The 56933-nt window shown below is 72.9% G+C and carries 49 protein-coding genes and 1 pseudogene (1 of these 50 running past the window's edge); 29 read left to right on the top strand and 21 right to left on the bottom strand.

The features are described 5' to 3' along the window. Both ACH34R_RS00250 and ACH34R_RS00245 read left to right on the top strand, forming a co-directional pair. Positions 1 to 382 carry the end of a (2,3-dihydroxybenzoyl)adenylate synthase gene (locus ACH34R_RS00250; RefSeq protein WP_397559243.1) on the top strand. The gene continues 1190 nt to the left of window position 1, outside the view, so only the last 382 of its 1572 coding nucleotides appear in the window; the start codon falls outside the window, past its left edge; the stop codon is at positions 380 to 382. 5 nt (positions 383 to 387) lie between these two features. Further along, positions 388 to 1035 carry an isochorismatase family protein gene (locus ACH34R_RS00245; protein WP_397559781.1) on the top strand — a complete coding sequence of 216 codons (648 nt, stop codon included), beginning with the start codon at positions 388 to 390 and terminating at the stop codon, positions 1033 to 1035. A gap of 15 nt (positions 1036 to 1050) precedes the next feature. Here the strand turns inward: ACH34R_RS00245 and ACH34R_RS00240 are convergent, their stop codons facing one another. From ACH34R_RS00240 to ACH34R_RS00220, 5 genes are all read right to left on the bottom strand, one after another. Then, entirely contained in the window at positions 1051 to 3276 is a 2226-nt protein-coding gene (locus tag ACH34R_RS00240) for a hypothetical protein (RefSeq protein ID WP_397559242.1), read from the bottom strand. Further along, a complete protein-coding gene (locus tag ACH34R_RS00235) occupies positions 3273 to 4271 on the bottom strand; it encodes a hypothetical protein (protein WP_397559241.1) in 999 nt (332 codons plus the stop codon). Before ACH34R_RS00235 ends, ACH34R_RS00240 begins: the two co-directional genes overlap by 4 nt. Continuing rightward, positions 4268 to 5083, bottom strand: coding sequence for a hypothetical protein (locus ACH34R_RS00230; RefSeq protein WP_397559240.1), 816 nt, complete (start codon positions 5081 to 5083; stop codon positions 4268 to 4270). The genes ACH34R_RS00235 and ACH34R_RS00230 overlap by 4 nt, the downstream gene beginning before the upstream one ends. 270 nt (positions 5084 to 5353) lie before the next feature. After that, positions 5354 to 6448 carry a hypothetical protein gene (locus ACH34R_RS00225; RefSeq protein WP_397559239.1) on the bottom strand — a complete coding sequence of 365 codons (1095 nt, stop codon included), beginning with the start codon at positions 6446 to 6448 and terminating at the stop codon, positions 5354 to 5356. 132 nt (positions 6449 to 6580) lie between these two features. Then, the gene (locus ACH34R_RS00220; protein ID WP_397559238.1) at positions 6581 to 7375 is read right to left on the bottom strand and encodes an acyl-CoA thioesterase domain-containing protein; all 795 of its coding nucleotides are present in this window, start codon (positions 7373 to 7375) and stop codon (positions 6581 to 6583) included. Between the two features lie 118 nt (positions 7376 to 7493). Between ACH34R_RS00220 and ACH34R_RS00215 the strand changes: the two genes are divergently transcribed. Further along, on the top strand, positions 7494 to 8114 hold the full coding sequence (locus ACH34R_RS00215; protein ID WP_397559237.1) for a DUF1707 domain-containing protein: 621 nt from the start codon (positions 7494 to 7496) through the stop codon (positions 8112 to 8114). Here the strand turns inward: ACH34R_RS00215 and ACH34R_RS00210 are convergent. Then, complete coding sequence (locus ACH34R_RS00210) at positions 8111 to 8326, bottom strand: hypothetical protein (RefSeq protein WP_397559236.1); 216 nt, start codon at positions 8324 to 8326, stop codon at positions 8111 to 8113. The genes ACH34R_RS00215 and ACH34R_RS00210 overlap by 4 nt on opposite strands. Before the next feature lie 147 nt (positions 8327 to 8473). Here ACH34R_RS00210 and ACH34R_RS00205 point away from each other — a divergent pair, with 147 nt between their 5' ends. Together ACH34R_RS00205 and ACH34R_RS00200 are read left to right on the top strand one after the other, a co-directional pair. Continuing rightward, positions 8474 to 9325, top strand: a complete 852-nt coding sequence (locus ACH34R_RS00205) for a universal stress protein (protein ID WP_397559235.1) — start codon at positions 8474 to 8476, stop codon at positions 9323 to 9325. 39 nt (positions 9326 to 9364) lie between these two features. After that, on the top strand, positions 9365 to 10159 hold the full coding sequence (locus ACH34R_RS00200; protein ID WP_397559234.1) for a GNAT family N-acetyltransferase: 795 nt from the start codon (positions 9365 to 9367) through the stop codon (positions 10157 to 10159). Positions 10160 to 10316: 157 nt separating this feature from the next. On the opposite strand, the gene ACH34R_RS00195 is transcribed toward ACH34R_RS00200, so the two are convergent. Further along, entirely contained in the window at positions 10317 to 10796 is a 480-nt protein-coding gene (locus ACH34R_RS00195; protein ID WP_397559233.1) for an adenylyltransferase/cytidyltransferase family protein, read from the bottom strand. Positions 10797 to 11042: 246 nt separating this feature from the next. Between ACH34R_RS00195 and ACH34R_RS00190 the strand changes: the two genes are divergently transcribed. Next, positions 11043 to 11534 carry an ATP-binding protein gene (locus ACH34R_RS00190; RefSeq protein WP_397559232.1) on the top strand — a complete coding sequence of 164 codons (492 nt, stop codon included), beginning with the start codon at positions 11043 to 11045 and terminating at the stop codon, positions 11532 to 11534. On the opposite strand, the gene ACH34R_RS00185 is transcribed toward ACH34R_RS00190, so the two are convergent. Then, entirely contained in the window at positions 11531 to 12523 is a 993-nt protein-coding gene (locus ACH34R_RS00185; protein ID WP_397559231.1) for a LuxR C-terminal-related transcriptional regulator, read from the bottom strand. The two genes, ACH34R_RS00190 and ACH34R_RS00185, sit on opposite strands and share 4 nt — an antisense overlap. A gap of 160 nt (positions 12524 to 12683) precedes the next feature. Here ACH34R_RS00185 and ACH34R_RS00180 point away from each other — a divergent pair, with 160 nt between their 5' ends. Genes ACH34R_RS00180 through ACH34R_RS00165 form a run of 4 tightly spaced genes read left to right on the top strand, consistent with a single transcriptional unit; the run spans position 12684 to position 16705 of the window. Beyond that, on the top strand, positions 12684 to 14291 hold the full coding sequence (locus ACH34R_RS00180; RefSeq protein WP_397559230.1) for an ABC transporter substrate-binding protein: 1608 nt from the start codon (positions 12684 to 12686) through the stop codon (positions 14289 to 14291). Between the two features lie 41 nt (positions 14292 to 14332). Next, entirely contained in the window at positions 14333 to 15256 is a 924-nt protein-coding gene (locus ACH34R_RS00175) for an ABC transporter permease (RefSeq protein ID WP_397559229.1), read from the top strand. Continuing rightward, positions 15249 to 16142, top strand: a complete 894-nt coding sequence (locus ACH34R_RS00170; RefSeq protein WP_397559228.1) for an ABC transporter permease — start codon at positions 15249 to 15251, stop codon at positions 16140 to 16142. Before ACH34R_RS00175 ends, ACH34R_RS00170 begins: the two co-directional genes overlap by 8 nt. Positions 16143 to 16165: 23 nt before the next feature. Then, positions 16166 to 16705 carry a hypothetical protein gene (locus ACH34R_RS00165; protein ID WP_397559227.1) on the top strand — a complete coding sequence of 180 codons (540 nt, stop codon included), beginning with the start codon at positions 16166 to 16168 and terminating at the stop codon, positions 16703 to 16705. A gap of 31 nt (positions 16706 to 16736) precedes the next feature. On the opposite strand, the pseudogene ACH34R_RS00160 reads toward ACH34R_RS00165, so the two are convergent. From ACH34R_RS00160 to ACH34R_RS00145, 4 genes and pseudogenes are all read right to left on the bottom strand, one after another. Then, positions 16737 to 18017 (bottom strand): annotated as a pseudogene (locus ACH34R_RS00160) (M20/M25/M40 family metallo-hydrolase); the annotation flags it as partial. A 77-nt stretch (positions 18018 to 18094) separates the two neighbouring features. Next, positions 18095 to 19999 (bottom strand): prolyl oligopeptidase family serine peptidase, encoded by a 1905-nt coding sequence (locus ACH34R_RS00155; protein WP_397559226.1) that lies wholly within the window; start codon positions 19997 to 19999, stop codon positions 18095 to 18097. A 2-nt stretch (positions 20000 to 20001) separates the two neighbouring features. Continuing rightward, complete coding sequence (locus ACH34R_RS00150; protein WP_397559225.1) at positions 20002 to 21123, bottom strand: C39 family peptidase; 1122 nt, start codon at positions 21121 to 21123, stop codon at positions 20002 to 20004. Positions 21124 to 21196: 73 nt separating this feature from the next. Next, positions 21197 to 22639, bottom strand: a complete 1443-nt coding sequence (locus ACH34R_RS00145) for a protein kinase (protein ID WP_397559224.1) — start codon at positions 22637 to 22639, stop codon at positions 21197 to 21199. A 261-nt stretch (positions 22640 to 22900) separates the two neighbouring features. On the opposite strand from ACH34R_RS00145, the gene ACH34R_RS00140 reads away from it, so the two are divergent. From ACH34R_RS00140 to ACH34R_RS00110, 7 genes are all read left to right on the top strand, one after another. After that, entirely contained in the window at positions 22901 to 23677 is a 777-nt protein-coding gene (locus tag ACH34R_RS00140) for an N-acetylmuramoyl-L-alanine amidase (protein WP_397559223.1), read from the top strand. Positions 23678 to 23789: 112 nt separating this feature from the next. Then, positions 23790 to 25607, top strand: coding sequence for a methylmalonyl-CoA mutase family protein (locus ACH34R_RS00135; RefSeq protein ID WP_397559222.1), 1818 nt, complete (start codon positions 23790 to 23792; stop codon positions 25605 to 25607). Further along, positions 25604 to 27775, top strand: coding sequence for a methylmalonyl-CoA mutase (gene scpA / locus ACH34R_RS00130; RefSeq protein WP_397559221.1), 2172 nt, complete (start codon positions 25604 to 25606; stop codon positions 27773 to 27775). Before ACH34R_RS00135 ends, scpA begins: the two co-directional genes overlap by 4 nt. Continuing rightward, on the top strand, positions 27765 to 28718 hold the full coding sequence (gene meaB / locus ACH34R_RS00125; protein WP_111168745.1) for a methylmalonyl Co-A mutase-associated GTPase MeaB: 954 nt from the start codon (positions 27765 to 27767) through the stop codon (positions 28716 to 28718). Before scpA ends, meaB begins: the two co-directional genes overlap by 11 nt. Before the next feature lie 136 nt (positions 28719 to 28854). Further along, positions 28855 to 30882, top strand: coding sequence for a CehA/McbA family metallohydrolase (locus tag ACH34R_RS00120; protein ID WP_397559220.1), 2028 nt, complete (start codon positions 28855 to 28857; stop codon positions 30880 to 30882). Positions 30883 to 30917: 35 nt separating this feature from the next. Then, on the top strand, positions 30918 to 32447 hold the full coding sequence (locus ACH34R_RS00115; protein WP_397559219.1) for a bifunctional phosphatase PAP2/diacylglycerol kinase family protein: 1530 nt from the start codon (positions 30918 to 30920) through the stop codon (positions 32445 to 32447). Between the two features lie 209 nt (positions 32448 to 32656). Then, positions 32657 to 34273, top strand: a complete 1617-nt coding sequence (locus ACH34R_RS00110; protein ID WP_397559218.1) for an ABC-F family ATP-binding cassette domain-containing protein — start codon at positions 32657 to 32659, stop codon at positions 34271 to 34273. Positions 34274 to 34376: 103 nt separating this feature from the next. Here the strand turns inward: ACH34R_RS00110 and ACH34R_RS00105 are convergent, their stop codons facing one another. Together ACH34R_RS00105 and ACH34R_RS00100 are read right to left on the bottom strand one after the other, a co-directional pair. After that, on the bottom strand, positions 34377 to 34640 hold the full coding sequence (locus ACH34R_RS00105) for a zf-TFIIB domain-containing protein (RefSeq protein ID WP_111168749.1): 264 nt from the start codon (positions 34638 to 34640) through the stop codon (positions 34377 to 34379). A 43-nt stretch (positions 34641 to 34683) separates the two neighbouring features. Beyond that, positions 34684 to 35592 carry a phosphotransferase family protein gene (locus ACH34R_RS00100; RefSeq protein ID WP_397559217.1) on the bottom strand — a complete coding sequence of 303 codons (909 nt, stop codon included), beginning with the start codon at positions 35590 to 35592 and terminating at the stop codon, positions 34684 to 34686. A 23-nt stretch (positions 35593 to 35615) separates the two neighbouring features. On the opposite strand from ACH34R_RS00100, the gene ACH34R_RS00095 reads away from it, so the two are divergent. Further along, complete coding sequence (locus ACH34R_RS00095; RefSeq protein WP_397559216.1) at positions 35616 to 36518, top strand: TIGR03619 family F420-dependent LLM class oxidoreductase; 903 nt, start codon at positions 35616 to 35618, stop codon at positions 36516 to 36518. A gap of 5 nt (positions 36519 to 36523) precedes the next feature. Here the strand turns inward: ACH34R_RS00095 and ACH34R_RS00090 are convergent, their stop codons facing one another. Together ACH34R_RS00090 and ACH34R_RS00085 are read right to left on the bottom strand one after the other, a co-directional pair. After that, positions 36524 to 37537, bottom strand: coding sequence for a zinc-binding alcohol dehydrogenase family protein (locus ACH34R_RS00090; protein WP_397559215.1), 1014 nt, complete (start codon positions 37535 to 37537; stop codon positions 36524 to 36526). A 12-nt stretch (positions 37538 to 37549) separates the two neighbouring features. Beyond that, the gene (locus tag ACH34R_RS00085) at positions 37550 to 38746 is read right to left on the bottom strand and encodes a M20 family metallopeptidase (RefSeq protein WP_397559214.1); all 1197 of its coding nucleotides are present in this window, start codon (positions 38744 to 38746) and stop codon (positions 37550 to 37552) included. 111 nt (positions 38747 to 38857) lie between these two features. On the opposite strand from ACH34R_RS00085, the gene ACH34R_RS00080 reads away from it, so the two are divergent. The 4 genes from ACH34R_RS00080 (at position 38858) to ACH34R_RS00065 (ending at position 42090) form a co-directional block, all read left to right on the top strand. Next, positions 38858 to 39640, top strand: a complete 783-nt coding sequence (locus ACH34R_RS00080) for an HAD-IIA family hydrolase (protein WP_397559213.1) — start codon at positions 38858 to 38860, stop codon at positions 39638 to 39640. 138 nt (positions 39641 to 39778) lie between these two features. Further along, complete coding sequence (locus ACH34R_RS00075) at positions 39779 to 40519, top strand: SDR family NAD(P)-dependent oxidoreductase (RefSeq protein WP_397559212.1); 741 nt, start codon at positions 39779 to 39781, stop codon at positions 40517 to 40519. Positions 40520 to 40559: 40 nt separating this feature from the next. Further along, positions 40560 to 41066 (top strand): 2,4'-dihydroxyacetophenone dioxygenase family protein, encoded by a 507-nt coding sequence (locus ACH34R_RS00070; protein WP_397559211.1) that lies wholly within the window; start codon positions 40560 to 40562, stop codon positions 41064 to 41066. 76 nt (positions 41067 to 41142) lie between these two features. Next, positions 41143 to 42090 (top strand): LysR family transcriptional regulator, encoded by a 948-nt coding sequence (locus ACH34R_RS00065; RefSeq protein ID WP_397559210.1) that lies wholly within the window; start codon positions 41143 to 41145, stop codon positions 42088 to 42090. Between the two features lie 8 nt (positions 42091 to 42098). Here the strand turns inward: ACH34R_RS00065 and ACH34R_RS00060 are convergent, their stop codons facing one another. From ACH34R_RS00060 to ACH34R_RS00050, 3 genes are all read right to left on the bottom strand, one after another. Then, positions 42099 to 42686: a hypothetical protein gene (locus ACH34R_RS00060; RefSeq protein WP_397559209.1), complete on the bottom strand. Its 588-nt coding sequence runs from the start codon at positions 42684 to 42686 to the stop codon at positions 42099 to 42101. A 249-nt stretch (positions 42687 to 42935) separates the two neighbouring features. Further along, a complete protein-coding gene (locus tag ACH34R_RS00055; protein WP_397559208.1) occupies positions 42936 to 44627 on the bottom strand; it encodes a sulfatase-like hydrolase/transferase in 1692 nt (563 codons plus the stop codon). 317 nt (positions 44628 to 44944) lie between these two features. Next, positions 44945 to 45772 carry an alpha/beta fold hydrolase gene (locus ACH34R_RS00050; RefSeq protein ID WP_397559207.1) on the bottom strand — a complete coding sequence of 276 codons (828 nt, stop codon included), beginning with the start codon at positions 45770 to 45772 and terminating at the stop codon, positions 44945 to 44947. Positions 45773 to 45843: 71 nt separating this feature from the next. Between ACH34R_RS00050 and ACH34R_RS00045 the strand changes: the two genes are divergently transcribed. The 6 genes from ACH34R_RS00045 (at position 45844) to ACH34R_RS00020 (ending at position 53743) form a co-directional block, all read left to right on the top strand. Further along, positions 45844 to 47184, top strand: coding sequence for a PLP-dependent aminotransferase family protein (locus ACH34R_RS00045; RefSeq protein ID WP_397559206.1), 1341 nt, complete (start codon positions 45844 to 45846; stop codon positions 47182 to 47184). Between the two features lie 23 nt (positions 47185 to 47207). Further along, positions 47208 to 48173 (top strand): transglycosylase SLT domain-containing protein, encoded by a 966-nt coding sequence (locus tag ACH34R_RS00040; protein ID WP_397559204.1) that lies wholly within the window; start codon positions 47208 to 47210, stop codon positions 48171 to 48173. Between the two features lie 141 nt (positions 48174 to 48314). Then, a complete protein-coding gene (locus tag ACH34R_RS00035; RefSeq protein WP_397559203.1) occupies positions 48315 to 51176 on the top strand; it encodes a LamG-like jellyroll fold domain-containing protein in 2862 nt (953 codons plus the stop codon). Between the two features lie 58 nt (positions 51177 to 51234). Continuing rightward, positions 51235 to 51999, top strand: a complete 765-nt coding sequence (locus ACH34R_RS00030; RefSeq protein ID WP_397559202.1) for a thioesterase II family protein — start codon at positions 51235 to 51237, stop codon at positions 51997 to 51999. Positions 52000 to 52078: 79 nt separating this feature from the next. Continuing rightward, complete coding sequence (locus tag ACH34R_RS00025) at positions 52079 to 53365, top strand: lysine N(6)-hydroxylase/L-ornithine N(5)-oxygenase family protein (RefSeq protein ID WP_397559201.1); 1287 nt, start codon at positions 52079 to 52081, stop codon at positions 53363 to 53365. Between the two features lie 126 nt (positions 53366 to 53491). Then, positions 53492 to 53743 (top strand): hypothetical protein, encoded by a 252-nt coding sequence (locus tag ACH34R_RS00020; RefSeq protein ID WP_111168163.1) that lies wholly within the window; start codon positions 53492 to 53494, stop codon positions 53741 to 53743. Positions 53744 to 53767: 24 nt separating this feature from the next. Here ACH34R_RS00020 and ACH34R_RS00015 read toward each other — a convergent pair whose 3' ends face one another. Then, positions 53768 to 54787, bottom strand: a complete 1020-nt coding sequence (locus ACH34R_RS00015; RefSeq protein ID WP_397559200.1) for a DUF418 domain-containing protein — start codon at positions 54785 to 54787, stop codon at positions 53768 to 53770. 109 nt (positions 54788 to 54896) lie between these two features. Then, positions 54897 to 56309, bottom strand: a complete 1413-nt coding sequence (locus ACH34R_RS00010; protein WP_397559199.1) for a sulfatase — start codon at positions 56307 to 56309, stop codon at positions 54897 to 54899. 260 nt (positions 56310 to 56569) lie between these two features. Between ACH34R_RS00010 and ACH34R_RS00005 the strand changes: the two genes are divergently transcribed. Beyond that, positions 56570 to 56933, top strand: a 364-nt coding sequence (locus tag ACH34R_RS00005; protein WP_397559198.1) for a hypothetical protein, incomplete at its 3' end; no start/stop codon positions are given.

Here is a 56933-nt window from a genome sequence, read left to right as displayed (position 1 = left end):
CTTCACCTCCGACGGCTTCTACCGGACCGGTGACATCGTCCGGGTCACCCCCGGCGGGTACCTGGTCGTGGAGGGACGCGCCAAGGACCAGATCAACCGGGGCGGGGAGAAGATCGCCGCCGCGGAGGTCGAGAACCACCTGCTCGCCCACCCCGCCGTCCACGACGCCTCCGTCGTGGCCGTCCCCGACGCCTACCTGGGCGAACGCACCCGCGCCCACATCGTGGCCCGCGCCGCGGTCACCGACGCCGAACTCCGCGCGTTCCTGCGTGAGCGCGGCCTGGCCGGCTACAAGATCCCCGACCAGTTCGCGTTCGCCGAGACCCTGCCCGCCACCGCCGTCGGCAAGGTCAGCAAGCGCCACCTCCGCGAAAGGACATGACGACCATGGCAATTCCGGCCATCGCCCCGTACCCGATGCCGGCCGAGACCCCCGCCAACCGCGTGGCCTGGGAACCCGACGCCGGTCGCGCCGTCCTGCTGGTCCACGACATGCAGAACTACTTCCTGCGCGCCTTCACGCCCGGCGCTTCGCCGCTGGTGGAGCTGATGGCCAACGTGCTCGCGCTGCGCGAGCTGTGCGGGGGCCTCGGCGTGCCCGTGGTGTACTCCGCGCAGCCCGGCGGGCAGAGCTCCGAGGAGCGCGGCCTGCTGCTGGACTTCTGGGGGGACGGCATCGGCCCCGACCCCGAGGAGGCCGCGATCGTCGCCGAACTGGCCCCGCGCCCCGGCGACGTACTGCTCACCAAGTGGCGCTACAGCGCCTACCAGCGCACCGGCCTGGCCGAGTTGATGACCGAACTGGGCCGCGACCAGCTCATCGTGTGCGGCGTCTACGCCCACATCGGCGTGCTGATGACGGCGTGCGAGGCGTTCATGCGGGACGTGCGGCCCTTCGTGGTGGCCGACGCGGTGGCCGACTTCTCCCTGGAGCATCACGAGATGGCGATCCGGTACGCCGCGCAGCGCTGCGCGGTCACCACCACCACGGCCCGCATCGGCCGCGCCCTGGCCGGGGCGGTGGCCGGGGTCTGAGTCTTTCGCGGCGGGCTAGCCGCGCAGCGCGGCGGTGACGGTGTCGAAGACCCGCTGGCTCAGCCCGCTGAGCGCGCCGACCGCCTCGCTGCGCCGGCGCGAGCGGGTGGCCAGCTCGACCGGGCCGGACTGGCCCGCGGTGGGGGCGGTCAGGGCGAGGCTTTCCAGGCGGAGCAGCGGCAGCGCCTCCGCGGTGGCCTCGTAGGTGCGGCAGATCAGCCGCAGCTCCTCCTCCTGGGTGCGGGAGACCACCGGCCGGTGGCCGCTGGCGAGCTGCACGTTCTGGATGTAGTCGGCGACCCGGGAGCGGAAGGTCTCGACCAGCTTGCGCAGGAGTACGGCCACGCCGACCGCCTCGAACAGCTCGCGGGAGGCCAGCCGCCTGCGCAGCCGGGTGCCCGCGGTGCCGGGGTCGGCGAAGGCCGCGCGCAGCTCGGCGTCGATGCCGCCGAGCGTGCTCACCGCGACCAGCGCCCGCTCGAAGTGCTCGGCCACCCGGGGCGGCAGCAGGCGTTCGGCGGCCGTGTCCTCGTCGTGCCCGGCCTGCGGCGCGGCGATCGAGGAGTGCAGGCTGCCCACGCTGCCGCTGAGCGCCTCCAGCATGCTCTGCGTGGCCGACTGTTGCAGGCTGAGGCGTTCGAGATTGCGGCTCAGGCTCTCCAGGGTGTACCCGCGCTCGCTGCGGTCGAGCCGGCGGACCGCGTTGTGCATCACCGCGCGGAAGTCGCCGCCGAACCGGCTCTCGTCGAAGACCAGCGGCTGCCGCCCGATCAGGTGCGAGACCTCGCCCTGGAGGGTCGCCGACACATATCCGTTGACCACCACGATGACCTCGGCGGACGGCGTCGCCACCCGCACCGCCTCGATCTGCCCGCGCAGCGTGTCCACGTCCTCGGCGCGCAGCAGCGAGCGGGTGATCAGCACGGCCACGCCCGCGCCGCCCTCGCCGCGGGTGATCCAGAAGTCGACGGTGGTGTTCTCGCCCAGCATCACATCGGCGTGGAAGTCCCAGCCGCCGGCCTCGATCAGCCGGCGGATCGTCCCGCCGACGTAGTCGAGCCCGGCGCGCTCGTAGTGCCGGCGTACGGCGGAGCGCACGATCGCCGGCGTGATCGCGCCCGACCGCTCCTCCTCGGCGAGGTCGGCCGCGCGCCGGTAGAGGGTGAGGCTCATCCGGGGCAGGCCGCCGCTGAGCGACCGGATGTAGCCGGCGATCTCCAGCGAGATGTCCGGCTGGCCGGGGCGGCGCCGCCTGCGCAGCAGGTCAAGGGTCTCCTCGGGGGTGAACGGATCCAGCCGGGCGACGCCGATCCGCTGGTGGACGCTCTGCGGCAGCTTGGACAGGCTCTCCGGCATGCCGCAGAACACCAGCAGCCCGCCGACGCTGATGAAGACCTTGATGAGCTGCTCGAAGGCGTTGACCGCGCTGATGTTCCATTCGCCGGGATGGCCGAGCAGCTTCTCGTACTCGTCGATGATGAGCACGACCCGGCGGTTCTTCCTGCTGTAGAGGAAGGTCAGCACGCTGAGCGCGTCGTAGGCGTCGAGATCGCTGGAGATCCGGTCGTGCACGCCGAGGGCGCGCAGCTCCTCTCCGGGCGGCTCGCCGCTCAGCCACTCCCACACCGCGTCGGCGTACTCGTCGGTGGCCAGCAGCGCGAGCGCCCGCCCGAACTTCGCGTACTCCACCTCGGTGCGCAACCGGCGTTTCAGGTCGGCCTGCAAGGCGGGCCCGGACAGGTGGAGGCTCGCGACGACCTTCTCCGGGTCGATGGCGCGCTCCCGCAGCCCGGCGGCGACCTCGCGGAAGATCTGTATCTCGTCCAGCGAACTGGCCACGACCTCGGAGAAGTAGTCGGTCACCAGGTCGCGGACGTCGGCCTTGCCGAGCATGTCCAAGATCGTGTTGCGGTACAGGTAGCTGAAGCGCCGCTGGGAGGCGTCGATGGCGAGGATCTTGGACTCCGCCCCCGGCACCTCCGCCGCCGTCTCCTTGATCCGGATCGCCAGGTGGGTCTTGCCACTGCCGTAGCCGCCCACGATGGCCATGGCCCGGCCCGCCTCGGCGGGGGAGGTGGGCGGCGGGCCGCCCAGATAGGCCGCGACGTACTGGAGAGCGCTTCGGACCGCCGGGGTCGCCACGGTGAGGTCGTGCAGGCTCTCCTGGTCGGCGAGGCGGGTGGTGAAGGTGACCGGCAGGAGCATGTGCCCACCCTCGCCTTCGCCTGCGGACATGCTCATGCCTCGTCCTTCCGTGGTGTCCGCACCAGATGGTTCCAGGACATTATCCTCTTGTATAACACCCGGTGGAAAAAGTTCTCGTCTACCTTCTCGACATTCTCTTCTATCGCGGCGTCGATGAGGATCTTGAAGAGGTTGTCGAAAACCCTGATGACCGGCTCGGGCATATAGCTCATGTTCTGGATGATGTAGTTGAGGGTGGGCGCCGGGATCTCGGGAAATCGATGCGGCAGGTCGGTGCGTTCCCGGCGGGAGCGCACGAACTTCGCGACGTCGCCGTCCTGGAGCAGGCCGACCCTGGCGAAGAAGGTCGTGCGGTTCTGCGCCGTGCCGACGACCGAGTCGAACGCGGGCTTGGTGATGTCGCCGCCCTCGATCAGGAAGGTCACCCGAGGCCAGGCCACCGCCACGAAGTCCTTGACCCAGGCGAGCGGCACCTGCGGCGGCAGGATGATCACCACCACCGCGGCCCGCTTCTGCAGGGTCGATCGCAGCTTGAAGAAGCCGTTCTTGAAGGTGAGGCCCTCCAGCTCGGCCCATTCATCGTCGCTCAGCCACAGGCCGTTATCGTCTCCCGCCACCTGTTCCAGGGTGTCGTTGTAAACATGCTGGCAGAAGGCGGCGCGGGCGGCGTCGGAATGATCGGAAGGGGCCGGGGAACCGGCGAGATCGACGATTCTTACCGTGGAATCGGTTAATTCACCCCGGTCGTCGGACTCCTGCGGGGGATTGCGGAGAATGTGATAGACGCAATGTTCGATAAAACTGGTCTTCCCGGCGCCGGCCCGGCCGGCGACGTACACCACGTGGCCGCGCAGCGGCCGGCGGTCCCGCTCCTTGAGCATCTCGGTGAACTGGACGTACTGCCGGTGGGTGTCGTCCAGGAAGACGAACAGGTCCTTGCGCCGCTGCATCTGCCAGATCCGCAGCGGCGCGTCCCACGCGCTGCCCGCCTCGCCCGTGGGGTGGAACGGGTTGCACCACTCGCGGGTCATGACGCGGCACCCGGGGTGGCGGGCCGCCGCATCGCCGAGTGCCGCAGCCAGGGTCTTCTGAGCCGGACCGCCATCGCCGCCGTCCGTGCGGTGAAGGTGGCCGCGCTCTCGGCCTCCCGCCTGGCGATCTGCGCCCGGCGTTCCATCGGCACCTTCCTCCAGTCGTTCGCGGAGCGGGCGGTCAGCCCGCCGAGCATGGCGAGCAGCCGCGCCGGTTCGGTCCAGGCGGGGCGGGCGAGCGCGGCGTTGCCGATCTTGGCGGCCAGCGTCTCGCGGGCCGCCTCCAGCGCGGCGACCTCCGCGTCGCCGCGCCGCCAGCCGGCCAGGAAGGCCGCGTGCGCGGCGGCGAACGCGGTGGACGCCGCGAACAGCTCGTTCCCGGTCTGGGCGCCCGCGCCGGCGGCGGCCCGCCACTCGGTGGTGGCCAGCGTCAGCAGCGCGCCCGCGACGACGGGGATGAGCACCGAGAGCATCGCGGTCAGCGGACCCGGGCTCTCCGGGCCGCGCATGTCCGGCTCGGCCGTGGCCAGCGCCCGGCACGCCCGGTCGAAGTCGTCGGGGCGCACCATCCGCCACCGCTCCAGGGTGAGCGGCCGCCCGGCCAGCCGTACCTCGTCAGGCGCGGACCCGGGGGACACCAGCCCGAGGGTGGTCGCGGCGGCGGCGAGGTCGGCCCGCTGGCGCGCGCCGAGGCAGTAGACGAGCAGCCGGTCGGCCTCGTCGGGATCGGTGGAGTCCGCCCGCGCGGGCGCGCCGAGGGCCAGGATGAGGAACATGAGCACCATCGGCCCCGATGTGCCCAGCCGTCGCATGCCACCGCCTTCTGAACCGCCGTTCAGCCGCCGCCTTCAGAAGAAAAGATATCCCCCCGGCCGACATTTGTGGTGGAATCTTGAGCCGTGCTATAAGGTTGTGATCCGCGGCGAATTGTGAATCTTTTTCAGGTGATCTGCCGCCCGCTCGCGGTGGCCCGCGCCGCGCCCCGGAAACAACCCGCGCGCAGGTGGGAGCCTCCGGGAAAGCGTGGCGCAGGCCGCGCCGCTAATGGTGGACAACGCTATTCATGTGGCGGCAAGTCGCTTTTATTGCTCCTGGTGGCCGGACACGATCCGCTTCGCCGGGCCCCACACCGATTCGTCGTCGAACGCCTTCTCGAACACGGCGTGATAGGTGCTCACCGCCTCCACCACCGGTTCGATCCAGCGCGGTTCCATACCCGTGCGGGTGAGCGCGAAGCGCACCCAGTGCCGCAGCGCCTCGGGCAGCCGCTCGCGCTGCGCGGCGTCGAGCATCACCTTGCGCGGCAGGAAGTCGGCCAGGAACAGCGCCACCCTGCCGGGGCTCCACGCGAGCGGGCCGGGGCGGATGTAGCCGTCGCCGTAGTCGAGGAACAGCCCGGCCAGGGAATGCGTCACGTCGTCGTCGGGCAGGCCGCTGTGCCGTACGAACTCCGCGGTCAGGTCCTCCCGCTCGGCGGCGGGGGTGGGCGCCCAGTCGGGCCAGGCGGGCAGGTGAGCGCGGCCTCGGGTCCAGGCCAGCGCGCGCAGCTCGGCGTAGCCGCCCTCCTCCTGGTGCGGCCACGCCATGTCGGTCTCCCGCATCGCCAGCGCCAGCTCCGCCAGCACGGCGGCCGGCTCCGCCGGGCGGACCGGCATCGGCGGATCGTCCGGCCCGCGCAGCCGCTCCCACTCCTCGTGCGCTCCCGGCTCCACCAGCCGCAGCGCGGCGATCACCGGCTCGGCCTCGTCCACGATGACGGCCATCAGCGTGTGCGGGCGCGGCCCCGCGTCGTAGTCGACGAACAGCACGCGCTCGCGCCGCCAGACGTCGGTGCCACGGAACGCGCCGGTCGGCTCCCAGGCGGGCGTGTCCGCCCATTCCGGTCGCGGCTGGGACGCCGACAGGATGTCGGTCGCCTGGGTCAGCATCTCCCGCTCGCTCGCGGGCGCGACGCGCGCCAGCGCGGCCACGGCCGCCATCGCCGGAACCGAGGGCCGGGCCGTCGCCCGCCCCGCGACCTCGGTGCAGATCAGGTGCTCCGGCTCGGTCTCGCCGGGCGGCGCGGCCAGCCACACCTCGCCGAGCCGGCGGCTCGCCCAGACCTCCGCGGCCAGCGCGTCGGCGTCGTCCCCGGCCAGGCCGCGAGCGTCGAGCACGATCTGTTCCGACAGGCGCAACCGGGCCACGGTGCGCTGTGGTCGTCTCTGTCTGCCTCGCCCCTCCGGGCGTCCGCGGCTTTTGGGACTCATACCTCCGAGTCCATCACATCGCGGGCCCCGTCCGGGGAAGGCCCGCGCAGACCGGCGGGCTCAGTCGCCCATCCGAGGATTGGCCAGCGCGGTGACCACGCAGTGGCCGATCGGCCCGGACTCGTCGTGGACCACACAGACCCCGGTCGAGACGCCCTCCTCGCTCAGCCGGCCGGTGACCTCCAGGCCGACCAGCTCGCCGAGCGGCGGCCTGGAGAGGGTGAGGGTGTAGTCGGCGTTGATGTAGTAGAGCCCTTCGGGGCCGAAGTTGCTGAGCGGGCTGGCGAAGTCGGCGGCCAGCGCGGCGCGGACCAGCGGCGAGACCGGCTCGCCCGCCACCAGCGGGTGGATCTCGCGGGTCCAGGCCACCCGGCGGGCGTCGCCGTCACCGTTGTCGGCGAGCCGCCAGTGCAGGTCGAACGGCGGAGTCCAGCCGGTCACCGGCCCCGCCCCCGCGATCAGGTCCCCCGGCGGCGGCATCTCGCGGGGCGGTACGACGGCGACCTCGCCGGGCATCGTCCCGCCACCGCGCAGCAGCACCACCGAGGCCCGCCCGATCGCGCCCCGCGCCGAGGAGATCTCCACGTCCACGACGCGTATCCGGCGGCCGTCGCGCACCGTGCGCGACTCCACCCGCAACGGGACCAGCGGCGAGCCGCGGAACAGATCGACCGTCACACGCGCCGCCCGCAGGCCGTCCGTGAGATGGCCGCGCTCCACGGCGCGGGCCGCGAGCCCGCCGATCAGCCTCCCGTGCAGCAAGTCGGCCGACCACGGGCTCTGCGCGGCCGGGGAGGGGATCAACTCCCCGTCGCGCTCGGTGAAGAACGCCGGGGGCTGCTCGGTCTGCGTCACGCGCCTCATCTTCTCCGCTGGGTTCCGGGCTACCCGGAATCCTAGAACAACGCTCTGTGCGCCTCCCTCCGGCCTGGCTCGGTGCAATAGCGGGCGGACACGTACTATCGTGACCAGCATGCAGAATCTCCCCGAGCGCGGCGACGGGTCGTCGCAGGTGCGCGCCTCTGACAGCAACAGGGAGCAGGTGGCCGCGATGCTCGGCGAGGCCATGGCCACCGGGCAGTTGAGCCACGACGAATACTCCGAACGCCTGGACGACCTCTACACCGCCAAGACACTCGGCGAGTTGGAAGTCCTCACCCGCGACCTGCAACTCGGCCCGGAGCGCGGCCCGGCCCCCGCCCCGGGCGGCGCCCCCTTCTCCTACGCCCCGGCGAGCGGCACCGAACAGGACAACGTGGTCGCCGTCTTCGGCGGTGCCCACCGCAAGGGCAACTGGCGAGTACGCCGCCGCCTGTTCGGAACGGCCGTCTTCGGCGGCATCGAACTCGACCTCAGCGAGGCGGTCTTCGAGTCACGCGAGGTCGAGATCCGCATCTTCGCCGTGTTCGGCGGCGTGGAGCTCCGCGTCCCCGAGGGCGTCGAGGTCCGCTCGGAGGGCAGCGGCATCTTCGGCGGCTTCGACGTCCGCGGCTCCTCCCACCCCGATCCCGCCGCCCCCGTCATCACCGTCAAGGGCCTCGCCCTCTTCGGCGGCGTCGGTGGCCGCCCCCGCAAACGCAAGAACCGCGACTAGGGGGACTCGCCGGAGGGGGGTTCTTCTGGCTCGGGGATGAGTTCGACGATCTCGATGAGGCCGGAGGGTGGGACGATGGCGGCGACGTCGTCCATCGTGGCGCAGTAGGCGACGAAGTAGCCGTCCTTGCTCAGCCGGTACACCTCGCGGCCGTTCAAGATCGTTGTCTCGACCTCGACGCCGTTCTCGCCTGCCCAGCGTCTCGCAGTCACGCGCGTTCCCTCGTCCCGCCGCTCATATGGGTTCGCGGATAAAGAATCCTATTTGTGGCGACAATTAACTTTATATCGCATATTTCGCAATAGCCAGGACCGCAGGGTGCCGGTGTCAAGTGCCAGGCCCAGGGCAGGGGCCAGATCATGAGCGAATGGATCCTGGTGGCGACCGACGGTTCGGAGCCGGCCTCGGCGGCGGTGCGGTGGGCGGCGGACGAGGCGGCGCTCTGGGGACGTGACCTGCGGGTGTTGCACGTGGTCGGCCCGCAGGGTCTCGCCGCGCCGTACGCCGAGGTCGCCGGGCTCGCGGACGCGCTGTCGGAGGAGGCGGCGAACGTCCTGCGCGACGCCGAGCGGGCCGTGCGGGACCGCGCCCCCGGCGTGCAGGTCACGAGCCAGGCCCTGGCCGGCCCGGCGGCGCCGATCCTGCTGGATGAGGCCGCCGGGGCGAGCGAGATCGTGATCGGCAGCCGCGGCCGGGGCGGCCTGACCGGGCTGCTGCTCGGCTCGGTCAGCCTCAGCGTGACGGCCAACGCCGAGATCCCGGTCGTCGTGGTACGCGAGCCCCCCGGCCCACCCACCGGCGAGATCGTGGTCGGCTTCGATCTGTCCCCGCACTCGGAGGTGTCCTTCGCCTACGCCGCGGCGCAGGCCCGGAAGCGAGGGGCCCGGCTGCGCGTGGTACACGCCTGGCAGCCGCCCGTCTCACCGGGCCTGATGACCTACTACCCGGACATCGGCGAATCGGCGCTGGAGGCCGAGACCGCGGTGGTGGAGAAGGCCGTCGCCGGCTGGCGGGCGCGCCACCCCGACCTGGAGATCCTGGACACGGTGACCGGCGGCCACCCGGTGACCGCCATCTCAGCGGCGGGGGAGTCGGCGGACCTGGTCGTGGTCGGCGCCCGCAGGCGAGGCGAGGTGGCACGGGCCGTGCTCGGCTCCGTCGGCCACGGCGTCCTCCACAACATCTCCCGCCCCGTGGCCGTGGTCCGCTGAGCGGAAAAGTGGTTGTCATGCCTCGTACTGTCATGTGCCGTGACAGACATCGACAATCGGCTCGCGGCCTATGACCGGCAGATGCGGGGGGCGCCTCCGCACCTGCCCAAGGGGGTCACCTGCGAGCAGGACGGCCCGTTGGTGCGGATCGTCGGTCAGTACCGAGGCTTCGTCAGCGCGCCACGCGACGTCGGCGTACGCGGCACCGAACTCGACCGGCTGATCGCGCGACAGCGTGACCGCTTCGCGGCACGCGGTGAGGCGGTCGAATGGAAGGTCCACGGGCACGATCGGCCGGGCGACCTCACCGAGCGGCTGCGCGCCGCGGGCTTCGTCCCGGAAGAGGAGGAGACCGTCCTCATCGGCCTCGCGGGGGACATGACCGCGGCGCCGGCGCCGCCGGACGGCGTCACGCTGCGGCGGGTCACCGCCGACGCCGACATGCACCGCGTCGCCGCCATGGAATCGACCGTCTGGGGGCAGGACTGGAGTCGGCTCGGCCATGACCTGATCGCGCGTGTGGCGGCGGCTCCGGACCAGATCGTCGTGATGGTCGCCGAAGCCGGTGGTGAGGTGGTCTGCGCGGCCTGGCTGGATTTCCGTGAGGGCACCGAGTTCGCCGGCCTGTGGGGCGGTTCCACCTTGCCCGCATGGCGCGGCCGGGGCATCTACCGCGCGCTGGTCGCCGCCCGCGCCGAACTCGCCGTGGCCCGTGGCGTCACATTCCTGCACGTGGACGCCTCCAGCGACAGCGCCCCGATCCTGCGGCGACTGGGCTTTCACCGCGCGACCACCACCACGCCCTACGTATGGTCACCGGCACGGCAGGGCTGACGCGAGCAGGTGATCGTTTCCGGCGGGGCGGCACGGATGCGGGCGGTGCCGAAGGCGGGTCGGCGGTAACGTCCGTCGGTGCGGTAGGGGTGGGGACCTCGGGCGAGGGCCTGCACGTTGGGGCGTGTCGGCCGGGCTTCCGAGGGTGGGGGTGGGGTCAGGGGGTGGGTGGGGGAGTGGTGACGGCGTTGAGGATGCGGGTGGTGGAGCGGCCGGGGATGGCGGTCAGTTCCCAGCATTCGGCGGCGAGTACGTCGGCCGCCGCGCAGCGGCCTTCGGCGTGGGGGTCGCCGGCCGTGTGCGCGAGCGCGCCCGGGTGCATCGGGGCGAACAGCTTGATGTACTCGGCGGGCTTGTTCAGCTCCGGCGGCCCGGTGACGATGAACACCCCGTCCACGAAGCGCAGCGCGGCCAGCACCTCGGCGCGCTCGGCGGCGGTGTGCAGCGGCCGGTCAGGGCCCTTCCAGTAGGACACCCTGGCGTCGTCCTCCACGCCGACCAGCAGCGGCAGCCCGCGGTCGCGCACCGCGCGCAGGAACCGGACATGACCAACGTGCAGGATGTCGAAGGCACCCGTGACCACGGCCGCCCCCGGCCGGTCATACGGCATCACCCAGACCGCTTCCAGCCTGCTCACGACGCGTATCCCCTTCTCGCCGCGGCCCGCGCACGGCGCGGGCCGCGCCACTTCGCGGACACTCGCAGACTAGCGTTCGCCGGAGGGGGGTCCGTCCGCCGGTACCCACGAATCGCGCGGCCCGTCGCGCGCCCGGCTAACCTCCCGGTGATCGTATTCCTACTTTCCGGTGACATCGAGGCCGCCCGGCCCGGCGTCCTTAGGAGGACGGCTCCTCGTACGACGGGGGCGATCGGGAGGGTCACGATGGACGGCGGACGCGAATCGAGCAAGGACACAGGCGCCGACGACGAGGCGGGGACGGACGCCGACAAGGACAGGGTGTTCCGCCTGGCCGGGACGGCCGACCAGATCGCCAGGGCGCGCCGCCTGGTGTCCCGCGCGCTGGGCGTGGACCATCCGCTGCACGACGACTGCGTCCTGCTCACCAGCGAGGTCGCCACCAACGCGGTCGTCCACTCCGACTCCGGCCGGGGCGGGACGTTCACCCTCAGGGTCAGCTACTCCGCCGGCACGGTGCGGGTCTGCGTCCAGGACGACGGCTCCCTCGCCCCGCCGTGCACGTGCGGGGCCGCCGCCCACGCCACCGGAGGCCGCGGGCTGCCGCTGCTGGACGCGCTGGCCCGCAGGTGGGGCGTGATCCGCGAGGCCGGCGCGAACCGGGTGTGGTTCGAGCTCGCCCTCGACCTCGCCGGCGTCTCCGCCGCGCCGCCGAACGGCAGGCGGTACCTCGGCTAGCCCGCCGGGACGTCGAGCCGGCACAGCCCTTCGGCCAGGACCTTGGTGGTCAGCCTGGTACGGCTGTCGCAGCCGAGCTTGGCGAAGATGTGCTCCAGGTGCGTGGTGACGGTCCGCACGCTGAGGACCAGGAAGGCGGCGATCTGCGGGTTGGAGTCGCCGCCGGCGACCCGGGTGAGCACGTCCACCTCCCGCCCGGTCAGGTCATAGGGCAGGGCGCACGGCCGTTCGGCGATCAGGGCCCCCTGGATCGCGCCCTGGAAGCCCACTCCCGCCCGCATCAGCCGCACCTCCCGCCAGCGCCCCTCGGCGTCCGGCCAGAGGCCGCGCCGGCTCAGCTCCCGCGAGTCGATGAACTCCCTGGCCAGCGCGGCCATCCCGGGAGCCGCCGCGATCGCCTCGGACGGCGGCAGCCCGGCCACCTCGCGGCGCGTGCCGGTCCGGTCGAAGGACATCGCGTGAAAGCCCGGCGGCAGCCCGCCCGTCTCGATCAGGCACCGCCGCAGGTCGGTCACGTGCGCGAGGGTGGGCGAGACCGCGTTGACCAGCGCGGCGGCCCGCGCGCAGAACGCGCCGGGATCGCGGGCGCTGAGGTGCAGCAGGCCGGTGTAGCGGCCCTCGTCCAGGAACAGCGGCGTGGTCAGGCCGGCCCGCCAGCCGTACGGCTCCAGGTGGCGCCGGTAGTAGCGCTCGGTGCCGGGGGCGCCCATCAGCAGCGGCTCGCGGTTGGCCATGGCCGTGCGGTAGGGGTCGAGCCGGGCGTACTCCTCGGCGGCGTCGGAGTCGACCCGGGCGTAGCCGTCGGCGATCAGGCTCTGGTGGCGGCCGGTGGCCGGGTCGAAGGCGACGAACTCGTAGGCGTCCATCGGGATGACCCGCCGCAGGGCGGCCATCGCGCCCTGCGCGCCGCGGCGTCCGGCGACCTGGAATCCCACCTCGGCGAAGGCGTGGAGATGACGCGGGCTCAGCGTGATCTGCTCCGCCTCCACCCCGCCTCCTCCCGCCAAGCCGTACCCTGGGCTCAAGCGTGCCCGAGCGGAGAAAGCGCGGGAATACGTAAACCTTCCGATGTCTCGCCCTGAACAGATATTTACCCTCTCCGGCATCACGCCGGAGACACGGAGAGGCGGACATAACGTGACGGTCTTGATGAGGACGCGAGGCGCCGCCGCCGTCCTTTCCGCGCTCCTGGCGCTCAGCGCGTGCGGAGGCGGAGGGAACAGCACACCCGGCGGGCAGAGCGGAGACGCGCCGAAGCGGTTCTCCGTCGCCCTCACCGAGCCCGACCACCTGACCCCGGGCAACACCTCCAGCAGCTACTCGATCGCCGTGCTGGGGGCGCTCTTCGACACCCTCGTGGTCATCGGCCCCGACGGCAAGCCGCAGATGCGCGCCGCCGAGTCGATCACCAGCGACGACCAGAAGGTCTGGACGATCAAGATCAGGCCGGGGCAGAAGTTCCACAACGGCGAGGCGGTCACCGCCGAGAGCTTCGCCGATGCCTGGAACGCCGCCGCCTACGGCCCCAACGCCTGGACCAACAACTATTACTTCGCCGGCGTCGAGGGCTACGACAAGCTCAACCCCGAGGCCCCCGAGGGCTCGGAGGAGGCCCCCAAGCCGCAGACCGACAAGCTCAGCGGCCTTGCGGTGGTGGACCCCACCACGCTGGAGGTCACCCTCACCGCCCCGTTCAGCCAGTTCCCGATCATGCTGGCCTACACCGGCTTCGCCCCGATGCCCAAGGCCGCCCTGCAGAACCCGGCGGGCTACGACACCGCCCCGATCGGCAACGGGCCGTTCATGCTGGACGGCAAGTGGGAGCGCAACAGGCTGATCAAGACCAAGCGGTTCGACGGCTACGCGGGCCCGCGCCCCGCCAAGTCCGCGGGCGTGGACTTCAAGATCTACGCCAACCGCGAGACCGCCTACACCGACCTGCGCGCCGGCAACGTGGACCTGCTCCAGACGATCCCGCCGGCCAGCGCCTCGGAGGCCAAGACCCTGCTCGGCGACCGGTTCGTGTCCACCCCCGGCGGGACCATGGACTACCTCGGCTTCCCCGTCTACGACAAGCGGTTCGCCAGCGCCGACCTGCGCAAGGCGATCTCCATGGCGATCGACCGGCAGGCGATCGTGGACGCGGTCTTCAGCGGCGCCTTCAAGCCGATGTCCTCCCTGGTCGCCCCGCTGGTGCCCGGCTACCGGGCCACCGCCTGCGGGGAGAGCTGCACCTACGACCCGGCCAAGGCCAAGGCGCTGTACGACAAGGCCGGCGGCTTCACCGGCACCCTCAACCTGTACTTCTCCAACGCCGACCCCAGCTACGAGCAGTGGATGACCGCGGTCGCCAACCAGCTCAAGCAGAACCTCGGCATCACCGACATCAAGTTCCGCAAGATCCCGTCCGCGGACTACCTGGCCACCCTGCGCGCCCACAAGCAGGACGGGCCCTTCCGCAACAACTGGGTGATGGACTACCCGAGCCCGCAGAACTACCTGGAGTCGATGTGGGGCGCGGAGAACCGGATGGGCTGGAAGAGCCCCGAGTTCCTGGACCTGATCAAGCAGGCCAACTCGGCGCCCACGATGGAGGCCAGCATCCCGCTCTACCAGAAGGCCGAGGACCTGGCCCTGGCCGAGATGCCGATGGCCCCGCTGTGGAACTGGCAGGACCAGGCCGGCCACTCCGAGAAGATCACCAACGTGCGGATCGACGCCTACAGCCCGAACCTCGACACGATCACCGTCAAGTGACCCTGCCCGCCGCCAGAGAACGCCGGTAGAGAACCCAGCCGATGAGATACGCCGCGCAGCGCCTGTTGCAGGCCGTACCGGTCTTCTTCGCGACCACCTTCCTGATCTACGCGATGGTGTTCGCGCTGCCCGGAGACCCCATCCTGGCGCTGGCCGGTGACAAGCCGATCTCCGACGAGACGCTGCACACCCTGCGCGAGCGCTACCACCTGAACGACCCGCTGATCGTCCAGTACGGCCTCTACATGTTCGGGCTGCTGCGCGGCGATCTCGGCCAGTCGTTCACCGGGCAGCAGGTCTCCGACATGCTGGCGGGCCGCTGGGAGGTGACGGCCCAGCTCGCCGTCACCGCCTGGGTCCTGGAGCTGGCCGTCGGCGTGCTGCTGGGCGTGGTGGCGGCGCTGCGCAGGGGCGGCATCGCCGACACGGCGGTGCTGGCGGGCACCACCTTCGTGATCGCGGTGCCGGTGTTCGTGGTGGGCTACGCCGCGCAGATCGTGCTCGGCCTCAACCTGGGGCTGTTCCCCACCGCGGGCACCGAGCAGGGCTGGCCGGGCAGCTACCTGCTGCCGGCCATGGTGCTGGCCTCCTTCAGCCTGGCCTACGTCGCCCGGCTGACCCGTACCAGCCTGGCGGAGAACCTGCGGGCCGACTACGTGCGCACCGCCACGGCCAAGGGGATGCGAAGACGCCGGGTGATCGGCAGGCACGCGCTGCGCAACTCGCTGATCCCGGTGGTGACCTTCCTCGGGGTCGACTTCGGCAACCTGATGGCGGGCGCGGTGGTCACCGAGGGGATCTTCAACCTGCCCGGCATCGGCCAGCAGGTGTTCCAGTCCATCCAGCTCCAGGAGGGCCCTGTCGTGGTGGGGGCGGTCACCGTACTCGTCATGATCTTCATCGCGGTGAACCTGGTGGTGGACCTGCTGTACGGCGTGCTCGACCCGAGGATCGCCCGTGCTTGACCTCGGCACCGCCGCCCAGGCCCCCGCCCCGGCGGCGCGCGGCTCCCTGTGGTGGGACGCGTGGTACGAGTTGCGCCGCAGGGTCGTCTTCTGGCTGTCAGCGGCGATCTTGCTGATCGCGGTAGGGATGGCGCTGTTCCCCGGCCCGTTCGCCGCCCTCGGCAGCCCGCAGCGCGGCTGTGACCTGCGCATGTCCAAGCGCCCGCCGCAGGAGGGCGCGCTTTTCGGCTACGACCTGCAAGGCTGTGACTACTGGTCGCAGATCGTGCACGGCGCGCGGGCCTCCATCCTGATCGGCCTGGCCGTCACGATCTTCGCGCTGCTCATCGCGGTCGTGCTCGGCCTGCTCGGCGGCTACTTCGGCGGCTGGGCCGACGCCCTGATCTCCCGGATCACGGACGTCTTCTTCGGCATCCCGTTCGTGCTCGGCGCCACCGTGATCCTGGTGGCCTTCCCCGGCCACGGCGTGTGGGCGATGACCCTGGTCCTGGTCGTACTGGGCTGGACCACCATGACCCGGCTGATGCGCGCGCAGGTCATCGCGGTACGCGGGATGGACTTCGTCGCGGCGGCCCGCATGCTCGGCGCGAGCCATCTGCGCATCATGATCAAGCACATCCTGCCCAACGCCATCGCCCCCGTGTTCGTGCTGGCGATGCTCAACGTCGGCAACGTCATCGCGGGCGAGGCCACCCTGGACTATCTCGGCGTCGGCCTGCAGTACCCGGAGGTCTCGTGGGGGTTGCAGCTCAACGCGGCCCGGTCGTTCTTCACCGGGCACCCGCACCTGCTGATCTTCCCCTCGCTCTTCCTCACCGCCACTGTGCTCGGCTTCCTGATGCTCGGCGACGTGGCGCGCGACGCCCTGGACCCCCGTCTGCGCTGAGCCCTTCGTGGTATGAAGACCCGATGAGATCGGGTTTCCCGTGGCGTGCGCGGCTCGTCCCGGTGCTGGTGCTCGCCGGGATGGCGTTGTTCCTCAACGACCAGGCCGCGCGCCGGGAGCGGGCGGCCGACCCCCCTGCCGTGCAGCAGGTGCGCGGGACGGCGGTGAAGTACCACACCTTCACCGACCAGGCGGGCAGCGGCAACCGCACCACGAGGGTGGTCGTGTTCGCCCTGACGCTGGCCGAGTTCCCGCAGAACCTGACGTTCCGGCTGGAACGCCCGCCTCCGGGCGGGGTGCCGCGGGGCACGCCGGTACGGCTGGAACTGCCCGCCGACGCGGCCGGGACCGTCCAGCGGGCCGGCCGCTACCCCGACGCGGAGTACACGGTCAAGGCGCTCGGCGCGGAGATCGGCGGCCGGAGCGTCTACACCGCCGCCGAGGGGGCCGGCCGGGCGGCGGGCGCCTCCGGCGCCTTCCGGACGGCGGCGCTGGTCTTCCTGCTGCTGGCGGTGGGATGGGCCGCCGCGGCGCTGTGGTGGGCGCGGCGGCGCCCCGGATGAATCCGCCGCATCGAAGGATGTAGCCGGGCCCTCAGGTGAGCAGCCGGTCCAGCACCCGCACCCCGAACTCCAGCCCCGCGACCGGCACCCGCTCGTCCACGCCGTGGAACATCCCGAAGTAGTCCAAGGCCGGGTCCAGCAGCAGCGGCGCGAAACCGTAGCTGGGAATGCCGATCCGGGAGAAGGACTTGGCGTCGGTGCCGCCGCTCATGACGTAGGGGACCGGCCGGGCGGCCGGGTCCTCCGCGACCAGCGCGGCGCACATCCGGTCGAAGAACGGCGCGGGGTAGGGCGCGGACGGCGCGCCGGACAGGTTGACGAACTCGCGGGTCACCTTGGGGCCGAGCAGCTTGTCCACGGTCTCCAGCAGCTCCTCCCGGTAGCCGGGCAGGAACCGCCCGTCCACGTGGCCCTCCGCCGCGCCGGGGATCACGTTGACCTTGTAGCCGGCGTTCAGCATGGTCGGGTTGGCGGAGTTGCGGATCTGGGCCTTGAACAGCGCGCCGACCCGGCCCAGCCGGACCGCCTCCTCCTCCAGCCGGTCCAGGTCGATCGGCTCGCCGAGCACCTGCGACAGGGCGGTGATCAGCGCGGCCACGGCGGGCGTCAGCCGTACCGGCCAGCGGTGGTCGGCCAGCCGGACCATGGCCCGGGACAGCTCGGCCACCGCGTTGTCCACGGCGGGCTTGGAACCGTGCCCGGCCACTCCCCGCGCGGTCACCTTCATCCAGGCCGTGCCGCGCTCGCCGACCGCCACCGGGTACACCCGCGTCCCCGCGTCGCCGGGGACCTGCACGCTGAAGCCCCCCGACTCGCTGATCGCCTCGGTGCAGCCCTCGAACAGCTCGGCGTGGTGCTCGACCATGTACCCCGAGCCGTACTCGCCGGTGGCCTCCTCATCGGCCAGGAACGCCAGCACCACGTCGCGCCTGGGCCGCACGCCGCGCCGGGCCCAGCCGCGGACCGCGGCGAGCGTCATGGACAGCGAGCCCTTCATGTCCACCGCGCCGCGCCCGTGCACGCAGCCGTCCTGGATCTCCCCGGAGAACGGGTGGACCCGCCACTCCAGCGGATCGGCGGGCACGACGTCCAGGTGCCCGTGGACGAGCAGCGCCTCCGGCGAGTCGCCGGGCACCCGCGCCACCACGTTGGCCCGGCCGGGCGCGGACTCGAACACCTCCGGCTCAAGGCCCGCGTCGGCCAGCAGCCCGGCCACGTACTCGGCGGCGGGCCGCTCACCGCCGCCCGGGTTGGTCGTGTCGATCCTGATGAGATCGGAACAGATCTGCGCGACCTCGCTCATTGCGGGTGACCACTCCTCGTCCGTTGTGCCGTCGTTCGTCGCCGGGGGGCGGGGTCACTGCCGGGCATGCCCGCTGTGGCCCGTCCCTACCCTCTCGGAGTGGCCGGACGGTTCAGCTCAAGGGGAGGCACCCCGGGCGTCGGGACGCCGAACACCAGGCCGTAGAAGGCCAGCTCCGCCTCCAGCACCGCGACGATGGTCTCCTCCCGCCGCCAGCCGTGCTGCTCCCCGGGGAAGGTCCGGTAGGCCCACGGGGTGCCGTGCCGGTCGAGCTCGCGTACGAAGCGCTCGGCCTGCGCGGGGTCCACGATGGCGTCCTCAAGGCCGTGCAGCAGCAGCGCGGGGCCCGAGGCCCGGGCGGCGTGCAGCAGCGGGGAGCGGGCGAGGTAGCGCCCGCGGGTGGCGGGCAGCGGCCCGATCAGCCCGTCCAGGTAGCGGGACTCGAAGTCGTGCGTCTCGGCGGCCCAGCTCTCCGGGTCGGTGATCGCGTAGTGGGCGACCGCGCCGCAGAAGACGTCGCTGTGCACGAGCGCGGCCAGCGCCGTCCAGCCGCCCGCGCTGCCGCCCCTGATCGCGATGCGCGACGCGTCGGCCCGGCCGCTCGCCACCAGGCCGGCCGCCACCCGCGCGCAGTCGCGTACGTCCACCACGCCCCACTGGTCGCGCAGCCGTTCCCGGTAGGCGCGCCCGTAGCCGGTGGAGCCGCCGTAGTTGACGTCGGCGACGCCGATCCCGCGGCTGGTGAAGTAGGCGATCTCCAGGTCCAGCGTGAGCGGGCTGACCCCGGTCGGGCCGCCGTGCACGAACAGCACGTACGGTGCGCGGCCGGCCGCCGCGCCGCGCGGCGGGTAGACATGCGCGTGCACCCCCTCGATGGTGACGGCCTCGGGGGTGGGCAGCAGGGCCCGCGCGGGCAGCCGCTTGCCGGGCGAGAGGACCGAGCGCGCGCCGTCGCGCAGGCCCACCTCGGTCACCTCGAAGGGCGTGTACGGCGAGGCCGCCACCCCCACCGCGCGGGTGGCGTCCGCCGCGATCGTGGGCGCCCAGTAGGTCGCGGTCCCGCCGATCTCGGTGATCTCGCCGGTCTCCGGGTCGAGCAGGCCGAGGTGCCTGCCGTCGGCGGTGCCGTACATCGCCACCAGCCGGTCCCCGGCCAGGGCGAACCACGTGTTGCCCAGCTTCCAGGGGGCGTCGCCGAACTCCAGGGGGAGCGGGGCGAGGTTGCGCGGCGGGTCGCCGTCCAGGCCGACCAGGTGGACGTTCCACCAGCCGTCGGGGTCGGTGATCGCGTACAGGTTGCCGGGGTCGCGCCATTCGGCCTGGATGACCGACTCCTCCGGTCCGCCCGCGATGACCCGGTACGGTCCGGCCGTGCCGTCTTCGCCGAGCGGGGCGACGCACAGTTCGGTGCCGTCCCACGGCATGCGGGGGTGGTCCCAGCCGATCCAGGCCAGGGTGCGGCCGTCGGGCGAAAGACGCGGGTTCATCAGGAAGTGCTGGGCCCGCAGGATCGGGCGGACCTCGCCGCCCGGCCGCAGCGGGACCGCCACCAGGTCCCTGCGGACGCCCTCACGGCCGGTCCCGTCGTGCGTCTCGCGTACCGCCCAGACCTCGGCGCGGCCGGGCGGCAGGTACAGGTCGGCGTAGCGGTGCGGGCCCTCCGGGGTCAGCGGCACGGGCGTGCCCCGCCCGGAGTGGCGGTAGATCCGCTGGTCGGCCCAGTTGGTGAAGACGATCTCGCCGTCGCCGGTGGGCCGCCAGGACCGGCCGCCGTACTCGATCACCCGGTTGCGGGCGTTCCAGCCCGGCGGCAGGACGTCCCTGGTCCGCCCGTCAGGGCCACGGCGGACCACACAGCGGCGCCCGCCCTCGTGCGGGCGGGGTTCGTCCCACCAGACCTCGCCGCCGTGGATCTCCACCCATTGCGGGCGGTCGTCCACGCGGGCGACGTCGGCGGGGCTGATGGAGGACAGCGTGGCAGGCTCGGACATGGTCACCAGTTACCGTCGGAAGGGGGCAGGGGGACCTCCGGCGGATGCACGACGTAGACGATTCCCCCGCTGGAGCCGCGCAGCCACACGTTCTCGAACGCGGACCGCGGATAGACCCGCCGCACCGTCTCGTCGTGCGGGGCGGCGGGATCGTTGGCGACGACGTCGCCGTCGCCGGTGAAGCCGGTCACGACCATCAGGTGGCCGCTGGTGGAGTAGCCGGAGCCGGGCAGCTCGTGCTCCTTGAACGACTGGGAGGTGATCACCGGGATGCCGGCCGCGATCAGGCGGGCCAGCTCGGCCATCGAGCGCAGCCGGGTGACGAAGCCCGCCATGCCGTACCGGCAGGCGTAGGCGACGCCGAACGGCCAGTTGCCGGTGCCCTGGTAGCTGTGGTCGTACATGTGCCTGGCGGCGTGGTCCACGGCGGGGCACGGGTCGCCCGGCCGCACCCACGCCAGCTCCTCGGGGCCGGGGCCGCGCCCCCAGTACTCCAGCACCATCGTCACGGCGGCCGGGCTGCACCAGGAGTCGCCGCCGCCGTCCCACTGCGGGTAGTGGCCGGCGTGCACCTTCTGCGACCGCCGGGGTACCGCCAGCTCCACACCCCGCACGCCGTCGGGGCGAGGTCCGGCCGTGCGCGCGCCGCGCGGCCGTACGGCGGAGGCCATCACCCCGGCCGCCGTCACGGCCGCCTCGCCCTGGCCGTGCAGCGTCAGGCGCAGCCGGAACGCCACCCACGGACGCCGCGCCACCAGCGTGTCCACGGCCACGTCGGCGTCCTCGTCACCCTGGCCGGGCAGCGAGGTGCGGTGGATGGTCTCCTCGCCGTGCGCCCACCGGCCCATGACGTACCACTTGGTGAGCCCGCCGCCGGCCGTCCTGCCGCGCAGCTCGACCGTGAGCCAGGTGCCCGGCGGGGTCACCGCGGACCAGGAGGGCACCAGCTCGGTCGCGGGAAAGCCGATCTCCCGCTCCTCCGACTCCCAGCGCCGGAAGGGGTGGGCCGCGCCGCCGTTGCCGAACGGATCGAGGTACTCGGCGGTCCCCACCGTGCTCGGCAGCACGGCGGGGAAGCGGTGCAGCACGACGCGGCTCAGATCGGCAGGCAACAGGGTGACCACCCCGCCGATTGTGGTTTCGTGCTGTTCGTGGCACATCGGATGGTTTACGTATCCACTCCCGGACCTGCCGGAATCATCGCCTGGTCAGCCACCCGGTGTAGACCGACCCGAAGCCGATGCCGTCGCTCCAGTGGTAGCCGAGCCGGTCGCCCTTCCTGGTCAGGGTGAGGGTGCCCGGGACGCACTGGCCGGCGTCGGTCAGCGACATGGTGACGGCCGAGCGGGTGGACCCGAGGGCGGTGAGCCTGCCGGTGCAACCGGTGTCGGCCTCCGTCCACTTCCCGACGGCATCGCCCGACTCCAGGGTCACCTGCACGTCGTGCTCGCGCAGGCCGAGAGTGATGTTGGGGACGATGCGCCCGCCCCAGGTGCCCTCGACCGCGTCGGGGATCTCGGCCGGGCCGGTGACGCGCTCGCCCGGAACACCGGTCTGGCCCGTCTGGGGCTCGCCGGCCTCCGTGCTCTCCTGCCGGGACGGTTCGGCGATCGGGATGGACCGTTCTGTGACGGTGTCCGGGCGGGTGGTGAGCCAGGCGACGGCGCCGCCGGCCACCAGCAGGGCGGTGGCCACCGCGACGCCCGCCAGGAGCGGCCCGCGCCTGCGCCGGTCGCCCGGCGCGCGGGTGGTCAGCGCGGATCGCCGGCTCGGATCGGTCGCCCCGGCCGCGATCCGCGCGCCCCGCTCCGCCACATCCCGGGGCAGCGGCGCCGCGGTGGATCCGCCCCCGGACGGATTGACCAGGCCGACCATCAGGTCGCGCGCGGTGGGGCGGGCCTCTGGGGCCTTGCTCAGGCAGGCCCCGACGAGCCCGCGCAGCCGCGGCGGCAACACCGAAAGGTCCGGCTCGTGGCTGAGGATCCTGTGCAGTACGGCGGGCACGGTGTCGGCCCCGAACGGCGGCGCGCCCGTCGCCGCGAACAGCACCGTGGAGGCCCACGCGAACACGTCCGACGCCTGCGTGGCCGGGGAACCGGCGATCTGCTCGGGGGACAGGTAGGCGGGGGTGCCGATCAGCCCCGAGGTGAGCGTGGAGGCCCCCTCCGCCCGCGCGATGCCGAAGTCGACCACGCGCGGGCCGTCCGGGCCGAGCAGCACGTTGGCGGGCTTGAAGTCGCGGTGGACGACCCCGGCGGCGTGTACCGCGGCCAGCGCGGTGGCCGTGCCCACCGCCAGCCGTTCGAGGTCGCCGTCGCGCAGCGGGCCGCGCTCGGCGACCCGCCGGTCCAGCGCCGGGCCCGCGACGTACTCGCTCACCAGGTACGGCTGGCGCCCGCCCACGTCGGCCGTCAGCAGCCGCGCCGTGCAGAAGGACGCGACGCTGGACAACGCCGCCAGCTCCCGCGCGAGGCGGGCGCGCGACTCCGGATCGACCCGGCTGAGCAGTTTGACCGCGACCTCCCGGCCGGACGGGTCGTGCGCGAGGTAGACGACGCCCTGGCCGCCCTCGCCCAACCGTCCGGCCAGCCGGAACTCGCCGAGGGACGGCGGATCGTCTGGGGTGAGGGGGACTGGCATGCGGCATACGTTACCGATGGTGCTGGTTCGATGCCCGCACGCGCCGGGCCGGCCGGGAGTACCGTCGAGAGCGTGCGGAGCATCGACCCGGCCGATCTCATGACCGAGCAGCCCGGCCGGACGCCGGCCTCGGCGGTGCCGGGGCCGCGTGTGTCCATCGGGTTCGGTATGAGCCCGGTATAGCTTTCTTCGGGAAACATCGATGCAGAGGACCGAAAAGGGTTACGCTGAGTTGTCCCTCAATCGCATATGGAGACCCCCGTGCCCATCGATCTCGTGTCTCGTAAGGAATGGGGCGCCCGCAAGGCCCGCGGCTCGTATACCGCGCTGAGCTCCACCAAGGGCGTCAAGGTCCACTACACCGGAGGCCGTGTCGACCCCGCCATCGTCGACGATCACGACAAGTGCACCGGCGTGGTGCGTTCCATCCAAAAGCAGCATATGGACGGCAACGGATGGATGGATATCGGCTACAGCATGGTGGCCTGCCCGCACCGCAAGGTGTTCGTCGGGCGCGGCCCCGGGCACCTGCCCGCGGCCAACGGGCCCGGGCTCAACTCCGGCCACTACGCGGTGCTCGGCCTGGTCGGCAGCTCCGGGCTGGTGACGCCGCCCGACGACATGCTGCACGCCATCCTCGACGCCATCGACCACCTGCGTGACAAGGGCGGCGCGGGCAAGGAGATCAAGGGGCACCGCGACGGCTACGCCACCAGTTGCCCCGGCGACAAGCTGTACGCCTGGGTCAAGAAGGGCGCGCCGCGCCCCGGTTCGGGCGGTGAGCCCGACCCGCCGGACGAGAAGGCCCCGCCGTGGCCGGGCCGGGTGCTGAAGTACCCGCCGATCATGCGCGGTGACGACGTCCGCACCTGGCAGGCCCGGATGCGCGCGCGCGGCTGGAGCCTCGACGTGGACGGCGCCTACGGCCCGCGCTCCCGCGAGGTCTGCGAGTCCTTCCAGCGCGAGAAGGACCTCTCGGCCACCGGCGCCGTCGACAAGGCCACCTGGGTCGCCGCCTGGGAGAAGCCCATCACCTGAGGGCGGCCACCGGGGGCCGCGACCCCTGCCCGGCCCCTGGCGCACCCCTGCCCGACCCCTGACATCGCCGCCCCCCGCGAGCCGTGGATCGGCCACCGATTACCATCCCAACATGACGGTGCCACCGCAGGAGTACACGTCCGTGGAACCGCCGCTCGCGGCGGGCTTCCCGCCCGTGACACGGGAGGATTGGCGTGCGACCGCGCTCGCGGTGCTCCGCAGGTCGGGCGTGGAGACCGATGATCCGGAGCAGGCGCTCGCGTCCACGACCCATGACGGCGTCACGGTGCTGCCCCTGTACGACGCCGCAGACGCGCCCGGCGAGCAGGGCGTCCCCGGCGCCTCGCCGTACACCAGGGGCGGCCGGCCGCTGCCCGGCTGGGACATCCGGCAGCGCCACCGCACGGCCGACTCCGCGGCGGTCCTGACCGACCTGGAGAACGGCGTCACCTCGGTCTGGCTCACCCTGACCCCCGGCGGCATCCGGCCGGGCGACCTGCCGCGCGTGCTCGACGGCGTCTACCTCGACCTGGCCCCCGTCGTGCTGGACGCCGGGGCCGACACCCGGGAGGCCGCCGAGGCGCTGTTCGCGCTCTCAGGCGGCGTCAGCGGCAACCTCGGGGCCGACCCGCTGGGCCTGGCCGCGCGCACCGGCGACGCCTCGGAGAGCACCGTGGCCGAGGGCCTGCGGGTGGCCGCCGAGCTGGCCGCGCGCTGCGTCTCCGATCGCCCGGGGCTGCGCGCGATCACCGTGGACGTCACCGCCTACCACGAGGCGGGCGGCTCCGACGCCGAGGAACTGGCCTGCGCCCTGGCCACCGGCGTGGCCTATCTGCGCACGCTCACCGAGGCCGGGCTGAGCGTGGATGACGCGTTCGGGCAACTGGAGTTCCGCTACGCGGCCACCGCCGACCAGTTCGCGACCATCGCCAAGCTGCGCGCCGCCCGGCTGATGTGGGACCGGGTGGCCCGGGCCACCGGGGCCGGCGGAGCCGCAGGTCAGCGGCAGCACGCGGTCACCTCGCCGGCGATGATGACGGCCCGCGACCCGTGGGTGAACATGCTGCGCACCACGCTGGCCTGCTTCGCGGCGGGCGTCGGCGGCGCGGACGCGGTGACGGTGCTGCCCTTCGACACCTGCCTCGGCCTGCCCGACGACTTCTCCCGCCGCATCGCCCGCAACACCCAGTCGCTGCTCCAGCAGGAGGCGCACGCCGCCAGGGTCGCCGACCCGGCGGGCGGCTCCTGGTACGCCGAGCGGCTGACCGCCGACCTCGCGCGCGCCGCCTGGGCGTGGTTCCAGGAGATCGAGCGCGCCGGCGGGATGGCCGGGGCGCTGCGGTCCGGGCTGGTGGCCGACCGGCTGGCGCGCACCTGGGAGCGGCGCAGGCGCGACATCGCGCACCGCCGCGACCCGATCACCGGTGTCAGCGAGTTCCCCGACCTCGCCGAGCGGCGGCCGGTACGCCCGCCCGCCCCGGAGGTCCGCGCGGGCGGGCTGCCCAGGATCCGATACGCCCAGGACTTCGAGGCGCTGCGCGACCTCGCCGACGCGCAGCCCGAGCGGCCCGCGGTCTTCCTGGCCACGATCGGGCCGCCGGCCGCGCACACCGCGCGGGCCACGTTCGCGGCGAACCTGTTCCAGGCGGGCGGGTTCGCCACCCCGGCGAGCGGCCCGGGCACCGACCCTGCCGCGATCGCCGCGGGTTTCGCGCGCAGCGGCGCGCGCGTCGCCTGCCTGTGCGCGAGCGACAAGCTGTACGGCGAGCACGCCGCCCCGGTGGCCGCCGCGCTGCGCGCCGCCGGCGCGCAGGGCATCTGGCTGGCGGGGAAGGGAGAGTACGAGGGCGTGGACGGCACCATCTACACCGGGTGCGACGCGCTCGGCGTGCTACGCGCCACCTTCGACCACCTGGAGGTGAGCCGGTGATACCCGATTTCTCAAAGATCGAGCTGGACGTCCCCGCGACGCCGGCCGACCTGGCCGCGTGGACCGGCGCGGTCCGCGAGGAGACCGGCAAGGACCCCGCCGACCTGCTCTGGGAGACCCCGGAGGGGATCGGCGTGAAGCAGCTCTACACCGCCGCCGACCTGGCCGGGCTCGACTTCCTTTCCACCTACCCGGGGTCGGCCCCCTTCGTGCGCGGGCCGTACCCGACGATGTACGTCAACCAGCCCTGGACCATCCGCCAGTACGCGGGCTTCTCCACCGCCGAGGAGTCCAACGCGTTCTACCGGCGCAACCTGGCCGCCGGTCAGAAGGGCCTGTCCATCGCCTTCGACCTGGCCACCCACCGGGGGTACGACTCCGACCATCCCCGGGTGGCGGGCGACGTCGGCATGGCGGGCGTGGCGATCGACTCCATCTACGACATGCGGCAGCTCTTCGACGGCATCCCGCTGGACCGGATGACCGTCTCGATGACCATGAACGGCGCGGTGCTCCCGGTGCTCGCGCTCTACATCGTGGCCGCCGAGGAACAGGGAGTGGCCCCGGAGCAACTGGCCGGGACCATCCAGAACGACATCCTCAAGGAGTTCATGGTCCGCAACACCTACATCTATCCGCCCGCCCCCTCGATGCGGATCATCTCCGACATCTTCTCCTACACCAGCGAGCGGATGCCGAAGTTCAACTCGATCTCGATCTCCGGCTACCACATCCAGGAGGCCGGGGCCACCTGCGACCTGGAGCTGGCCTACACGCTGGCCGACGGTGTGGAGTACCTCCGCGCCGGGGTGGGCGCCGGGCTGGACGTGGACGCCTTCGCCCCGCGCCTGTCCTTCTTCTGGTGCATCGGGATGAACTTCTTCATGGAGGTCGCCAAGCTGCGCGCCGCCCGGCTGCTGTGGGCGGGGCTCGTCTCGGGCTTCGGCGCGAAGAACCCCAAGTCGCTGTCGCTGCGCACGCACTCCCAGACCTCCGGCTGGTCGCTCACCGCCCAGGACGTCTTCAACAACGTGGCCCGCACCTGCGTGGAGGCGATGGCCGCCACCCAGGGCCACACCCAGTCGCTGCACACCAACGCCCTGGACGAGGCGCTGGCGCTGCCCGGCGACTTCTCGGCCAGGATCGCCCGCAACACCCAGCTCCTGCTCCAGCAGGAGTCGGGCACCACCCGGGTCATCGACCCCTGGGGCGGCTCCTACTACGTCGAGCGCCTCACCCACGAGCTGGCCCGCCGGGCGTGGGGCCACATCGCCGAGGTGGAGGCGGCCGGCGGGATGGCCAAGGCGATCGACGCCGGGCTGCCCAAGCTGCGCATCGAGGAGGCCGCCGCCCGCACCCAGGCCCGGATCGACTCCGGGCGCCAGCCGGTGATCGGGGTCAACCTCTACCGGGCGACCTCCGACGAGGACATCGAGGTCCTCAAGGTGGACAACACCGAGGTGCGCCGCCGCCAGCTCGACAAGCTGGCCCGGCTGCGCGCCGAACGCGACCCGCAGGCCGTACGGGCCGCGCTGGACGCGCTGACCGAGGGCGCGGCGGGCACCGCCAACCTGCTCGCGCTCGCGGTGGACGCCGCCCGGGCCAAGGCCACCGTGGGGGAGATCTCCGACGCGCTGGAGAAGGTCTTCGGCCGGCATGCGGGTCAGGTCCGTACCATCAGCGGGGTGTATCGCGAGGAGGTGGGCACCGCGACCGAGGCGGTCCGTGCCGCGTGCGCCGCGTTCGAGCGCGCCGAGGGCAGGCGGCCCAGGATCCTGGTGGCCAAGATGGGGCAGGACGGTCACGACCGGGGCCAGAAGGTGATCGCCACCGCGTTCGCCGACCTCGGCTTCGACGTCGATGTGGGCCCGCTGTTCCAGACCCCCGACGAGGTGGCCCGCCAGGCGGTCGAGGCCGACGTCCACATCGTGGGCGTCTCCTCCCTGGCGGCGGGGCACCTCACGCTGGTGCCCGCGCTGCGCGACGCGCTGGCCGCGGCCGGCCGGGCGGACATCATGATCGTGGTCGGCGGGGTCATCCCGCCGGGCGACCACGACGCGCTGCGCGCCGCGGGGGCGGCGGCCATCTTCCCGCCGGGCACCGTCATCTCCGAGGCCGCGCTCGGCCTGCTCGGCGAGCTGGCGCATCGGCTGGGTCATGACGCTTGACGACTACGTGGCGGGCGTCAAGGACGGCTCCCGGGCGTGGATCGCGCGGGCCATCACGCTCGTCGAGTCGGCCCGGCCCGACCACCGGGCGCTGGCCCAGCGGCTGCTGGTCGAGCTGACCCCGCTGTCCGGCAACGCCCGCAGGGTGGGCATCTCCGGAGTGCCGGGGGCGGGCAAGTCGACGTTCATCGACGCCCTCGGCCTGCGGCTGACCGGCGAGGGGCACCGCGTCGCGGTGCTCGCCGTCGATCCCTCCTCCAGCCGCAGCGGCGGCAGCATCCTGGGCGACAAGACCCGCATGGCCCGCCTGGCCGCCGACCCCGCCGCCTTCATCAGGCCCTCGCCCACCGCGGGCACGCTCGGCGGCGTGGCCAAGGCGACCCGGGAGGCCATGGTGGTGGTCGAGGCGGCCGGGTTCGACACCGTGCTGGTGGAGACCGTCGGCGTCGGGCAGTCCGAGACCGCGGTGGCCGACATGGTGGACACCTTCGTGCTGCTCACCCTGGCCCGCACCGGCGACCAGTTGCAGGGCATCAAGAAGGGCGTGGTCGAGCTGGCCGACGTGATCGCGGTGAACAAGGCCGACGGCGATCACGAACTGGCCGCGCGCAAGGCCGCCAGGGAACTGGCCGGGGCGCTGCGCATGCTCCGCGGGGAGGGACCGCCGCCACCGGTGCTGACCTGTAGCGGCATGACCGGCGCCGGCCTCGATGAGCTGTGGGCGAAGGTCATCGCCCACCAGGAGCGCTCGGACGTCGCCGGACGCCGCCGCCGCCAGCAGGTCGGCTGGACCTGGACGCTGGTCCGCGACCGGCTGCTGACGGAGCTGCGCGACCACCCCGACGTCGCGGCCATCGCCGGCGAGGTCGAACGCGAGGTCCTGTCCGGTACGCTCACCCCGGCGCTGGCCGCCGACCGCATCCTGGCCGCCTTCACCCGGTGACTTCTCCAGGCGGAGAGGTTCCGCCTCCCACGGTGACAAGCATCGTACTCACGAGGTGGGATTCCGCACCCCGGTCCGGTCACGGTCCGCTGACATCGTGTGACGATTGCCAGCGAACCGATCACGGGAGGCCGTCGTGGACCAGGATCCGCCGCTGCCCGAGCGCGTGGCACGGTCGCTCGCCGAATACCGGGCGCTGCTCGCCGAGCACGGGCCCACCTGGGGCGAGGCGCCGATCATGTTCGTCCAGCAAATGCTGACGAACCCGTACCTGACCCGCAAGCACGACTTCTGGGGGGTCGCGAGCAAACTGGCCCTGGCCGCCCACCCCGGCACGCCGGAGAGCGAGCTGAACGACCGGATCGCCGAACTCGACATGGACGAGATCGTCCGCGACGCCCTGCGCGGCGAGGTCCTCGACAACATGGCCGCGCTGCGGATCTCCCCTGGGCGGGTGTTCGTGGAGGCGATGCCGCAGGCGGTGCTGCCCGGCCGGCCGTTCGCCACCAGCCTGCTGCTGGACTCCTCGCGAGACCGGCCGGTCACGGTGACCGTGGACGGCGTGCGGCACGAGATCCGGCCGGGCGGGGCGCGGATGGTGCGGATCACCTCGAAGTCCACCGTGGAGGTGGACGGCGACCGGGTGGGGCTCGCCGTGCTGACCCGGCGGGCGGAGGCGGCCAGGCTGCGCCTGCGGGCCGGGTTCCCCTGCCGGTGGAGCGTGCTCGGCGGCAACGACCAGGGCTGGTACCCCGACGGCGTGCCGCACCGCCGCGACTACCACCGCATGCCGTACTTCCACGGCGACGACATCGTGCTCGACGTGCCCGCCGAACCGCTCACCCTGCGGGTGACCCGGGGCATGGAGTACGGCACGGCCGAGACCGTGGTGATCCCCCCGCCCGGCCGGGAGACGGTGGTGGACATGTCCCCGGCGCGGCTGTACGACGCGGCGGCCCGCGGCTGGTACGGCGGCGACCTGCACGTCCACCTCAACTGGGCGGGAGACGTGGTCGGCACCCCGGCCGACGCCGCCGCCGTCCAGCACGGCGAGGACCTGCACGTGCTCAACCTGGTGGCGGGCAACATCGCCACCGGCCGGGTCTACGACGCCGAGGCGCTGCGGCACTGGGCCGGGCGCGACCTGCCGTGGTCGGACGGCGGCCACATCGCCAGGATGGGCGTGGAGTACCGCAACGACCTGCTCGGCCACCTCTTCGCCTTCGGGGTGAGCGCCCCGCCCGAGAGGTTCCACACCGGTTTCGCGGGCGACCCGGACTGGCCGCCGAACGAGGCCGGCTGCGCCGAACTGCGCGACCTGGGGGCGGTCCTCGGCTACAGCCACCCCTTCCACCAGCAGGCCCACGAGCACGACGGCCCCGAGCGGGCGCTGGGCTCCGGGCGCTGCTGCGCGGCCAGGGAGATCGTCGCCGACGCCGCGCTCGGCCTGGTCGACGCGCTCGACGTGGTCAACCACTCCTCGGTGACCGGCACCGCGGCCGTCTACCGCAGGCTGATCGGCGCCGGCAACCGGCTGGCCGTCACCGCGGGCACCGACACGATGATCTCCTTCACCCGGCGCGGCAGCCAGTCCGCCCCGCCGGGCTGGGGGCGCGTCTACGCCAAGGTGGACGGGCCGCTGAGCGCCGGGTCCTTCGCCGCGGCGATCCGCGCCGGCCGTACCTTCGCCACCACCGGCCCATGGCTGGAACTCGACGTCGAGGGCCTCGGCCCCGGCGACACGCTCGATCTGGACGAGCGCGGCGGGCAGATCAGGGTCACCGTACGGGCCATCGGCCCCGAGGTCGAGCGGCTGTCCATCCGCACGGCGAGCGGCACCGCCGCCGAAGGCCCCCCCGACGGCCTTTCCGTCACGCTCGACGTGACCGAGCCGACCTACGTGCTGGCGATCGCCCAGGGCGGCCCGCACCCCCGCGCGATGCGGGCCGACGTCTACGCCTGCACCAGCCCGGTCTACGTCGATCTCGCCGGGGCGCACGTGGCGCGGGAGGACGACGTGCGGTGGTGCCTGGACTGGCTGGACCGGCTGGAGGAGATGGTCGGGCGGGAGGGCCGCCTGACCGCGCCCGGGCAGTTCGCCGACCATGTGGCGCTCTACGACAGGGCGCGCGCCGTCTACCGCTCCCGGCTGGCCGCCCGCTGACCTTTACCGGCCCGCCGGTCGGGAAGAAGTCGGTCATGCGGACGAATCGGATGATCGCGGCGTTTTCCCCAGGAGCGGCGCTCTCGGCGGTCCCGGCCTCCCGGCGGGGGTGGGTGTCGCGGACGAGGTCCCGGCTCGGCGCGCTGGACCGGCGGCTGTTCGCCGCCGTGGCGAAGGCGGATTGGCCGGCCGGGGACCAGGTGCTGCCCGCGTTGTCACGGGCGGCGGACAACTCGCTGCTGTGGGCCGGGTTCGCGGCCGGGCTCGCGGTGAGCGGGCGGCGCCGGCTGCGCCGGGCGGCGACCCGGGGCCTGCTCGCGGTCAGCCTGGCCAGCCCGCTGGTCAACCTCGCCACCAAGCAGGCGTTCGGCCGCCGCCGGCCGTCCGGGATCGAGCTTCCGCTGGCCCGGCTACTGGCCATGCCGACGTCCACGTCGTTCCCGTCGGGCCACTCGGCGTCGGCCGCCGCGTTCGCCACCGCCGTGGCGATGGAGGCCCCGCCGCGGGTGGCGGTGCCGGTCGCCCTGGTGGCGGCGGCGGTGTGCTTCTCCCGCGTCTACACCGGTGTCCACTATCCCGGCGACGTGCTCGCCGGCGCGGGCATCGGGGTCGCCACCGGGCTGCTCACCCGGCGGCTGTGGCCGGACGCCGCCGAGGCCGGGCGGGCGCGGGCGGCGGCGACCGCGCCGCTGCTCGACCTCGATCCACGCGGGGCCGGGGTGGTCGCGGTGATCAACCCGTCCTCGGCCGAGACCGCGCAGACCGCGGACGCGCTGCGCGCCGGACTGCCCGCCGCCGACATCGTGACGCCCGGCCCGGACGCCGACATCGCCGCGGTCATGCGGGAGGCCGCCGGGCGGGCCACCGTGCTCGCCGTCGCGGGCGGCGACGGCTCGGCGAGCCGGGCCGCCGCCGCGGCCCTGGAACACGGCCGCCCGCTGCTGGTGGTGCCCGCGGGCAGCTTCGACCACTTCGCGCGCACGCTCGGCATCGAGACGCCGCAGGAGGCGGTGGCCGCCTACCGGTCCGGGCAGGCCGTCACGGTGGACGTGGGCGAGGCGGCGGGCCGGGTGTTCCTCAACAACGCCGGCCTCGGCCTGTACCCGGCGCTGGTGGACCGCAGGGAGGCCCGCGAGCACCGGATCGGCAAGTGGCCCGCGCTGCTGTGGGCGCTGGGCGAGCTGCTGGCCGGCGGGGCGCGGCCGGTCGAGGTGGAGGTGGACGGCACGCCGTACCGGGCGTGGCTGCTGTTCGTCGGCAACTGCCGCTACGACGTGCGCGGCGCCGCGCCCACCCGGCGGGCCAGGCTGGAGGACGGCGTGCTGGACATCCGGCTGCTGGCCGCCGCCGGGCGGCTGCCCCGGCTGCGCGCGTTCACCAGCGTGATCGGCGGGCGGCTCGGCCTGTCCCGGCACTACCACCAGTGGAAGGCCGACAACCTGCACGTCACGACCCCTTCCGGGAAGGTGCGCCTGGCCTGTGACGGCGAGACGTTCACCGCCCGCGGGCCGGTCACGTTCGCCAAACGACCCCGGGCGCTTGCCGTGCTCCGTGACATCGGGTAAGCTTTTTCCGCTTTGTTGCCGTCCCAAGGGGAGCCCGTTGAGGATCTGAGGTCCGGACACCGCGCCGGTGGCCCGTTCTGGTGGCCCGTGCGCGTCTGACCTCAGATGACCGCCCTCGACAACGGACGGCGATCTTCTACGCCGGGCGTACCGCCCGCGGTGTCCAGCAGGTACCGAATGCCGGAGATACCACCGTGGGGAGCCGCCTTATGTCCTTTGCCATCGTCTGTGATGACATCTCCTTCGCCTGGCCGGACGGCACGCCGGTGCTCGACGGCCTCGACCTCGCCCTGGGCGACGGCGCCACCGGCCTGATCGGCGTCAACGGCGCGGGCAAGTCCACCCTGCTGAAGATCATCGCCGGGGAGCTGCGCCCGCGCTCGGGCACGGTCACCGTGGCGGGCGAGGTCGGCTACCTCCCGCAGGACCTGCCGCTCGGCACCGCGGCCACCGTCTCGGACCTGCTCGGGATCAGCGCCGCCCGGCGCGCGCTGCACGCCATCGAGCGGGGCGAGGTGGGCGAGGAGAACTTCGCCGCCGTCGGCGACGACTGGGACGTCGAAGAACGCGCCCGCGCCGAACTCGACCGGCTCGGCCTCACCGAGATCGAGCTGGACCGCACGGTCGGCGCCCTGTCCGGCGGCGAGACCGTCATGGTGGGCCTGGCCGCGCAGTTCCTGCGCCGCCCCGACGTGCTGCTGCTCGACGAGCCGACCAACAACCTGGACCTCGACGCCAGGCGGCGGCTCTATGCGGCCGTCACGTCCTGGCCGGGGGTCATGGTGATCGTCAGCCACGACCGCGAGCTGCTGGACCTGGTCGACCGGGTGGCCGACCTCGCCGACGGCGAGGTCCGGATCTACGGCGGCAACCTGTCGGCGTACGAGGAGGTCCTGGCGGCCGAGCGGGAGGCCGCCGAGCGGATGGTCCGGGTGGCCGAGGCCGACGTGCGCCGCCAGCAGCGGGAGCTGATCGAGGCCAGGACCAAGCTGGACCGCAGGGCCCGCTACGGCAAGAAGATGAGCGAGAACAAGCGCGAGCCGAAGATCGTGATGGGCGAGCGCAAGCGGCAGGCCCAGGTGTCCGCGGGCAAGCACCGCAACACGCACATCGAGCGGCTGGACGACGCCCGCCGCCGGCTCACCGAGGCCGAGGAGTCGGTCAGGGACACCGCGGAGATCCGGATCGACCTGCCGGGCACCGAGGTGCCTGCCGGTCGTACCGTGCTGACCCTGGGCATCGCCGGCGCGCGGGAGCTGGTGGTGCGCGGACCCGAGCGGATCGCGCTGCTCGGGCCGAACGGCGCGGGCAAGACCACGCTGCTGCGGACCGTGGCGGGGGAGATCGCCCCCGGCGCGGCGGGCCGGGGCGTGCCGGTCGAGACGGTGAGCACCGGCGTGGCCGGGGTGCGTTACCTGCCGCAGCGGCTGGACCTGCTGGACGACTCGCTGAGCGTGCTGGGGAACGTGCGGAGGTTCGCGCCCGCCGCGACCGACAACGCGATCAGGGCGCGGCTGGCCAGGTTTCTCTTCCGGGGGGATCGGGCCGATCAGGTCGCGGGCACCCTGTCCGGCGGCGAGCGGTTCCGTGCGGTGCTCGCGGCGCTGTTGTGCGCCGAGCCGCCGCCGCAACTGCTGCTGCTCGACGAGCCGACCAACAACCTGGACCTGGCGAGTGTCCGCCGCCTGGTGGAGTCGCTGGCGGCCTACCGGGGAGCTCTCGTGGCGGCGAGCCACGACCTGGCCTTTCTCGGCGAGATCGGGATCACCAGGACGTTGCGCGTCGGCGCGGAGGGTGAGCTGACCGAGGAGCCCTGGCCACAGTGAGCCGGGGGCATGGCGGCGCGGCCATGCCCCCGGCCCCCGGGCCTGCTATCTGGACCGCTGTCCGAATGGTCCCCGGCCGCCGGGCCGGGGGCCGCTCGTATCGTCAACTGGAGAAGAGCATTCCCACCCAGCTACGCTGGCGGTGCCCGTGGTGGTATCCGCCGTGCGGGGCGCCCCAGGCGGGCGCGCCATGCGCGGGCGGCGGCGGCGGGGGCGGGGCGTGCTGGGAGTACTGCGACTCAAGCCGGGTCAGCGTCTCCAGCTCGCCGTAGTCCAGGAAGATTCCGCGGCAGTTCTCGCACTGCTCGATGTGCACGCCGTTGCGTTCGTAAGTGCGCATGTTGCCGCGGCACTTAGGGCACTGCATCAATGGTCTCCTTGCCCTTGGTCCAGGGTTTTCTGAGCACAACCTACTGCGTGTGCGGCTCGCGCGGGCGAACATCCGTTCCGGCGATCCGCGCGCAGGCGTCCAGCAGCATTCGTTCCACTTCGTCCACCTGCCGTCCCTCGCGCCTGGCGGTGGTCAGCGCCGCCGCGGCGAGCTGCACGGTCAAGGCCCTGGCCGGTCCGTCCAGGCGTTCCCAGGGGTCGGCCGCGCCGGCCAACGCGGGGCCGCCGGCGTCCAGGTAGGCGGTCAGGAACCGGTCCCAGGCGGCGGGGTCGAGCAGCCCGCAGGCGAACCAGGCGGCCGGGCGGGCCAGATCCCACGCCTGGTCGCCGACGCCGAGGTCGTCCACGTCGATCAGCGTCCATTCGCCCGCTTCCGGCGGATGGCGCACCAACTGGCCGAAATGCCAGTCGCCGTGCGCGAGCCCGGTACGCCAGGCGGCCGGGGGCAGCGAGGCCGCCGCCGCGCGCACGACGTCCTCCTCGGGGCCGCCGCCGTTCAGGGCGGCCACGGTCCTGGCCATCCGCCCGGGGCCGCCCGCGGACGGCAGCGGCGGCAGGGCCGCGACCGGTACGGTGTGCAGCGCGGCGAGCAGCCGGGCCGCCGCCTCCCACGGCGCGGCGTCCGGATCGCCGGAATCGACCGGCTCCCCGGCGGGCCACACCGACACCAGCCGGTCTTCCACCTGGGTGATGCCGGTGTCGGCGGGCGGCAGCATGATCCCGGCGAGCCGGGCCGAGGCCGCCACCCGGGGCGCGAGAAGCGCGGCGTCCATGCCGGGGGCATGGGCCTTGACCACGATCCCGCCCACCCGCACGATCATCACGTCCGGTCTGGTGGGGATGAGTTCGGCCGGAGCATCCGGTCCGGCGTGCGCCCTGCCGATCTCGGCGAGACGGCGCGCGAGCGGGGGCATCGGTGGGGAAGGCATGCGGGCCAATCTAGATTGGCCACATGAGAATCGGATACGGAGTGCCGGTTTCTGGGGCGTGGGCGACCCCTGACAACATGGCGCGGATCGCCATTCGCGCGGAAGAACTCGGCTACAGCGACGTGTGGACCTTCCAGCGGCTGCTCACCCCGGTAGGGCATCCGATGGGGCCGATCTACCGCAGCGTGCAGGACCCCACGGTCACCCTGGCCTACCTGGCGGGGGTGACCAGCCGGATCGGGCTGGGCGTGGCCGTGCTGAACCTTCCCCTCTACTCGCCCGCGCTGCTGGCCAAGCAGCTCGCCACGTTGCAGACGGTGTCCGGGGGGCGGCTCACGGCGGGGCTCGGGCTGGGCTGGCTGGAGGAGGAGTTCGCCGCCTCGGGCCTGCCGTTCGAGCGGCGCGGGGCGCGCGCGGAGGAGTACCTCGACTTGCTGCGCAAGCTGTGGACCGACGAGGTGATCGAGCACGAGGGGGAGTTCTACCGCGTCCCCGCCTCCTACCAGGACCCCAAGCCGGTCCCCGGGCCGCCGCCGATCCTGCTCGGCGGCATGGCGGACGTGGCGCTGCGCCGTGCGGGGCGGTTCGCCGACGGCTGGGTCAGCTCCAGCCAGGAGGACCTGTCGGGGATCAAAGAACGAATCTACATTGTAAAGGAGGCGGCCCGTGCGGCCGGGCGCGACCCCGAGTCCCTGCGGATCGTCTGCCGCGGCGTGACCACGCCCGGCCCGGCGGGGCAGCCGGGCCGCAGGCCGCTCACCGGCTCCTACGAGGAGATCCGCCAGGACGTCGCGGACCTGGCCGCGAGCGGTGTCACCGAGGTCTTCCACGACCTCAACTTCGTCGGCGAGTTCGGGGCGCCGGACGTGGACCCCGCGGACGCCCTGCGCCGCGCCGAGGAGGCCCTGGAGGCGCTCGCGCCTTAGTCGGCTCAGGACATGTGCAGGACCGCGACGCCGTTGATCCGGTCGGCCGCCAGGTCGGCGAGCGCGCGGTCAGCCGCGTCCGCCGGGTAGGACACCGTGCTCACCCGTGGCGGGTGCGCGGTGGCCGCGGCGAGGTAGGCGCGGCCGTCGGCCCGGGTGTTGGCGGTCACGCTGCGCAGCGTGCGCTCCTGGAACAGGTGGCGGTCGTAGTCGAGGCCGGGGATGTCGCTGAGGTGGATGCCCGCGACGGCGAGCACGCCGCCCCGGTCGAGCGCCGCCAGCGCGACCGGGACCAGGTCGCCCACCGGCGCGAACAGGATGGCGGCATCCAGAGCTTCGGGCGGCGCGTCGCGGGCGTCGCCCGCCGAGGCCGCGCCCAGCTCCAGTGCCAGGCTCCTGGCCGCCGGGGAGCGGGTCAGCACGTGCACGGTCGCGCCCTGGGCGATGGCGACCTGGGCGGTCAGGTGCGCGGACGCGCCGAATCCGTAGATCCCCAGCCGGCCGCCCTCGGGCAGGTCGGCGCGGAGCAGCGCGCGGTAGCCGATGATCCCGGCGCACAGCAGCGGCGCGAGCCGCGCCGCGGGCGGGTCGCCGGGGAGCGGGTAGACGTAGTCGGCGGGGGCGGTCAGGTACTCGGCGTAGCCGCCGTCGGCGTCCCATCCGGTGTAGGCGGAGTGGGGGCACAGGTTCTCCAGGCCGCGCCGGCAGTACCGGCAGGCGCCGCAGGTCGAGCGCAGCCAGGCCACGCCGACCCTGGCGCCCGCGGGGTACGTGCCCGGCGGGGCCGAGATCACCCGGCCGACGGCCTCGTGGCCGGGAACGGTGCGGGGGCGGCGCGGCGGGAGGTCGCCCTCGGCCAGGTGCAGGTCGGTACGGCAGACCGCGCACGCCTCCACCTTGACCAGCACCTCGTCCGGGCCGGGGCGGGGGACGGGCAGCCGGACGCGTTCCAGCGGGCCGGTGCCGATCGGCCCCGGGCGGGCCACCACCCAGGCGTCCATGTCCGTCTCCGCCGCCACGCTCTTTGCTCCTTACTCCGCCATGGCCAGGCGGCGCTCGGCCAGGCCCGCGTAGATCGCCGCCCCGTCGGGGAGCACGGCGTCGTCGAACATCGCCTCGGCCGAGTGGTTGAAGGGGGCGGTGGCCGGGTCGAGGTGCGGCGGGCAGGCCCCCAGCGCGATGAACGCCCCCGGCACCTCCTCCAGCACGTAGGAGAAGTCCTCTGAGCCGGTGATGGGCCGTGGGGCGATCAGGTAACGGTCCGCGCCGAGCAGGTCGCCCACCACGTCGCCGGCGAAGGCGCTCTCCTCGGGGTCGTTGACCGTCACCGGGTAGCCCCGTCCGAAGGCGGCGTCCACCGTCAGGCCGTACGCCGCGCCGGTGTCCATGAGCAGCTCGATGATCCGCTTCTGGATCTTCGCCCGGTTGGTGTCGCTGAAGGTGCGGACAGTGAGCTCCAAGACCGCCTGGTCGGGGATGATGTTGCCGGCGGTGCCCGCGTGGAACGCGCCGACCGTCACCACGACCGGGTCGAACACGTCGAACTCCCTGGTGACCAGGGTCTGCAACGCGGTGACCATCTGGCAGGCCGCCGGGATCGGGTCCACGGACAGATGCGGAGTGGAGCCGTGCCCGCCTTTGCCGCGCACGGTGACGGTGAGGGCGTCGGCGGCGGCGAGCATCGGCCCGCCCCGGCTGGTGAACAGGCCGCCGGGCAGCACGGTGGAGAGCACATGCAGGCCGTAGGCGGCGATCGGGCGCTCGCCCGCCGCGTCGAGGACGCCTTCGTCGATCATGACCTTGGCCCCCTCCCAGCCCTCCTCGCCGGGCTGGAACATGAAGATCACGTCTCCGGCGAGGTCCTGCCTGCGGTCGGCCAGCAGCCGCGCGGCCCCGGCGAGCATCGTGGTGTGCAGGTCGTGGCCGCAGGCGTGCATCCGCTCGGGGAAGCGCGAGGAGTACGGTACGCCGGTGCGCTCGGTCACCGGCAGCGCGTCCATGTCGCCGCGCAGCAGCACGGCGGGGCCGGGCCGCCCGCCGCGCAGGACGGCGGTGACCGAGCTGAGCGCGTCACCGGTGGTGATCTCCAGGGGCAGGCCGTCGAGGGCGGCGAGCACCTTGTCCTGGGTGCGCGGGAGGTGCAGGCCCAGTTCGGGTTCGGTGTGCAGGTCCTGGCGCAGCCGCGCCAGGTCTCCGGCCATTTCCCTGGCGTTCTCAAGAAGCGACATGCACTGCATTGTCGCACCCCGGGGCCGCACGGCCAGGACCAGGCACGGTGAAGATCCGTCCATGGCGGGCGGCGGCCCAGGGGCGGGGACCCGCCTGCGTAGGATGGCCGAGTGAGCGATCGTAAACCCATTGAGTGCTGGTTGTCCGATATGGACGGCGTCCTTGTCAAGGAAGGGCAGCCGGTGCCCGGCGCGGCCGAGTTCATCGGCAGGCTGCGCGACTCGGGCAGGCGCTTTCTGGTGCTCACCAACAACTCGATATACACCCCGCGCGACCTCGCGGTGCGGCTGCGGGCGGCGGGCCTGGACGTGCCCGAGGAGTCGATCTACACCTCGGCGCTGGCCACCGCGCAGTTCCTGGCCGACCAGCGGCCGGACGGCTCGGCGTACGTGATCGGCGAGTCGGGGCTGACCACGGCCCTGCACCGGGTCGGCTACGTGCTCACCGACATCGACCCCGACTACGTCGTGCTCGGCGAGACGCGCAACTACAGCTTCGAGCAGATCACCAAGGCGATCCGGCTGATCGAGTCGGGGGCCAGGTTCATCGCGACCAACCCCGACCCGATCGGGCCGTCCGCGGAGGGGTCGATGCCGGCCTGCGGGGCGGTGGCCGCCATGATCACCCGGGCGACCGACGTCCAGCCGTACTTCGTGGGCAAGCCCAACCCGATGATGATGCGCAGCGCGATCAACGCCATCGACGGCCACAGCGAGACCACCGCCATGATCGGCGACCGGATGGACACCGACGTGGTCTCCGGCATGGAGGCGGGCCTGTTCACCATCCTGGTGCTGACCGGGGTGACGCCGCGGCAGCAGATCGACCGCTTCCCGTTCCGGCCCTCGCTGGTGGTGGACTCGGTGGCCGACCTCATCCCGATGATCGACTGAGCCCCGCCAGGCGGTGACCCGCGCACCCGCCCTTTCCGAATGACCGTCATCCCGCTACCGCATGATCGGTGACCGGCCGGCCCGGCGGCGAGTTGAATCGTGCCCGTTGCCAGCGGGGCGATCGGCGGAAGGACGGTAGTGAGCGGGCAGAGCGGGCGGGATCCAGCCGGGGCCGGGCAGGTCGCCGGCCGTACGGTCGTGGTCGTCGGGGGCACCAGCGGGATCGGTACCGCGATCGCCGAGCGGTTCGCCGCCTCGGGGGCGGAGGTGATCGCCGCCGGGCTGCGCGCCGAGCACTCGCCCGCCGCGGGCGTCGCGCGCACCGTGGAGCTGGATCTCACCAGCGGCGATGACCTGGAGAGGTTTCTTTCCGGGCTGTCGCGGCTGGACGTGCTGGTGAACGCGGCCGGGGTGTTGCGGCGGGGCGCGGAGTACGACCCCCAGGTCTTCGCCCGGGTGATCGAGATCAACCTGAACGGCGCCATGCGCGCGTGCGTCGCCGCCCGGGGGCTGCTGGCCCGCTCCGGTGGGTGCATCGTGAACGTGGCGTCGATGCTGAGTTTCCTGGGCGGGCCGCTGGTCCCGGCCTACACCGCGAGCAAGGGCGGCGTGTCGCAGCTCACCAAGGCGCTGGCGGTGGCCTGGGCGGCCGAGGGCATCAGGGTCAACGCGGTCGCGCCCGGCTGGATCCGTACCGCGCTGACCGCCGACCTGCACCAGAACGCGGAAAGCGAGCGGCGCATCGTGGAGCGGACGCCGATGCGGCGCTGGGGCGAGCCGTCGGACGTGGCGGGGGCGGTGGCCTTCCTGTGCGGCCCCGACGCCCGGTTCATCACCGGGGTGATCCTGCCGGTGGACGGCGGGTACCTCGCCGCCTGACCAGAGCGAGAAGGCCGGAGCGAGAAGGAGTGAGGACGCGATGACGACGAGCGCGCGGGGACCGGTGATCGCCCAGTCCGGGGTGGTGCCGCCGGAGATCGCGGTGGCGGCGCTGCCCGCGGACGAGCGGGTCTGGGTGCCGCAGGCGCCGAACGTGTGGTTTCGGCCGCTGATGTTCAACACGGTGCTCGGGCAGTGGTGCAACCTGCTGAAGGTGACGGCGTCGGGGATCGTGTCGCGGCACCGGCATCCCGGGGCGGTGTTCGGGTACGTGATCAAGGGGAAGTGGCACTACTACGAGCACCCGTGGGTGGCCGAGGCGGGGCACTTCGTGTACGAGCCGCCGGGGGAGATCCACACGCTGGCGGTGCCGGACGACTGCGACGAGATGATCACCTTCTTCAACATCTCGGGGGCCATGGCGTACGTGGACGAGGAGGGGGTGCAGGTGGGGTACGAGGACACGTTCACCAAGATCGACATGTGCCGGGCGCACTATGCGCGGGTGGGGCTGGGGGCCGGGTACGTCGATCAGTTCATCCGCTGAGATAAACCCGGTTTTCGACTTTATTTCCGGAAAAATGCCCGTATAAGGTCTGTGTCCATCGGCGAAGGAGCGGCTGATGGACCTCAGGAGCGTTTACCACTACCGGATCGACTGGATCGTCAGCTTCGTCGCGGTGGCCCACCACGGCGGGTTCTCGGCGGCGGCCAAGGCGCTCTACCGCTCCCAGCCCCGGGTCAGCAGCCACGTCGCCGACCTGGAGCGGGAGCTGGGCACCAAGTTGCTGGACCGGTCGGTGCACCCGGCGGTGCTCACCCCCGAAGGGCGCGCGCTGCTTCCGCACGCCGAGGAGATCCTGCGCCGGCTCGGCGTCCTCGCGGACATGACGGGAGGCGCGGTTCGCGGAGAGGTACGGCTCGGCGCCTATCCCAGCGCCGCCGCCTACCTCTACCCGCTCGCCGTACGGGCCCTGCGGGACAACCACCCGCGGGTGCGGCTCGTGCTGCGCGAGGGACCGAGCGTGGCGCTGGGCGCCGCGCTGGCGAGCGGCGACCTGGACCTCGTGCTGCGCCCGCTGCTGCCGCTGATCGGCAGCGACGGGGTGGCCAGCCGGCTGCTGTGGCGCGAACCCCTGGTCGCGGTCTTCCGCGACGATCACCCGCTGGCCCGCAGCCCCTACGTACGGCTGGCCCAGATCGCCGCCCTGCCGCTGATCAGCATCGGCGAGAGCGGCGAGGGCAACGGGCGGCAGTACGAGACCAACCTGGCCTTCGCCAACGCCGGCCTCACCCCCACGATCACCGCCCAGACCAACCAGCCGCAGACGCTGGTCGCCCTGGTCCGCCACGGTATGGGCACAGGCGTCACCAACAGCCTGGCGATGACCACGGCCAACATCGAGGGGGTCACGCTGGTGCCGATCGCCGACCCCCACTGCGAGCGGGTGGTGGCCCTGTGGTGGCGCTCCGACGGCGTCGCCTCCCCGGCGGTCGCGGCCGTCCGCGACGTCATGACCCGCCTCCCCCGCCCCCGCTGGCCCTGGGGCTCAGAAACCCCGGCCCCCTGACCAGTGGGTCAGGCGTTGGTGAGGACGGCCGTCCGGCGGCGCGGGGCAGGGGGGCCGATCAGGGCACGGCAGTCGGCGATGGCGTCGGAGAGCAGGCCGCGTAGCAGCGTGTCGGCGTCGGCGACGCAGGCGTTGGCGATGCCGCGGGCGGCGAGCTGGACGGTGTTCGGGGCGGCGAAGCGGCGGAAGCCGCGCGTGGAGACGCGGATGCCCCGGCGTAGTTTCCGCGCGCCCTCCGCGGCGAGCGGGGCCTGTGCCAGGGCGCGTTCGCTCTCCTCGCTCAGCTCACCGTCCGTACGGCCGTCCAGTTCGGCCAGGATCTGCTCGGCGGCGAGTACCGAGACGGCCATGGCGAGCTGGAGGTCGGCGGCCACCACGGGCAGCGCCGTGGTCGCGGCGCGCAGCGCGAGCCTGGCGTCCACGCGCAGGTCCTCGCTGGTGAGCCCGATGACGGACGGGATCAGCGGGGCGAGCTGGTTCCTGGCCCCGTCGCTGGTGAAGTCGTTGACGAGGCGAGCCATCGCGGCCAGCAGGGGGTGCGTGCACGCCGGGTGGTCGCTCCAGCGCTCTCCCGCCAGGTAGGACGCCAGTTCCATGAAGCAGGCGCCCTTACGCGGATTTCGGTGTCGGCCCCGCGACAGGGCGGGAACCAGTGCGGGCATTTGAGTCTGCTGATCGTGCACGGCACACTCCATGCGTATTGCCCAGTGATGTCACCTTCCAGTCTGCGATCCCCACCGCTTGTGCGCCAGTCCGGGGGTGGGTTTCGGTCCAGATGGGACTCCGGCGGCAGATACCGGACCGCCCCGGGCGTCGCGCCCGGGGCGGCTGGAAGTCCTGCCGCGTCAGCGGTCCGCGCCGGCCGCCACCACGGCGATCTTGCGGTGCGCCAGGAAGCGGACCGGCCGACCGCCCGCGGAGAAGCGCGCGGTCGAGGTGAACCGCCGGGGCGGCGCGGTCTGGGAGGGCGGCGTGACCCGGAACACGATCTTGGCCGAAGCGCCCGGCTCCAGCGCGCGCCGGGCGGTGCTCCGGCTGACCCGCCAGCCCTTCGGGACCGAAAGGTCGATCCGCAGGTCGTCCCAGGACACCTTGGACCCGTTGTGCAGCGTGACCACCAGCTCGTGCGTCCGGCCGCCGCGCGCCGCCACCTGCCCGCCGAGCCGCATCCCGTACGGCAGGCGCGGGTCGGGCGCCACCGAGGCGTCCATCAGGGCGTCGAGTTCGGCGGCCAGCTCGGGCCGCTCGCCCGCCAGGTCGTGCTTTTCGCCCCGGTCGGTCTTGAGATTGTAAAGCTCAAGACGCCCGCCCGGCCCCGCGCCCGCGATGCGCGGCGCGAAGCGCACGGCCTTCCAGTGCCCCCGGCGTACGGCCTGCACCTTGCGCGGCCGGTTCCAGAACAGGTGCGGGTGCCCGGCGAAGCCGCCAGCCCCGGTCAGCAGCCCGCGCATGGACAGGCCGTCCAGGTGGTCGGGCACCGGGACGCCGGCGAAGTCGGCGAGGGTCGGCAGCACGTCCCAGAAGGCCACCGGCTCGCTTTCCACCGCCCCGCCGCGTAGCAGGGACGGCGACCAGGCGATCATCGGGACGCGGATGCCGCCTTCGTAAAGGTCTCTTTTGTCGGCACGGAACGGGCCATTGGCGTCGAACAGCCAGGGCGTGACGCCCTTCTCCCGGTGCGGCCCGTTGTCGCCGGTGAACAGCACGATCGTGGAGTCGGCGACACCGCACTCGCGCAGCGTCCGGATGACCTCGCCCACGTGCGCGTCGAGCCGGGTGACCTGCGCCGCGTGCCTGCGGTTGGCGCGCGTCCAGGGCTTGTTCTCGTACCGCCCGGCCGTACCGGGCACCTCGCTCGGCGCGTGCGGCAGCGTGGTGGGCAGGTACAGCAGGAACGGGTCGTCGGAGTCGGCCGCGTCCTTGATGAACCGCTTGGCGCGGTCGAGGAACAGGTCGGGGGCGTAGGCGTTGCCGCCGAGGTCGACCGTGTCGCGGTTGTGCCACAGATAGTGCGGCCAGTACTGGTGGGCGTGGCGGTGGCCGATGAAGCCGAAGAACTCGCCGAACCCGCGCGCGTTGGGATGCGAGGGCTGATGCGACTGCTCCGGCCCGAAGCCCCACTTGCCGATGCAGGCCGTACGGTAGCCGGTCAGCTTGAGCAGCCCGCCGAAGGTCAGGTCGGCGGACGTCATGGACAGTTGCTGACCCCCTTCGGGGTTCTCCCGGACGGTGGAGTGGCCGGTGTGCAGCCCGGTGAGCAGCGAGGCCCGGGACGGCGCGCACAGCGGGGCGCCGGAGTAGGCGCTGGTGAAGCGGACCCCCTCGGCCGCGAGCCGGTCCAGATTGGGGGTTTCGATCATCTTCTGGCCGTAACAGCCGAGTTCGCCCCAGCCCAAGTCGTCGGCCAGGATGATCACGAAGTTGGGCCGTCTGACCGGCGCTGCGGCGGCGGCCGGAGCGCCCATGGCCGAGGTGGCGACGAGGCCGCCGGCCGCTCCGGCCAGGAAGGCGCGGCGGGTGGGGGAGTGGTGGTTCATTTGCTCCGCTTCGATGGGGAGGGTCGGCGGGAGTGTAGCCGCTGATCGTTAACCGTCGGCGGCCTACCGGCAACGGGAAGACATCGCGTGCCGGGAGTCCGGGTGGTTCACCGGGGCCGGTACGGCGGCGCGGGGGCTGCGCGCATGGCTGTCTCCTTCGGGGGCGACGTCGGGCTCCGCCGCCGGGGCCATGGGGCCGTTCCGGCCGGAGGTGAAACGAAGAACCACCGGGATTATGGACCCATCCGGGGCCTCATGCGATCAGAAGGCACCCCTCAGGGGCTCGTGTCGCATGCGCTGTCGAAGCTTCGTGCGAATTACCGGCTGGATCCGCTCGCGGCCCGCGACACGAAGCCGGCCAGTGCGCGGTCGAACTCGGCGGGCCGCTCCAGGTTGGGCAGGTGCGCCGCGCCCTCGATCACCGCCAGCGTGGCGCCGGGGATCCGCTCGTGCATCAGCCGGGCCTCGGCGATCGGGGTGTACTCGTCGTCCGCGCCGACGACCACCAGCGTGGGCACCGTGGCCCCGGCGAGGGAATCGAGGTAGTCGGGTCGTTCCGCGCGCCCGCGCAGGGCCGCCGCCGCGCCCTGTGGCGCGGTGCCGCGCATCATCGCCAGCACGTGCGCGGCCACCCCGGGCAGTCCCGCGACGTTGGCGGGGGAGATCATCTTGTTCAGGACCTCGGCCGCGTAGCCGTCCATGCCCTCGCGCAGCAGGCGGTCGGCCGTCATCGCGCGCTCCCACCTGCCCTGCGGGGTCTCGGCCCTGGCGGTGGTGTCGGCGAGCACCATGCCACGGACCCGGCCGGGGTGGGAGCGATGGAACTCCATCACGATCTGACCGCCCATGGACAGGCCCGCGAGCAGGGCGGCGGGCACGCCGAGATGGTCCATCAGGGCGGCGATGTCGGCGGCGAACACCGGCAGCGGCGTGATCCCCCTGGTGACCGTGCTGCGGCCGTAGCCGCGCAGGTCGGGCGCGATCACGCGCAGGCCCTCGCCGGCGAACCGGCCGATCTGCGGACGCCACATCGACCGGTCGAACGGGTGCCCGTGGACGAGCACCAGCGCGGGCGCGCCGGCGTCGCCCTCGTCGTCGTAGGCGATGGTGATCCCGTTGACCGCGGCGGTCTTTCCAGCACTCATGCTCCGATGCTATTCGGTGCGCTAGCTCGGAGCAATTGCCAAAATGCTCTCGGTGCAATCTAATGGAGGGCATGGCAGACGACCATCGGGACTACCGCGCCATCGCCGACACCCTGGCCGCCCGCATCGCGGCGGGCGAGCTGCGGCCGGGGGACCGGCTGCCGCCGCAGCGCCGGTTCGCCAGGGAGCACCGCGTGGCCGGTTCCACCGCCGCCCGCGTCTACGCCGAGCTGATCCGGCGCGGCCTCGCCGTCGGCGAGGTGGGGCGCGGCACGTTCGTGCGCGCCGCCGGGGCGGGCGCCGATCCGGCGCTCGCCGAGCCCGCCGGGGTGCGCGTCGATCTGGAGCTCAACTTCTCGGTGCTGCCCGAGCAGCCCGAGCTTCTCGCGCCCGCGCTCGGCGGCATGCTGCGGCATGACTCGCTGGCCGCCGCGCTGCGGCCGATGGGCGTGGCCGGCACCCCGGCCGCCCGCGAGGCCGCCGCCGTGGCCCTCGCCCGTGGCGGGTGGGCCCCCGAGGCCCGCCACCTGCTGTTCGCCGGAAGCGGCCGGCAGGCCATCGCCGCCGCGGTCGCCGCCCTGGTGCCGGCCGGCGAACGGCTCGGTGTGGAGGCGCTGACCTATCCGATCGTCAAAGGCGTGGCGACCCGGCTCGGCATCACTCTGGTCCCGCTGGCGACGGACGAACACGGGCTCGTCCCCGGCGCGGTGCGCGCCGCCCTGCCGCTGCGCGCCCTCTACCTGCAGCCCGCGCTGCACAACCCGCTGGGCGTCACCGCCCCCGAGCGGCGCAGGCTCGACCTGGCCCGGCTGCTGCACGACCACGACCTGCACGCCATCGAGGACGGCGTCTACGCCTTCCTCCGCGATGACCTGCCGCCGCTGGCCGCCGCCGCGCCCGACCGGGTCGTGGTGGTCGACAGCCTGTCCAAACGGGTCGCGCCGGGCCTTTCGGTCGGGTTCGTCATGCCGCCCGCCGCGCTCGCCGGGCCGGTGGCCTCGGCGCTTCGCTCCGGCGGCTGGGCCGCCTCGCCGTTCGCCCTCGACGCGGCGACCCGGTGGATGAGCGAGGGCGTCACCGCCCGCCTGGAGGCGGCCAAGCGGCGGGACGCGGCGGCCAGGCAGCGGATCGCGGCCGAGCGGCTGGCGGGGTTCGCGGTGTCGGCCGACCCGCACGCCTACCACTGCTGGTGGCGGCTGCCCGAGCCGTGGCGGGCCGACACGTTCGTGGCCGCCGCCGCGCGCCAGGGCATCGCGGTGACCCCGGGGGCGGCGTTCGCCGCGGGGCCCGGACACGCCCCCAACGCCGTACGGCTGGCCCTGGCCTCCCCGGCGGTGCCCACGCTGGTGGCGGCCCTCGACACCCTGGCGGCCCTGGCCAGGAGCGCTCCGGAAGACGCCGTCGTGGAGTGAGCGGGTTCGATACCTTGGGGCGGATGAACGAGCAGCGAGCGGACGGCGGGGCGCTGCGGGCGGCGCTGGCCGCGGTCCTGGCCGGGGCGGTCCTCGCGGGGTGCGGCGGCGCGGCCTCCTCCGACACGACGGCCCGCACCCCGCCCGCCACGGCCCCGACCGGCCGAGCCGATAACGCCGCGCCCACGGACGGCGGCCGGGACACCGGCCCCACCGGGGGTACGGACGCGGCGGGGGCGCCCGCGGCCGGTGCGCCGCTGCCCAAGGACGCCGCCGGGCTCGCCGCCGACCTCACCACCACCGCCGGCGCGCTGCGCGCGGCCATCGACGCCTGGGACCACGAGGGCCGCCCGCCCGAGGCGGTGGTGCTGCTCGCCCTGCGCCAGCAGCGGATCGTGCGGCACCTGGCCAGGAAGCCCGCCCTGGCCGACCGCACCTACCCGCGCCTCGCCGCGCCGCTGGCCCGGCAGACCAGGGACGACGTCACCGCCGCCCGCGACCTGCTGTCCCTGGTGCGCCCGCTCAAGGGCGGCGCGAAGTTCCGCGTCCGCGAGCCGGAACCCGCGGCGGCGCTGCTGCGCCACTTCAAGCGGGCCGAGCGGAGGTTCGGCGTGTCCTGGCAGGTGCTCGCCGCCGTGATGTTCGTGGAGACCAAGTTCGGCAGGGTCCGTTCGCCGAGCCACACCGGGGCCAAGGGCCCCATGCAGTTCATGCCCGGCACCTGGGCCGCGTACGGCATGGGCGGCGACGTCCACGACACCGGCGACGCCATCCTCGCCGCGGCCAACTACCTGCACGCCTCCGGCGCCCCGCGCGACTACCGCAGGGCGCTTTTCGCCTACAACCACTCCACGCGCTACGTGAACGCCGTCCTGCTGCACGCCGGACAGATGAAACGCGACGTCAGAAGCTTCTATCGCTACCACTCCTGGCAGGTCTACGTGGTCACCACCGACGGTGACCGCCGCCTCACCGGCCCCGGTCTGTGACGCCGCCGCGCCACGCCGCCGCCGATGACCACATGTGGTCACCTGATTGGCATCGCACGGTTCGGGGCGGATAAACCTTGTAAGGCGCCGAGGTGATCAGGGGGCGCCGCGGGCGGTTCCAGCTCACCTCCGGGAGAACTCATGACGCGTGTCCGCCATGCCCTCCTATCGGTCCTGCTGCTGATGACGGGCCTGATCGTGCTCACCGCCCGGCCCGCCGCCGCGCTGCCGGCCGAATTCGAAAAGCAGGTCGCGCTCAGCGGCCTCATCCAGCCCACCAACGTCGAGTTCGCCGCCGACGGGCGGGTCTTCGTCGCCGAGAAGAGCGGCCTGATCAAGGTCTTCGACTCGCTCGCCGACACCACGCCGGAGACCTTCGCCGACCTGCGCACCCAGGTGCACAACTTCTGGGACCGCGGGCTGCTGGGCATGGCCCTGCACCCGGACTTCCCGCAGGACCCGCGCATCTACGTGCTGTACACCTACGACGCGCCGCCCGGCGGCACCGCCCCGCGCTGGGGCACGCCCGGCGCCGGCGACGACCCGTGCCCCACGCCACCCGGGCCGACCAGCGACGGCTGCCTGGTCAGCGGACGGCTGTCGGTGCTGTCGGCCACCGGCGCGGAGACTCCGCTGATCACCGACTGGTGCCAGCAGTACCCCAGCCACTCGGTCGGCGACCTGGAGTTCGGCAGGGACGGCGCGCTGTACGCGTCCGCGGGCGACGGCGCGAGCTTTACCTTCGCCGACTACGGCCAGGACAACTTCCCCCGTTCCGACATCACCCCGGACAACCCGTGCGGCGACCCGCCGTCCCCGGCCGGTACCGCGCTGACCCCGCCCAACGCCGAGGGCGGCGCGCTGCGCGCCCAGGACGTGCGGACCACCGCCGACCCCGCCGGGCTGAACGGCGCGCTGATCAGGATCGATCCCGACACCGGACAGGCGGCGGCGGGCAACCCGAACGCCGGCAGCGCCGACGCCAACCTGGCCAGGGTCGTGGCCCACGGCATGCGCAACCCGTTCCGCATCGCCAACCGGCCGGGCACCGATGAGATCTGGTACGGCGAGGTCGGCTGGGACGGCTACGAGGAGATCGGCAGGGTCGTGGACCCCACCGGCTCGGTCCAGAACTTCGGCTGGCCCTGCTATGAGGGCCCGAACCGGCAGGGCGGCTACGACAACGTCAACCTGACGCTGTGCGAGACCCTTTACGCGGCCGGCGCGGGCGCGCACTCGCCCCCGTACTTCGCCTGGCGGCACGGCTCCCGCGTCGTGCCCGGCGAGCCGTGCCCGCCCGGCGGCTCCTCGGCCAGCGGCGTGGCCTTCTACGACGGCGGCGACTACCCCGACTCCTACGACGGCGCGCTGTTCTTCTCCGACTACAGCCGCGGCTGCGTGTGGGTGATGCCCAAGGGCGCGAACGGCCTGCCCGCGCCCGCCTCGGTGGCCACCTTCGACTCCGCCACCCCGGTGGTCGAGCTGGAGTCCGGCCCGGGCGGCGACCTGTTCGCCGTGGACCTGAACAACGGCCGGATCCTGCGCTACATCTACGCCAACACCCCGCCGGTCGCGGTCATCGCCGCCGACCGGACCTCCGGCACCGCGCCGCTGCCGGTCGCCTTCTCCGCCGCCGGGTCCAGCGACGCCGACGGCGACCCGCTGACGTACGCCTGGGACCTGGACGGCGACGGCGACCTCGACGACTCCACCGCCGCCGCCCCCGCCCACACCTACGCCCGGCCCGGCTCCTATGAGGTCCGCCTGCGGGTGAGCGACGGCAGGGGCGGCCAGGGGGACGCCACGGTCACGATCAACGTGGACAACAGCGCCCCGACCGCCCGGATCGACGCGCCGACCGCCGATGCGACGTGGGCGGTCGGCGAGACGGTGAACTATTCCGGCGCCGGTACCGACGCCCAGGACGGCACGATCCCCGGCTCCCGGATGACCTGGACGCTGATCCTGCACCACTGCCCGGGCACCTGCCATGAGCACCAGATCACCACGTTCACCGGTGAGAGCGGGACCTTCCAGGCTCCCGACCACGAATATCCCTCCCACCTCGAACTGCGCCTGACCGTGCGGGACGCCCAGGGCCTGACCGACACCGAGAGCGTCCTGCTCCAGCCCAAGACGGTGGACCTGACCTTCCGGACCGCCCCCGCGGGACTGCGGCTGGGCTTCAACGGGGCGGAGATCCCCGCGCCGTTCACCCGGACGGTGATCGTCGGTTCGAGCAACTCCGTCTCGGCCCCCTCCCCGCAGGGCGACCAGGGGTTCCTCTCCTGGTCCGACGGCGGCGCGGCCAGCCACAACATGACCGCGCCTGCGACGGCGGCCACCTATACCGCCACCTACCAGACCGTTCCCCAGCCCAGCGGGCCGATCGCCGCCTACGGCATGGACGAGGGGAGCGGCACGTCCGTCGCCGACGCCTCCGGAAACGGCCACACCGGGACCGCGCACAACGCCTCCTGGACGGCGGGGCGGCACGGCCAGGCGCTGTCCTTCGACGGTTCGTCGAGCCGGGTGCGGGTGGCGGACGCGGCGGCGCTGCGGCTGACGGGCGCGATGACGGTGGAGGCGTGGGTGCGCCCGGTCTCGGTCGGCGACGAGTACGACACGGTGGTGGTGAAGGAGCATCCGAGCGGGCTGTCGTACGGGCTGTTCGGGTCCACCTCGAACGTGCGTCCCTCCTCGATCGTGAGCATCTCGGGGGAGACCGAGACGTTCGGCTCGTCCCCGCTGACGGAGGGGGAGTGGTCGCATCTGGCGACGACCTACGACGGGACGGCGTTGCGGCTGTACGTCAACGGCGTGCCGGCGGGGACGCAGGCGGTGAGCGGCGACATCCGGGTCTCGACCGGGTGGGACCTGTTCATCGGCGGGAACGAGTTCTGGGGCGACTTCTTCACCGGGCTGATCGATGAGGTCCGTCTCTACGACCGGGCGCTGACCCCGGCGCAGATCCAGGCCGACATGAACACCCCCGTCACCTGACGCCCGCGCGGCCGGGCGTTCCGGGGCGGCGCGGCGCGGATGGGGGAGCATGGGGGGCATGACGCCCAGTACCCCGCCCGACAGTCCATGGATCCGCGTCCACACCCGGCGGCCCGGGGCCACGGCCCGCCTGATCTGCCTGCCGCACGCCGGCGGCGCGGCGAGCTTCTTCCGCGGCTGGGGCCAGGCCGCGCCCCCCTGGCTCGAAGTGTGGGCCGTGCAGTACCCCGGCCGGGAGGACCGGCTGGCCGAGGACCTGATCGCCGACATCGGCCCGCTCGCGGACGGCGTCGCGGGCGCCCTGGCCGCGACCGCGGGTGACCTGCCGATCGCGCTGTTCGGCCACAGCATGGGCGCGGCCGTCGCCTACGAGACCGCCCGCAGGCTGCTCGCGGACCCCGCCACCGCGCCCACCGCCCTGTACGTCTCGGCCTGCCCGGCCCCCGGCCCGGTGACCGGCAAGACGCGGCACCTGCTCGGCGACGACGCCCTGGCCGCCGACCTGCTCGCGCAGGGCGCGACCAGCCCGGCCGTGCTCGGCGACCCCGAACTTCGCGAGATCGTCCTGGCCATCGTCAGGAACGACTACCGGCTGATCGAGACCTACCGGCGGGGGCCCGCCGCCCCGCTGCCGGTGCCGATCACGGCGTTCAGCGCCGAGGACGACGACACGGTGGAGGCCGGGCGGGTCGCCGCGTGGGAGGCCGACACCAGCGCGGACTTCACCCTGCACCGCGTCCCGGGCGACCACTTCCACCTCGTGCCCGGCCGGGAGGCCCTGATCAAGGTCCTGGCCGAGGACCTCACCCGCCGCTTCACATGAAGGTAAAGGATTGCTAAGTTAGGTGAGCCTTGCCTAAGAAAGGGGCGGCCTCCCAGCGGGTTCCTCACGAAGGGCGAACATGTCGAAATCGTTATATGGCCAGGTCCATGACGTTGTGGGCATCGGCTTCGGGCCGTCCAACCTCGCACTCGCGGTGGCACTCGAAGAGCAGTACGGCTCGGGAGTGAACGCCGTCTTCTTCGAGAAGCAGCCGCGGTTCGGCTGGCACCGGGGCATGCTCATCGACGGCGCGACCATGCAAGTGCACTTCCTGAAGGACCTGGTCAGCCTGCGCAATCCCACGAGCAGGCACTCCTTCCTGGCGTACCTGCACGACCGGGGCAGGCTGATCGACTTCATCAACCACAAGACCATGTTCCCCACCCGCCTGGAGTTCCACGACTACCTGGAGTGGGCCGCCGCCGCCTTCGAGCACCAGGTGAGCTATGGCTCGGAGGTCGTCTCGGTCCGGCCCGCCGACTCCGGCACGCTGGAGGTGGTCGTGCAGCGTGACGGCGAGCTGCACACCTGCCTGAGCCGCAACATCGTGATCGCCGTCGGCCTGGACCCGGTGCTGCCCGAGGGCGTACGGCAGGGCGAGCGGATCTGGCACACCGAGGAACTGCTGACCCGGCTGGCGGCGCTGCGCGGGCCCGAACCGCGCAGGTTCGTCGTGGTCGGCGCGGGGCAGAGCGCCGCCGAGGCCGTCGAACACCTGCACCGCACCCACACCACGGCGGAGGTCTGCGCGGTCTTCACCAGGTACGGCTACTCGCCCGCCGACGACAGCTCCTTCGCCAACCGCATCTTCGACCCCGAGGCGGTGGACCACTACTACGCCGCGCCCGACGACGTGAAACGGATGCTGTTCGCCTACTCGCGCAACACCAACTACTCCGTGGTGGACCTCGACCTCATCGACGAGCTCTACCGCCGCTCCTACGCCGAGAAGGTGGCCGGGTGCGAGCGGCTGCGGGTGATGAACGCCTCCCGGCTGACCGGGGTACAGTCCGGCCCCGGCTCGGTGCGGGCCACCGTCCGCTTCCTGCCCACCGGGGAGACGACGGCCCTGGAGGCCGACGCGATCGTCTTCGCGACCGGCTACCGCGAGCGCGACCCGCTGGAACTGCTCGGCGAGGCGGGGGCGTTCTGCCGGCTGCGCGAGGACGGCGGGCCGATGGTGGAGCGCGACTACCGCATCGCCACCGACCCTGATCACACCTGGGGCGTCTACCTGCAAGGAGCCACCGAGGACACGCACGGGATCGCCTCCTCGCTGCTGTCCATGACCGCCGTGCGGACCGGCGAGATCGTCCAGTCCATCGCGCGCCGGTCCAGCCGGCTGGCCCAGCCGGCCGGCCCTTGACCGTCCCGCCGGGGCCGTGGCCGTACCTACTACTAACCGTCAAGTAATCGTGACCATCGGTTACCATGGCCTTGGGCAGGAGCAAGGCCACGAAGGGCCGTCGCCGCCCTGGCGGAGGTGATCAGTGTGAGCGACGACAACAAACGCGCCATCCGCACGGCCCTGCAGGCGTTCGTCGGCATCTGTGTCGCGCTGCCCGGCATCGTGGCCGCGACCGGCATCCCGGACACCATCCCCTGGGTGGCCGGGGCCCTCACCGTCGCGGGGGCGGTCTCGCGGGTGATGGCGCTGGCGAGCGTTCAGCGGCTGCTGCCGTCCTGGCTGCGCATCGAGGTCGCCACGCCCGGCGAGCAGGGCGCGTCCGCCAAGGGCCGCTGAGCGCCCGCCCGCCCCGGGGCGCGGTCACGGCCGCCGCGCCAGCGGCGGCCTGCGCAGCCAGGTCGCCCACCGCCACAGCCATTCGACCGGCCCGTACCGGAACTTCCGCAACCACACGGTGGAGATCGCCCACTGGGCGGCGAGGACGACGAAGGAGAACAGCACGATCCGCCCGGGCGGCCAGCCCGCGGCAGCGCCGCCGAAGGCCGGGGCGAGCACCTTGACGATGACCGTCGCGCTCAGGTAGTTGGTGAGCGCCATCCTGCCGAGCGGCGCGAACGCGGCGGTGAGCACCGGCCGCAGCGGCGTGCGCAGCAGGGAGATCACACCGGTCACGTAGGCGCCGGCCAGCAGCAGCCCCGCCACGGTGAACACCAGGGCGTCGTGGGCGGACATCATCTGCGCCACCACGAAAGGCGCCGCCGCGGCGGCGAACGCCGCGCACAGCGCCACGGGGCCCCAGGTGGCGCGTTCGATCCGGGCGACCACGCCGTACCTGGTCAGCGCCGAGCCCAGCAGGAACAACCCCGGGACCAGCGAGTAGTGCCCGCCCTGGATGATCAGCGACGTCGCGACCAGTGCCACGCCGAGCCCGGCCACGGCCCAGCGCGGCAGCCACGTCGAGGGCAGCAGGACCACCAGGCCGACCAGGGCGTACACGGTCAGGATGTCGCCGCGCCACAGCAGGAACAGGTGCGCCGACCCGATGACCAGCAGTACCAGCAGCCTGCGCAGCAGGAGCATGCGCGGGCGTTCGACGCGGTCGCCCGCCGAGTCCAGCAGCAGCGAGAACCCGATCCCGAACAGCAGGGAGAAGATCGGGAAGAACCGCTGATGGACGAGCAGCCCGAGCACGTCCACACCCTGACCGGCGGTCACGGCCCGCATGGCATCGCCGGTGTTGGCGATCGGCGCCACATTGGCCGGCAGGATCCCGCACAGCGCGAACCCACGCAGAACATCGAGCGCACCGACCCGCGCCCGCCGGGGCGGCGGCGCGGCCTGCTGAGCACGCGCGGCCGATGAGAGGTCTTCGAGTGACATGGGGCCTCAACGTACGTCCCCACCTCAGCGCCGACCACGGCCGAAAGCAGGATCATCGACCCCCGCCCACAGTACTTCCGACCGGTCCCCTGACCGCTGTCGCGGGGGGTCAGGAGGGGTAGGGGAGGAGGGCCTTGTCGATGTTCTCCCAGGCGGTGCGCAGGTCGGCCAGCAGGGCGGGGTCGCGTTTGGCGAGGTCGGCCTGTTCGCGCACGTCGGCCGCGAGGTTGAACAGCGCCTCGCCGGAGCCGGTGCGCAGGTACTTCCAGTCGCCGCGGCGCAGTGCCCGGGCCGACCTGGTACGCCAGAACAGGTCGCGCCGTGGCGGCCGGGCCCCGTCGAGCAGGTACGGCAGCAGGCTGTGCCCGTCGAGCGGGTGGCCGCCCGAGGCCCGTACGCCCGCCGCTTCGAGGATCGTCGCCGTCCAGTCGTGGGTGATCACCGGGACGTGGCCGACCTGGCCCCGGTGGATCGCGGCGGGCCAGCGCAGGATGTTGGGCACCCGGATGCCGCCCTCGTTCAGGCCGCCCTTGCCGCCGCTCAGCGGCCACTGGTAGGACCAGCGCTCGCCGCCGTTGTCGCTGCTGAACAGCACGATCGTGTTGCGCTCGGCGCCCGAGGAGCGCAGCGCGGCCAGGACGCGGCCGACCGCGGAGTCCAGGCTCTGGACCATCTTGCGGTAGGTCGAGAGCGATCCGCCGTCGCGGTGGTTGAGCGCGCCCTGGTCGCCCGCCTTGACCCTGGCCGTGATCTCGGCACTGGTCTCGCGGTCGCCGGGGGCCTCCCAGGGCCAGTGCGGGGTGGTGAAGTTGAGGTTGAGCAGCCACGGCTTGCCGTGCCGGCGGCGGATGTACTCGGCGGCGCGGTCGGCGATCGTGTCGGTGTAGTAGTCCAGCGACTCGACCTGGACCTCGCCCTCGTACAGGTCCACTCCGGTGGAGGAGATCTTGGAGTAGTAGTCCACGGCGCCGGAGAGGTTGCCGAAGAACACCTCCCAGCCCGACTTCAGCGGGCTGTACCACGGCAGGAACCCGCAGTGCCACTTGCCGAACATGGCGGTGGCGTACCCGGCCTCCTTGAGCAGGGAGGCGAGGGTGGGGTGCTCGGGCGGGATGCCGAGCTGCTCACCGGGGCGGGCGATCGGCTCCTCAAGGCCGCCGCGCAGCCGCCCGGGGTAGCGGCCGGTGTAGAGGGCGAACCGGGTGGGCGAGCAGACCGCCGCGGCCGAGTAGGCGTTCGTGAAGCGGACCCCTTCGCGGGCCAGCCGGTCCAGGTTCGGGGTGCGGATGTGCGGCGAACCGTAGCAGCCGAGGTCGGCCCACCCCAGGTCGTCGCCGAGGATGACCAGCACGTTGGGCCGCGCCGGCCGCCCCTTCCCCGGAGCGGCGCGAAACTCCTGCTCCTGCGGCCCGGCATCGGCCGCCCCGGCGGGCAACACGACCCCGGCGGCCGCCGCCGCTGCCACACCCCCGGCCTTGACGGCGATCTCCCGCCTGCTCACGCCCCGGTCTTCGCTGCCCATATTTCCCTCTTTCCCGACAGCTAAAGTAAAACCGACAGAAATAGTAGGGAATATATGCGATCACCGCAATGCCTCCTTCCCCCTGCCGCTACGCCGGGACGGGCCGGGACGGCTGAGCACCCGGCGGTGATTCGCCAGACCCGGCCTCAAGGCCCTCCCCCGGCCTCCCGGGCCCACACGCTCATCGGTATGGCAGGGCCGGGGCTGGGCAGTAGGGCGGCGGGTGATTCAGCCTCACCTCCGAGAGGTGGCGATTTCGTGTGATCTCCGACTTCCGGTCACAGTGGCCGATCACCCGTGACCTGGCCGCGCTGCGCGGCCGTGTCCGCGTCTTCGGTACCGAAGCGGGCCTGAGCGGGCAGCTGCTGGAGGATCTGGTGATCGCCACCAACGTGCTGCAACACGGCGGCGGAGGCGTGACCCTCACCGCGTGGTGCGATGAAGCGGGCGTTGACCTGGAGGTCGCTGATGTCGCGGGTAGCATGACCGGCGCCGACCTGGACACCGAACGCGAACCCCCCGGTCGCGTGGCCGGGCTGTGGCTGATCCGCCGCCTGTGCGAGGAGGCCGGCCTCGAAGGCGTGGCGGGTCACGCCCGCCTGCGGCTGCGCCTGTATCGCCGGG

This window comes from Spongiactinospora sp. 9N601 (assembly GCF_044326295.1).
Classification (GTDB): Bacteria; Actinomycetota; Actinomycetes; order Streptosporangiales; family Streptosporangiaceae; genus Spongiactinospora; species Spongiactinospora gelatinilytica.
Note: the sequence above shows the minus strand (reverse complement) of the source record. Positions and strands in the feature narration are given on the sequence as shown.

Bases quoted from the DNA above. Each gene is read 5' to 3' on its own strand.
- ACH34R_RS00215 (WP_397559237.1), top strand. From the start codon at position 7,494: ATGCAGAATCTCCCCGAGCGCGGCGACGGGTCGTCGCAGGTGCGCGCC.
- ACH34R_RS00040 (WP_397559204.1), top strand. From the start codon at position 47,208: ATGAACGAGCAGCGAGCGGACGGCGGGGCGCTGCGGGCGGCGCTGGCC.
- ACH34R_RS00115 (WP_397559219.1), top strand. From the start codon at position 30,918: ATGCGGACGAATCGGATGATCGCGGCGTTTTCCCCAGGAGCGGCGCTC.
- ACH34R_RS00060 (WP_397559209.1), bottom strand. From the start codon at position 42,686: ATGGAACTGGCGTCCTACCTGGCGGGAGAGCGCTGGAGCGACCACCCG.
- ACH34R_RS00070 (WP_397559211.1), top strand. From the start codon at position 40,560: ATGACGACGAGCGCGCGGGGACCGGTGATCGCCCAGTCCGGGGTGGTG.
- ACH34R_RS00110 (WP_397559218.1), top strand. From the start codon at position 32,657: ATGTCCTTTGCCATCGTCTGTGATGACATCTCCTTCGCCTGGCCGGAC.
- ACH34R_RS00085 (WP_397559214.1), bottom strand. From the start codon at position 38,746: ATGTCGCTTCTTGAGAACGCCAGGGAAATGGCCGGAGACCTGGCGCGG.
- ACH34R_RS00025 (WP_397559201.1), top strand. From the start codon at position 52,079: ATGTCGAAATCGTTATATGGCCAGGTCCATGACGTTGTGGGCATCGGC.
- ACH34R_RS00050 (WP_397559207.1), bottom strand. From the start codon at position 45,772: ATGAGTGCTGGAAAGACCGCCGCGGTCAACGGGATCACCATCGCCTAC.
- ACH34R_RS00145 (WP_397559224.1), bottom strand. From the start codon at position 22,639: ATGCCAGTCCCCCTCACCCCAGACGATCCGCCGTCCCTCGGCGAGTTC.
- ACH34R_RS00230 (WP_397559240.1), bottom strand. From the start codon at position 5,083: ATGCGACGGCTGGGCACATCGGGGCCGATGGTGCTCATGTTCCTCATC.
- ACH34R_RS00010 (WP_397559199.1), bottom strand. From the start codon at position 56,309: ATGGGCAGCGAAGACCGGGGCGTGAGCAGGCGGGAGATCGCCGTCAAG.
- ACH34R_RS00180 (WP_397559230.1), top strand. From the start codon at position 12,684: ATGAGGACGCGAGGCGCCGCCGCCGTCCTTTCCGCGCTCCTGGCGCTC.
- ACH34R_RS00065 (WP_397559210.1), top strand. From the start codon at position 41,143: ATGGACCTCAGGAGCGTTTACCACTACCGGATCGACTGGATCGTCAGC.
- ACH34R_RS00055 (WP_397559208.1), bottom strand. From the start codon at position 44,627: ATGAACCACCACTCCCCCACCCGCCGCGCCTTCCTGGCCGGAGCGGCC.
- ACH34R_RS00245 (WP_397559781.1), top strand. From the start codon at position 388: ATGGCAATTCCGGCCATCGCCCCGTACCCGATGCCGGCCGAGACCCCC.
- ACH34R_RS00030 (WP_397559202.1), top strand. From the start codon at position 51,235: ATGACGCCCAGTACCCCGCCCGACAGTCCATGGATCCGCGTCCACACC.
- ACH34R_RS00240 (WP_397559242.1), bottom strand. From the start codon at position 3,276: ATGAGCATGTCCGCAGGCGAAGGCGAGGGTGGGCACATGCTCCTGCCG.
- ACH34R_RS00205 (WP_397559235.1), top strand. From the start codon at position 8,474: ATGAGCGAATGGATCCTGGTGGCGACCGACGGTTCGGAGCCGGCCTCG.
- meaB (WP_111168745.1), top strand. From the start codon at position 27,765: ATGACGCTTGACGACTACGTGGCGGGCGTCAAGGACGGCTCCCGGGCG.
- ACH34R_RS00135 (WP_397559222.1), top strand. From the start codon at position 23,790: ATGACGGTGCCACCGCAGGAGTACACGTCCGTGGAACCGCCGCTCGCG.
- ACH34R_RS00155 (WP_397559226.1), bottom strand. From the start codon at position 19,999: ATGTCCGAGCCTGCCACGCTGTCCTCCATCAGCCCCGCCGACGTCGCC.
- ACH34R_RS00035 (WP_397559203.1), top strand. From the start codon at position 48,315: ATGACGCGTGTCCGCCATGCCCTCCTATCGGTCCTGCTGCTGATGACG.
- ACH34R_RS00175 (WP_397559229.1), top strand. From the start codon at position 14,333: ATGAGATACGCCGCGCAGCGCCTGTTGCAGGCCGTACCGGTCTTCTTC.
- ACH34R_RS00235 (WP_397559241.1), bottom strand. From the start codon at position 4,271: ATGACCCGCGAGTGGTGCAACCCGTTCCACCCCACGGGCGAGGCGGGC.
- ACH34R_RS00045 (WP_397559206.1), top strand. From the start codon at position 45,844: ATGGCAGACGACCATCGGGACTACCGCGCCATCGCCGACACCCTGGCC.
- ACH34R_RS00190 (WP_397559232.1), top strand. From the start codon at position 11,043: ATGGACGGCGGACGCGAATCGAGCAAGGACACAGGCGCCGACGACGAG.
- ACH34R_RS00015 (WP_397559200.1), bottom strand. From the start codon at position 54,787: ATGTCACTCGAAGACCTCTCATCGGCCGCGCGTGCTCAGCAGGCCGCG.
- ACH34R_RS00100 (WP_397559217.1), bottom strand. From the start codon at position 35,592: ATGCCTTCCCCACCGATGCCCCCGCTCGCGCGCCGTCTCGCCGAGATC.
- ACH34R_RS00105 (WP_111168749.1), bottom strand. From the start codon at position 34,640: ATGCAGTGCCCTAAGTGCCGCGGCAACATGCGCACTTACGAACGCAAC.
- ACH34R_RS00095 (WP_397559216.1), top strand. From the start codon at position 35,616: ATGAGAATCGGATACGGAGTGCCGGTTTCTGGGGCGTGGGCGACCCCT.
- ACH34R_RS00165 (WP_397559227.1), top strand. From the start codon at position 16,166: ATGAGATCGGGTTTCCCGTGGCGTGCGCGGCTCGTCCCGGTGCTGGTG.